Origin of the sequence: Corynebacterium tuberculostearicum (assembly GCF_046097255.1) — a bacterium.
Taxonomy (GTDB): Bacteria; Actinomycetota; Actinomycetes; order Mycobacteriales; family Mycobacteriaceae; genus Corynebacterium; species Corynebacterium tuberculostearicum_J.
Map to the genome: position 1 here is coordinate 562,857 of NZ_CP175770.1, position 55,434 is coordinate 618,290.

The 55,434-nt window shown below is 59.7% G+C and carries 53 protein-coding genes and 1 pseudogene (1 of these 54 cut by a window edge); 24 read left to right on the forward strand and 30 right to left on the reverse strand.

All coding sequences use genetic code 11. The features are described from left to right. Positions 1-34: 34 nt before the first annotated feature. The 3 genes from ACKFRY_RS02875 to ACKFRY_RS02885 all read right to left on the reverse strand — a co-directional run bounded on the left by ACKFRY_RS02875 (position 35) and on the right by ACKFRY_RS02885 (position 1,515). A complete protein-coding gene (locus tag ACKFRY_RS02875) occupies positions 35-400 on the reverse strand; it encodes a Rieske (2Fe-2S) protein (protein ID WP_408923150.1) in 366 nt (121 codons plus the stop codon). 85 nt (positions 401-485) lie between these two features. Further along, positions 486-707 carry a hypothetical protein gene (locus ACKFRY_RS02880; protein ID WP_408923151.1) on the reverse strand — a complete coding sequence of 74 codons (222 nt, stop codon included), beginning with the start codon at positions 705-707 and terminating at the stop codon, positions 486-488. 337 nt (positions 708-1,044) lie between these two features. Then, positions 1,045-1,515: an SdpI family protein gene (locus ACKFRY_RS02885; protein ID WP_408923152.1), complete on the reverse strand. Its 471-nt coding sequence runs from the start codon at positions 1,513-1,515 to the stop codon at positions 1,045-1,047. Positions 1,516-1,706: 191 nt separating this feature from the next. Here ACKFRY_RS02885 and ACKFRY_RS02890 point away from each other — a divergent pair, with 191 nt between their 5' ends. Beyond that, positions 1,707-2,918: a dicarboxylate/amino acid:cation symporter gene (locus ACKFRY_RS02890; RefSeq protein WP_408923153.1), complete on the forward strand. Its 1,212-nt coding sequence runs from the start codon at positions 1,707-1,709 to the stop codon at positions 2,916-2,918. A gap of 65 nt (positions 2,919-2,983) precedes the next feature. Here the strand turns inward: ACKFRY_RS02890 and trpA are convergent, their stop codons facing one another. From trpA to ACKFRY_RS02920, 6 genes are read right to left on the reverse strand one after another with little or no spacing between them, the layout of a single operon-like run. Next, entirely contained in the window at positions 2,984-3,850 is an 867-nt protein-coding gene (gene trpA, locus ACKFRY_RS02895) for a tryptophan synthase subunit alpha (RefSeq protein ID WP_408923154.1), read from the reverse strand. Beyond that, positions 3,847-5,055 carry a tryptophan synthase subunit beta gene (gene trpB / locus ACKFRY_RS02900; protein ID WP_408923155.1) on the reverse strand — a complete coding sequence of 403 codons (1,209 nt, stop codon included), beginning with the start codon at positions 5,053-5,055 and terminating at the stop codon, positions 3,847-3,849. The genes trpA and trpB overlap by 4 nt, the downstream gene beginning before the upstream one ends. Before the next feature lie 13 nt (positions 5,056-5,068). Further along, a complete protein-coding gene (gene trpCF / locus ACKFRY_RS02905) occupies positions 5,069-6,475 on the reverse strand; it encodes a bifunctional indole-3-glycerol-phosphate synthase TrpC/phosphoribosylanthranilate isomerase TrpF (protein WP_408923156.1) in 1,407 nt (468 codons plus the stop codon). Beyond that, positions 6,475-7,509, reverse strand: coding sequence for an anthranilate phosphoribosyltransferase (gene trpD / locus ACKFRY_RS02910; RefSeq protein WP_236882494.1), 1,035 nt, complete (start codon positions 7,507-7,509; stop codon positions 6,475-6,477). The genes trpCF and trpD overlap by 1 nt, the downstream gene beginning before the upstream one ends. Positions 7,510-7,511: 2 nt before the next feature. After that, entirely contained in the window at positions 7,512-8,159 is a 648-nt protein-coding gene (locus ACKFRY_RS02915) for an anthranilate synthase component II (protein ID WP_239282583.1), read from the reverse strand. After that, positions 8,156-9,673, reverse strand: coding sequence for an anthranilate synthase component 1 (locus tag ACKFRY_RS02920; protein ID WP_408923157.1), 1,518 nt, complete (start codon positions 9,671-9,673; stop codon positions 8,156-8,158). The genes ACKFRY_RS02915 and ACKFRY_RS02920 overlap by 4 nt, the downstream gene beginning before the upstream one ends. A 323-nt stretch (positions 9,674-9,996) precedes the next feature. Here ACKFRY_RS02920 and ACKFRY_RS02925 point away from each other — a divergent pair, with 323 nt between their 5' ends. Together ACKFRY_RS02925 and ACKFRY_RS02930 are read left to right on the forward strand one after the other, a co-directional pair. Beyond that, entirely contained in the window at positions 9,997-11,478 is a 1,482-nt protein-coding gene (locus tag ACKFRY_RS02925) for an NAD-dependent succinate-semialdehyde dehydrogenase (RefSeq protein ID WP_408923158.1), read from the forward strand. A 262-nt stretch (positions 11,479-11,740) separates the two neighbouring features. Then, entirely contained in the window at positions 11,741-12,952 is a 1,212-nt protein-coding gene (locus tag ACKFRY_RS02930) for an MFS transporter (RefSeq protein ID WP_408923159.1), read from the forward strand. Between the two features lie 426 nt (positions 12,953-13,378). On the opposite strand, the gene ACKFRY_RS02935 is transcribed toward ACKFRY_RS02930, so the two are convergent. Further along, positions 13,379-14,011, reverse strand: a complete 633-nt coding sequence (locus ACKFRY_RS02935) for an MOSC domain-containing protein (RefSeq protein ID WP_408923160.1) — start codon at positions 14,009-14,011, stop codon at positions 13,379-13,381. 10 nt (positions 14,012-14,021) lie between these two features. Continuing rightward, complete coding sequence (locus tag ACKFRY_RS02940) at positions 14,022-16,604, reverse strand: hypothetical protein (RefSeq protein WP_239282593.1); 2,583 nt, start codon at positions 16,602-16,604, stop codon at positions 14,022-14,024. A gap of 173 nt (positions 16,605-16,777) precedes the next feature. Between ACKFRY_RS02940 and leuS the strand changes: the two genes are divergently transcribed. Continuing rightward, positions 16,778-19,624 (forward strand): leucine--tRNA ligase, encoded by a 2,847-nt coding sequence (leuS, locus tag ACKFRY_RS02945; protein WP_239282595.1) that lies wholly within the window; start codon positions 16,778-16,780, stop codon positions 19,622-19,624. Here leuS and ACKFRY_RS02950 read toward each other — a convergent pair whose 3' ends face one another. Beyond that, a complete protein-coding gene (locus ACKFRY_RS02950) occupies positions 19,625-20,266 on the reverse strand; it encodes a hypothetical protein (RefSeq protein ID WP_239282597.1) in 642 nt (213 codons plus the stop codon). A 333-nt stretch (positions 20,267-20,599) separates the two neighbouring features. Here ACKFRY_RS02950 and ACKFRY_RS02955 point away from each other — a divergent pair, with 333 nt between their 5' ends. Next, complete coding sequence (locus ACKFRY_RS02955; protein ID WP_239282599.1) at positions 20,600-21,058, forward strand: MarR family winged helix-turn-helix transcriptional regulator; 459 nt, start codon at positions 20,600-20,602, stop codon at positions 21,056-21,058. Positions 21,059-21,147: 89 nt separating this feature from the next. Here the strand turns inward: ACKFRY_RS02955 and ACKFRY_RS02960 are convergent, their stop codons facing one another. Further along, the gene (locus tag ACKFRY_RS02960) at positions 21,148-22,122 is read right to left on the reverse strand and encodes an MDR family oxidoreductase (RefSeq protein WP_179387129.1); all 975 of its coding nucleotides are present in this window, start codon (positions 22,120-22,122) and stop codon (positions 21,148-21,150) included. Between the two features lie 78 nt (positions 22,123-22,200). On the opposite strand from ACKFRY_RS02960, the gene ACKFRY_RS02965 reads away from it, so the two are divergent. After that, positions 22,201-22,791: a VanZ family protein gene (locus ACKFRY_RS02965; protein WP_408923161.1), complete on the forward strand. Its 591-nt coding sequence runs from the start codon at positions 22,201-22,203 to the stop codon at positions 22,789-22,791. Positions 22,792-22,815: 24 nt separating this feature from the next. Here the strand turns inward: ACKFRY_RS02965 and ACKFRY_RS02970 are convergent, their stop codons facing one another. Further along, the gene (locus ACKFRY_RS02970) at positions 22,816-23,865 is read right to left on the reverse strand and encodes an ABC transporter permease (RefSeq protein ID WP_005325914.1); all 1,050 of its coding nucleotides are present in this window, start codon (positions 23,863-23,865) and stop codon (positions 22,816-22,818) included. Between the two features lie 134 nt (positions 23,866-23,999). Between ACKFRY_RS02970 and ACKFRY_RS02975 the strand changes: the two genes are divergently transcribed. Beyond that, positions 24,000-24,590, forward strand: a complete 591-nt coding sequence (locus tag ACKFRY_RS02975; RefSeq protein ID WP_239282603.1) for a TetR/AcrR family transcriptional regulator — start codon at positions 24,000-24,002, stop codon at positions 24,588-24,590. Here ACKFRY_RS02975 and ACKFRY_RS02980 read toward each other — a convergent pair. The 4 genes from ACKFRY_RS02980 to ACKFRY_RS02995 all read right to left on the reverse strand — a co-directional run bounded on the left by ACKFRY_RS02980 (position 24,587) and on the right by ACKFRY_RS02995 (position 28,106). Continuing rightward, complete coding sequence (locus ACKFRY_RS02980) at positions 24,587-25,339, reverse strand: DUF364 domain-containing protein (RefSeq protein WP_239282605.1); 753 nt, start codon at positions 25,337-25,339, stop codon at positions 24,587-24,589. The genes ACKFRY_RS02975 and ACKFRY_RS02980 overlap by 4 nt on opposite strands. 82 nt (positions 25,340-25,421) lie before the next feature. Beyond that, positions 25,422-26,396, reverse strand: coding sequence for an NAD(P)-binding domain-containing protein (locus tag ACKFRY_RS02985; RefSeq protein ID WP_239282607.1), 975 nt, complete (start codon positions 26,394-26,396; stop codon positions 25,422-25,424). Further along, the gene (locus ACKFRY_RS02990; protein ID WP_239282608.1) at positions 26,396-27,013 is read right to left on the reverse strand and encodes a response regulator transcription factor; all 618 of its coding nucleotides are present in this window, start codon (positions 27,011-27,013) and stop codon (positions 26,396-26,398) included. The genes ACKFRY_RS02985 and ACKFRY_RS02990 overlap by 1 nt, the downstream gene beginning before the upstream one ends. After that, positions 27,006-28,106 carry a sensor histidine kinase gene (locus ACKFRY_RS02995; RefSeq protein ID WP_408923162.1) on the reverse strand — a complete coding sequence of 367 codons (1,101 nt, stop codon included), beginning with the start codon at positions 28,104-28,106 and terminating at the stop codon, positions 27,006-27,008. The genes ACKFRY_RS02990 and ACKFRY_RS02995 overlap by 8 nt, the downstream gene beginning before the upstream one ends. A 153-nt stretch (positions 28,107-28,259) precedes the next feature. Between ACKFRY_RS02995 and ACKFRY_RS03000 the strand changes: the two genes are divergently transcribed. Beyond that, the gene (locus ACKFRY_RS03000) at positions 28,260-29,243 is read left to right on the forward strand and encodes an ABC transporter permease (protein ID WP_005325923.1); all 984 of its coding nucleotides are present in this window, start codon (positions 28,260-28,262) and stop codon (positions 29,241-29,243) included. 1 nt (position 29,244) lies between these two features. Then, positions 29,245-29,886 (forward strand): ABC transporter ATP-binding protein, encoded by a 642-nt coding sequence (locus ACKFRY_RS03005; protein WP_040425459.1) that lies wholly within the window; start codon positions 29,245-29,247, stop codon positions 29,884-29,886. Positions 29,887-29,892: 6 nt separating this feature from the next. Here the strand turns inward: ACKFRY_RS03005 and ACKFRY_RS03010 are convergent, their stop codons facing one another. Together ACKFRY_RS03010 and ACKFRY_RS03015 are read right to left on the reverse strand one after the other, a co-directional pair. Continuing rightward, positions 29,893-31,470 (reverse strand): bifunctional ADP-dependent NAD(P)H-hydrate dehydratase/NAD(P)H-hydrate epimerase, encoded by a 1,578-nt coding sequence (locus ACKFRY_RS03010; protein ID WP_200435880.1) that lies wholly within the window; start codon positions 31,468-31,470, stop codon positions 29,893-29,895. An 18-nt stretch (positions 31,471-31,488) separates the two neighbouring features. Next, positions 31,489-32,304: an Fpg/Nei family DNA glycosylase gene (locus tag ACKFRY_RS03015; RefSeq protein WP_200435879.1), complete on the reverse strand. Its 816-nt coding sequence runs from the start codon at positions 32,302-32,304 to the stop codon at positions 31,489-31,491. Between the two features lie 127 nt (positions 32,305-32,431). Here ACKFRY_RS03015 and ACKFRY_RS03020 point away from each other — a divergent pair, with 127 nt between their 5' ends. Together ACKFRY_RS03020 and ACKFRY_RS03025 are read left to right on the forward strand one after the other, a co-directional pair. Beyond that, the gene (locus ACKFRY_RS03020) at positions 32,432-33,928 is read left to right on the forward strand and encodes a DUF1846 domain-containing protein (RefSeq protein WP_408921733.1); all 1,497 of its coding nucleotides are present in this window, start codon (positions 32,432-32,434) and stop codon (positions 33,926-33,928) included. Positions 33,929-34,040: 112 nt separating this feature from the next. Beyond that, the gene (locus ACKFRY_RS03025) at positions 34,041-34,976 is read left to right on the forward strand and encodes a rhodanese-related sulfurtransferase (protein WP_408921734.1); all 936 of its coding nucleotides are present in this window, start codon (positions 34,041-34,043) and stop codon (positions 34,974-34,976) included. On the opposite strand, the gene ACKFRY_RS03030 is transcribed toward ACKFRY_RS03025, so the two are convergent. From ACKFRY_RS03030 to ACKFRY_RS03055, 6 genes are all read right to left on the reverse strand, one after another. Further along, positions 34,973-35,659: an aminotransferase class IV gene (locus ACKFRY_RS03030; RefSeq protein ID WP_408923163.1), complete on the reverse strand. Its 687-nt coding sequence runs from the start codon at positions 35,657-35,659 to the stop codon at positions 34,973-34,975. The genes ACKFRY_RS03025 and ACKFRY_RS03030 overlap by 4 nt on opposite strands. Positions 35,660-35,721: 62 nt before the next feature. Then, entirely contained in the window at positions 35,722-37,581 is a 1,860-nt protein-coding gene (locus tag ACKFRY_RS03035) for a chorismate-binding protein (protein ID WP_408923164.1), read from the reverse strand. Positions 37,582-37,598: 17 nt separating this feature from the next. Further along, positions 37,599-38,081, reverse strand: a complete 483-nt coding sequence (locus ACKFRY_RS03040; RefSeq protein WP_049377049.1) for a hypothetical protein — start codon at positions 38,079-38,081, stop codon at positions 37,599-37,601. A gap of 9 nt (positions 38,082-38,090) precedes the next feature. After that, positions 38,091-39,062, reverse strand: coding sequence for a universal stress protein (locus tag ACKFRY_RS03045; RefSeq protein ID WP_250409594.1), 972 nt, complete (start codon positions 39,060-39,062; stop codon positions 38,091-38,093). 86 nt (positions 39,063-39,148) lie between these two features. Further along, positions 39,149-39,649: a MarR family winged helix-turn-helix transcriptional regulator gene (locus ACKFRY_RS03050; protein WP_049377051.1), complete on the reverse strand. Its 501-nt coding sequence runs from the start codon at positions 39,647-39,649 to the stop codon at positions 39,149-39,151. A gap of 54 nt (positions 39,650-39,703) precedes the next feature. Continuing rightward, positions 39,704-40,792 (reverse strand): inositol-3-phosphate synthase, encoded by a 1,089-nt coding sequence (locus tag ACKFRY_RS03055; RefSeq protein ID WP_250409595.1) that lies wholly within the window; start codon positions 40,790-40,792, stop codon positions 39,704-39,706. Between the two features lie 117 nt (positions 40,793-40,909). Here ACKFRY_RS03055 and ACKFRY_RS03060 point away from each other — a divergent pair, with 117 nt between their 5' ends. The 8 genes and pseudogenes from ACKFRY_RS03060 (at position 40,910) to dnaB (ending at position 48,612) form a co-directional block, all read left to right on the forward strand. Beyond that, positions 40,910-41,287, forward strand: a complete 378-nt coding sequence (locus ACKFRY_RS03060) for a DUF5318 family protein (protein WP_034667960.1) — start codon at positions 40,910-40,912, stop codon at positions 41,285-41,287. A 75-nt stretch (positions 41,288-41,362) separates the two neighbouring features. After that, positions 41,363-43,612: a transglycosylase domain-containing protein gene (locus tag ACKFRY_RS03065; protein WP_408923165.1), complete on the forward strand. Its 2,250-nt coding sequence runs from the start codon at positions 41,363-41,365 to the stop codon at positions 43,610-43,612. A 6-nt stretch (positions 43,613-43,618) separates the two neighbouring features. Beyond that, positions 43,619-45,015 (forward strand): annotated as a pseudogene (locus ACKFRY_RS03070) (glycosyltransferase family 87 protein). Further along, entirely contained in the window at positions 45,012-45,200 is a 189-nt protein-coding gene (locus ACKFRY_RS03075; protein ID WP_200435872.1) for a hypothetical protein, read from the forward strand. The pseudogene ACKFRY_RS03070 and the gene ACKFRY_RS03075 overlap by 4 nt, the downstream one beginning before the upstream one ends. A 122-nt stretch (positions 45,201-45,322) precedes the next feature. Then, complete coding sequence (rpsF, locus tag ACKFRY_RS03080; protein WP_005326996.1) at positions 45,323-45,613, forward strand: 30S ribosomal protein S6; 291 nt, start codon at positions 45,323-45,325, stop codon at positions 45,611-45,613. A 49-nt stretch (positions 45,614-45,662) separates the two neighbouring features. Further along, positions 45,663-46,211, forward strand: a complete 549-nt coding sequence (locus tag ACKFRY_RS03085) for a single-stranded DNA-binding protein (protein WP_005326997.1) — start codon at positions 45,663-45,665, stop codon at positions 46,209-46,211. A 48-nt stretch (positions 46,212-46,259) separates the two neighbouring features. Beyond that, positions 46,260-46,712 carry a 50S ribosomal protein L9 gene (gene rplI, locus ACKFRY_RS03090; protein ID WP_005325949.1) on the forward strand — a complete coding sequence of 151 codons (453 nt, stop codon included), beginning with the start codon at positions 46,260-46,262 and terminating at the stop codon, positions 46,710-46,712. A 469-nt stretch (positions 46,713-47,181) separates the two neighbouring features. Continuing rightward, positions 47,182-48,612, forward strand: coding sequence for a replicative DNA helicase (gene dnaB / locus ACKFRY_RS03095; RefSeq protein WP_005325950.1), 1,431 nt, complete (start codon positions 47,182-47,184; stop codon positions 48,610-48,612). 1 nt (position 48,613) lies between these two features. Here dnaB and ACKFRY_RS03100 read toward each other — a convergent pair whose 3' ends face one another. The 3 genes from ACKFRY_RS03100 to ACKFRY_RS03110 all read right to left on the reverse strand — a co-directional run bounded on the left by ACKFRY_RS03100 (position 48,614) and on the right by ACKFRY_RS03110 (position 51,559). Further along, complete coding sequence (locus ACKFRY_RS03100) at positions 48,614-49,078, reverse strand: VanZ family protein (RefSeq protein WP_408923408.1); 465 nt, start codon at positions 49,076-49,078, stop codon at positions 48,614-48,616. A 118-nt stretch (positions 49,079-49,196) separates the two neighbouring features. Further along, positions 49,197-51,350, reverse strand: coding sequence for a heavy metal translocating P-type ATPase (locus tag ACKFRY_RS03105; protein ID WP_408923166.1), 2,154 nt, complete (start codon positions 51,348-51,350; stop codon positions 49,197-49,199). An 8-nt stretch (positions 51,351-51,358) separates the two neighbouring features. Beyond that, on the reverse strand, positions 51,359-51,559 hold the full coding sequence (locus ACKFRY_RS03110) for a heavy-metal-associated domain-containing protein (RefSeq protein WP_288795211.1): 201 nt from the start codon (positions 51,557-51,559) through the stop codon (positions 51,359-51,361). 117 nt (positions 51,560-51,676) lie between these two features. Between ACKFRY_RS03110 and trxA the strand changes: the two genes are divergently transcribed. Both trxA and ACKFRY_RS03120 read left to right on the forward strand, forming a co-directional pair. Continuing rightward, positions 51,677-52,045 carry a thioredoxin gene (trxA, locus tag ACKFRY_RS03115; RefSeq protein WP_005325956.1) on the forward strand — a complete coding sequence of 123 codons (369 nt, stop codon included), beginning with the start codon at positions 51,677-51,679 and terminating at the stop codon, positions 52,043-52,045. Between the two features lie 83 nt (positions 52,046-52,128). Beyond that, entirely contained in the window at positions 52,129-52,866 is a 738-nt protein-coding gene (locus ACKFRY_RS03120) for a PspA/IM30 family protein (protein WP_005325958.1), read from the forward strand. Here ACKFRY_RS03120 and ACKFRY_RS03125 read toward each other — a convergent pair. Continuing rightward, positions 52,863-53,960, reverse strand: a complete 1,098-nt coding sequence (locus tag ACKFRY_RS03125; RefSeq protein WP_049359225.1) for an NYN domain-containing protein — start codon at positions 53,958-53,960, stop codon at positions 52,863-52,865. The genes ACKFRY_RS03120 and ACKFRY_RS03125 overlap by 4 nt on opposite strands. Before the next feature lie 203 nt (positions 53,961-54,163). Here ACKFRY_RS03125 and ACKFRY_RS03130 point away from each other — a divergent pair, with 203 nt between their 5' ends. The 3 genes in view from ACKFRY_RS03130 to ACKFRY_RS03140 are tightly spaced (each overlapping or abutting the next) and all read left to right on the forward strand, a layout consistent with a single transcriptional unit that may run on beyond the window. Next, positions 54,164-54,538 carry a GntR family transcriptional regulator gene (locus ACKFRY_RS03130; RefSeq protein WP_005325961.1) on the forward strand — a complete coding sequence of 125 codons (375 nt, stop codon included), beginning with the start codon at positions 54,164-54,166 and terminating at the stop codon, positions 54,536-54,538. Continuing rightward, positions 54,535-55,338, forward strand: coding sequence for an AAA family ATPase (locus ACKFRY_RS03135; RefSeq protein ID WP_408921740.1), 804 nt, complete (start codon positions 54,535-54,537; stop codon positions 55,336-55,338). Before ACKFRY_RS03130 ends, ACKFRY_RS03135 begins: the two co-directional genes overlap by 4 nt. Then, positions 55,335-55,434, forward strand: the beginning of a protein-coding gene (locus ACKFRY_RS03140; RefSeq protein WP_408923167.1) for a beta-carotene 15,15'-monooxygenase. Its footprint extends 872 nt past the window's final position; only the first 100 of its 972 coding nucleotides appear in the window; it begins with the start codon at positions 55,335-55,337; its stop codon lies off the right edge, out of view. The genes ACKFRY_RS03135 and ACKFRY_RS03140 overlap by 4 nt, the downstream gene beginning before the upstream one ends.

Below are 55,434 nucleotides of genomic sequence, written 5' to 3' on the forward strand. Positions count from 1 at the left end.
GTAGTTTCACGTGAAACCACACGAGAGATGCACCTTAGGCCGTAGTGACGTTAGAGCCGTCTTGTTTAACTTCGTATTCTTCCAATGGATCGCGCCCCGGGCCGGAGATTACGCTTCCGTCGCTGAGATTGTAGGAGGTGTTGTGCGCCGTGCAGGTGGCCGTCATGCCATCGATCTCGGTGATTGGATTGTGTTGGTGGGGGCAGGTTTGAGAATAGGCCTTAAACTCGCCTTCCTTGGGCTGAGTGAAGATCACGCCATCGACAATCTTCGCGGAGCCAATCGGAATCTCGGTAGCCGCAACTTCTGCGGACGGAGAGGAGCCACAGGCCGCGGCGTAGGCGCCTGCAAATGTGGTGGCGGACCCAAGCAAGAACATTCGACGGGAGCACTTGATCATGCTTCTACTCTAGCCTGTCGGTCTTGCGTAATGTGTCATACCCGTTTGGCCGGTTGCAATCAGAGTTTCACGTGAAACACTGTAGTTAGTTAGCTAGGAGTCCTTCCCAAGTCTCCGGAGAGTCACCGGAGGTTGCGACAAGTTCATAGGTGCCAGACTTGATACCTAATTCATCTACGATGCTCTGTGCAGATTGCTGTTCGCGTGCTTCCGCTACGGACGTCGTTAGCTTGTGGTCTTGCTCAGCGTAAGCACCGATAACAAAAGTTGAAGCGGCGACGGCCGCCAGGGCGGTACTTTTCTTCATGGACTATATTCTGCCCTTTAGGGTACTGATTACGTCCTTAGCCGCCGGGGTTCCATGGCAGTTTTACGCAACCTCTACCCTCCCTCGCAGGAACCAGAATGGGACAATGGACCTACTGTAGGTGCGGTCAAGTATGGGTTAGGCCAGAAGATATCCAGAGTTATAATATCGGCTGTTACTAAAATCGAGTAAACAACTGCTCCGGAAAGTAACGTCACTGTGACTAGTCTGAAGTGCATGGCGATAATTCAATGCGAAAGGCATAGCTACAAAAATTCCCCTTCTGGATGAAATGTGATGTTCTTCCAGAAGGGGTTAGTTGCGCAGCAGTGCGTGGCTACCTGTCGGATTCACGAGCGGCGTGACGGAGCGCGTCGACATCAACCTGGGGGGCGGGTGCTGCGGCGGCCTCTTCCCCACCGCACCCGTCGGAACCACAATTGCAGGAATCACCACAGCCCTCCTCCTCCGCGTGTGCTTGTTCGTAGAGGAACGCGGCACGTGAGCCGAGGTTAGAACCGATGGAGAGGGCTAGAATTGCAGCCACAAAAGTAAGAACCGGGATGAGCCACATCCAGCCTTGAGCACGAAGCGCGACGATGCCGCCAAAAACTAGACAGACACCGCTCAGCATCCAGAATGGTCCGGCGACGCGATGGGCATTGTCCCATGCTTCGCGGGATTTGCGAATTTCCTGTAGGCGTAAGCCGATATAGCTATTTCCAGGTAGGCGCTTGGTTGAGGCCAAGGCCCCCACGATGATGAGGAAGACGGCGAGGATTAAAAAGATGATTCCCACAGCGATCATGTATTCAGTTTAACCTTGTAGCGCCAAGATAAAAATCGTGGCTGGGGTGAGTGTTCTGGCTATGCCTCCGGTCGGGTAGTATGCCTTTAAGGTCGATCGATAGATATTGAATCGACTATTGCCTCTGTACCGCGCTGTTTCGCCCTGGAACCTTTACCAAGGGGCGAAACACCCAATTTGAATGTAAGTACATGAATCTCAAGAAACTCTCGGAATCTCTATTGTTCCGCATCATCGTCGCCATCATCCTTGGCGTGGTGGTGAGCCAATTCGCGCCAGAATGGTTCGGCCGCGTATTCGCCACCTTCAATGGACTCTTTAGTAACTTCCTCAATTTCTTTATTCCGGTCCTCATCTTCGCGCTTATCGCCCCGTCGATTGCTGGTCTGGGACGAGGGGCCGGAAAATGGTTGGGTATTACTGCAGGCATTGCCTACGGCTCAACGATTGTTGCGGGTCTTCTTGCCTACGTACTTGCGCACTGGCTCTACCCCACCATGCTCAGTGGTCAGGATCTGATTACAAATGTCTCCGATATTGATGAGGGGGCACTCACTCCGTACTTCGAGGTGGAAATGGCGCCGCCTTTTGAGGTTATGACGGCTCTCTTGTTGTCATTCTGCATCGGTGTAGCGATGACTACAGTGAAGTCCGATACCTTGTATGCGGTCACAAAGGAATTGGAGAGCGTAGTAGTCAAGGTCATTTGGGGCTTTGTAGTGCCAATTCTGCCCTTCTATATCTTCGGCATGTTCTTGGGCTTGGGCATGAATGGCAATTTGGGCTCAGTACTCTCGGCCTTCGCGAAGGTCCTGATCCTGGCGGTTGTCATGACTCTGGTTTACCTGGTGCTCCAGTACATCATCGCTGGTGCCATCACCGGTAAGAATCCTTTCAAGGCATTGCGCAATATGGTGCCGGCATATTTCACCGCACTGGGAACCTCTTCTTCTGCCGCCACCATCCCGGTGTCTATGGAGTCCACCTTGAAGAATGGCATTTCGAAGCCGGTGGCAAGCTTCGTTATCCCACTGTGTGCGACCATTCACCTCTCTGGTTCCATGATTAAGCTGACGCTCTATGCCTTTGCGATTGTGTACATGGCGAACCTGGATATTAGTACGAGCACCGGCCTTGGTTTCATCTTCCTGTTGGGAATCATGATGATTGCGGCACCAGGTGTGCCTGGCGGCGCGGTTATGGTCGCAGCTGGACTACTGGCGGATATGATGGGCTTTGACGATGGCATGGTGGCGCTGATGATCGCGGCCTACATCGCCATTGACTCGGTCGGCACGGCTGCCAACGTTACTGGCGACGGCGCTATCGCGATGATCGTGGATAAGTTCGCGGGCTCCAAGAAGGACCACACCGAAGAGGAATCTGCAGAAGCAACCGCGTAGAGGCTTTTTATAGGGAACCCTCCTCAGCTGCCGAGAGCTGAGGAGGGTTCTTCGCGTCTTCAGGACTACTCTTGAGTCGCTGCCTTCATGCGAGTTACATACTCGGCGAGTTCCTTATGCAATGCTCTCTCGTCGGAAATGCGGCCTGGAGTTCCTTCCACTGGCCTGCCTTCCGCGTCTGTTTCACGTGAAACGTGGCGATCGATAATCTTGGTGATTGCGGATCCTGTAATGGCCCCCGCTGCCCCAGCGGCTACGGCATCGCGCACGTGTTCAGGCTCGGAAATGCCGAATCCGAGCAGTACCGGAGGTCCGTCAAACTTCTTGATGTTAGCGACGACTTCTTCGAGCCCAATAGTCTCGGATTCCTTTTCGGCGCCGGTAACTCCATCTCTCGATACTGCGTAGATATAGCCGCGTGAGCTTTGAGCGACGCCCTCGAGGGTGTGCGCAGTCGCGCGGGCCGGGGCGATAAAGATTGGATCAATACCGGCCTTTTCTGCTGCGGTGACGAATGGAGCACCTTCGCGCACGGGGACGTCGGGAAGCAAAATGCTATCCGCGCCCGCTTGCGAAAACTCAGCGTAGAAGCGGTCGAAACCCCGAGTGAACGCTACATTGCCGTAGATGAGCATGCCGATGGGAAGAGCGGGAAATTCCGCGCGAATTGTTCTTACCTGTTTCAAGGCGGAATCTACGGTGGCACCCCCGTCGAGCGCGCGAAGGTGGGAGGCCTGAATGGTGGGGCCATCGGCCACTGGGTCAGAAAATGGAACACCTAGCTCCAACGCATCGGCTCCGGCTGTGACGACGGTTCGCACGATGGCTAGCGTGTGCTCCGGGGTGGGATTGCCCAACATGAGGAATGGGACGAATGCGCCCTCTCCTCTGTTGCGCAGTGAGCTGAATAGGTCTTCGTATCGGGTGCTCATTGGTTCTTCTCCTGGAGTTCAAATTCTGGGTGGGTCTCAAGGGTGTGGCGAACGTGGTCGATATCTTTATCGCCGCGACCGGAAAGGGAAACCAAGATGGTGATGTCCTCGTCTTTACGCTTTAACGCGTAGGCCAACGCATGGGAGGACTCGAGGGCAGGAATGATTCCTTCTTTTGTGGATAGAAGCTGGAATGCTTCGAGTGCTTCGGCGTCAGTAATGCCGACATACTGTGCACGGCCACTGGCGTGTAAGTGTGCGTGCTGTGGTCCTACACCTGGGTAGTCGAGTCCGGCGGAAATCGAATAGGATTCCTCCACTTGGCCGTCCGCGTTGCGCATCAGGTAGCTGCGCGCGCCGTGGAGGATGCCAACCGTACCGTTGTTGATGGTGGCACCGTGCTTGCCGGAGTCTAGGCCTTCGCCGCCAGGTTCGGCGCCGACGAGTGCCACTTCCTCTTCCTCAATAAAGTCTGCGAACATACCGATTGCATTAGAGCCGCCTCCGACGCAAGCCACGACTACATCTGGTAGTCCACCGGTGCGCTCAAGCATCTGGGTCTTAGCCTCTTCAGAGATGACCTTGTGAAACTCTCGGACGATGGTTGGGAATGGATGCGGTCCGGCCGCGGTACCGAGGACATAGTGGGATTCATGGAAGGTGGCGGTCCAATCACGGAGGGCTTCATTCACCGCGTCCTTGAGAGTTCCGGATCCGGTGTCGACGGCGACGACCTTCGCGCCCATCAGCTCCATTCGGAATACGTTTGGCTGTTGTCGGGCCACGTCTTTAGCGCCCATGTAGACCACACACTCGAGATCGAGAAGTGCGCAAGCAAGTGCAGTAGCGGTGCCGTGCTGTCCCGCTCCGGTCTCGGCAATAATGCGTGTCTTCCCCATCCGCTTTGCTAGCAGTGCCTGACCAAGGACCTGGTTTGTCTTGTGTGCTCCACCGTGTACGAGGTCTTCACGTTTGAGGAAGATGCGCGCCTTGCCCCCGAGGTTCCTCGCCTCTGTAATTGGTGTGGGACGGCCGAGATAATCACGCAATAGCATGCTTAGCTCTTTGCGAAATGCGGGGTCGTTTTGTGCGTCGACAAAGGCCTTCTCAAGTTGGTCGAGCGCCGGGATGAGGGATTCGGGGACGAACTGTCCGCCGAATTCACCAAAGTATGCCGGAAGTAGCGTTTCACGTGAAACTGTCATCGTTCTCTTCTTTCTATGGGTGTGTGTAGTTTCGAATGGCGTTAAAGGCTTGGGCGATCAATGAGGAGTCCTTGCGGCCGGGTGCATGCTCCAAGCCTGAATTGAGGTCGAGTCCCGCCGTGTCGATTGACAGTGCCTCTTCTAGGTTGTCTAGCCGGAGCCCGCCGGCGAGCAGGGATTTCTTCTTCACTTCAGGGGGAATCGTCCGCCATTCAAAAGTGGTTCCTGTCCCGCCACTGCCGGAGTCGAGGATAAGGGCCTCTACCTCTAGGGCAAGGTCCGCGGCTAGTGCGGAGAAGTCCGAGTTGTGCATATCGATCGCCCGCCAAAGGTGAAGACCGTCAGCGACGCCGCGTACATCTCGAAGGAATTCCAGCTCTGCTTCCCTACTACCTTGGAATGGGGCGTGAAGCTGAAGAACTTTGAGGCCGGGGATCTTGGCTAGGCTTCCTAGGGTCTCCATATCCGTAGAGCGCGTCACGGCTACGTACTCCAACTCTGGTTCCGCGTAGATAATGCTTTGTGCGGTTTCACGTGAAACACTGCGGGGCGAATCCGGCGCGAAGATGAGTCCCCCATATCGGGCTCCAGCAGCACGGGCTGCTTGTGCGGAGGAGGCGGTGGTAAGGCCGCATACTTTATTGGCACCATAGACGAGGTCACGCGCCGCTCGATCGATGTCCTCCTGGGAGGTGAGCTGTGAGCCTACAAGGAAGGCATGTGCGTGGGCTCCTAACCGGCGGACGGTGGCATTATCGCGGATTCCAGATTCGGAAACGATCACCTTTCCGTCTGGAACATGGCGGGCTAGGCGTTCGGTGCGGCCCAGGTCGATGCTGAGATCGTGGAGGTTGCGGTTGTTAATGCCGATGATATCGACACCGAAATTCACCGCGCGATCCACCTCGTTCTCGGTGATGGCTTCAGTCAAGACGTCTAGGCAGAGTTCGTCCGCCAGTGCTTTGAGCTCACCGTAGGTGTCATCGTCCACGATAGACATCATGAGCAAGATGGCATCGGCGCCGTAATAGCGCGCGGCATATACCTGGATGGGATCGACAATAAAGTCCTTGCACAGCACCGGCACATGGGTGGATAGCGCGACGGTCTGCAAGTGGTCGTAGTCGCCGCCAAAACGATCGGGCTCGCACAACACCGAGATGGCGGAGGCATAGCGAGAGTAGATCCGGGCAATATCGCCCGGGCGATAGTCCTCGCGAATTTTGCCAAGGGACGGCGAGGCGGACTTGCATTCCATGATGAAGCGGTTGGTGCCACGGAGGGCGTCGGCAAGCGAACGCTCCGAACGTGGCACGCTAGCTAAGTCCACGTGGGACAGGCGCTCCCGGAGTGCGGGCAGGTGAGTGCGACGCTGGGCGACGATCTCCTCGAGCACCGTAGGCAAAGTATTCACCGACATTAGCTCTCCTCCCCTATTGCATAGTTGGCGCTCTCGTGGAGCGCGAGCCAATCTTCAACAGTGCCGCTGCTAATCAGTTCCTTTGCGTGAGTGACTCCCGCCGCGATAGTTTCCGTGGTCCCGTTGAGGTAAAACATGGCCCCGGCGGTGGCGGCAATGGCGTTACAATGGGCGGGCTCGCCACAGCCTGCAAAAATCGCACGGAGGGCTTGGGCATTGGCGGCGCCGTCGCCGCCGGCTAGGTCCGCTAGTTCGTGGCGCTTGATGCCGAGGTCTTCTGCGGTGAGCTCATAAGAGACAATCTCGCCGTCGTTGAGCTCCCAGGCCTGTGTCGTGCCGTGGGTAGCGATCTCATCCGTTCCAGCACCATGGACGACCAAGGCGCGCTCTCGGCCGAGCTCTCGAAAGACTTCCGCGATGAGTTGGCCTTGGGTTGGGTTTGCGATGCCCATGATTTGCAGTGACGGGCGTCCTGGGGACAGGAGGGGACCTAGTGTATTGAAGATGGTGGGGATACCTAGCGCCTTGCGCACCGGTTGTACGTGTGCGACCGCTGGGTTGTAGGCTGGGGCGAATAGGAACGTGAAGTTGGAAGCTTTAAATTGGCGTACTGCTCGGGCAGCGTCTAGGTCCAGTGGGATATTCAGGGCTTCGAGGACATCGGCCGATCCGGACTTAGAAGAGACCGAGCGGTTGCCATGCTTGATCATCCTCACTCCCCCGGCGGCGGCAATGAGGGAGGCGCCCGTAGTGATATTGATAGTATTCGCGCCATCGCCACCAGTGCCGGCCGAATCCATGAGTCCTTTTCCAGTGATGGGGAATGGATAGCCCACTTTCAAGAAAGCTTTGGCCGCGCCGGCAATGTCTGCGAAGGTCTCGCCGCGGGTGCGAATATGGGTAAGCAGCGCCGCGATATGAATATCGTCGTAGTCGCCCACGGCCAAGGGGGTAAATACCTCCATGGCTTCTTCGATGGTGGGCTGCGGGTTATTCAGGAAGGCCTGCAAGGTACGTAGGGGTGCGTGGTTCATTTTTAGTACTCCGTGTCCATAGTGGTGTGCAAAAATAGTTGATTAACGCAACGCTCAAGCATGAGGGGGCCGCGGGGAGTGAGGATGGACTCAGGGTGGAACTGCACGCCGAGGGCCCTACCGTCGTCCGTTTCGGCCGCCATGGCTACCTCTCCGATGTCCGTGGACGTACGCGCGAGACAACGCATCCCCCGAGGGAGGTCCGTACATCCAAGCGAGTGATAGCGCGCCACCGGAACTTGCGTACCGAGGTGACCCGGTTGGTCCGGCTCAGTATCGGTGGCAAGGCCCTGAAAGACGGGGTGCATAACGCCGGCCTCGGTAAGAGTCATCGGGAGGGACTTCCCGTGCACGGGGCCGCACGGTTCGACCGAACCGCCGTGGTGCTCGAGTAGTGCTTGGAAGCCGAGGCATACGCCAAGGATCGGGGTGGTGCCTAGGGTGGCGTCGATAAGTTCCATCATGCAGCCGGCGTCCCGTGGATGACCGGGGCCCGGGGAAAGCACAATAATGTCGGGTTGTGTGCGCAGCACGTCGTGCACCGCTACGGTATTGCGAAACACGGTGGTATCGAAGCCAGCGAGGGCATCGAGGAGGTTGTAGACAAAAGAATCGTGGTTATCTAGCAGGACAATATGCGGCGAGCTCATCGCTGTACCTCCAACTCGGCTCCGTGTGCAATGGCGATGGCATGGAGTACGGCGTAGGCCTTATGCACTGTTTCATCGGCCTCGGCTTGCGGCACGGAATCCTTGACCACACCGGCGCCTGCTTGCACCACTGCGGTTCCGTCCTGGACGTAGGCCGAGCGGATGACGATGCAGTTATCCATGGCTCCATCGCCGCGCAGGTACCCCACCGCCCCGCCATAGGAGCCGCGGCGCTTTCCCTCCGTGCGGCGCACCAGTTCGGTGGCGCGCAGTTTGGGAGCTCCGGTGAGCGTTCCCATGTTCATGCACGCCCGGTAGGCATCGAGCGCATCGAAGTCTGGGTGGAGCGTCGCTGTGACGCGGGAGACCAAGTGCATGACCCGCGAGTAGCGGTCAACGTGCAGGAGTTCTGCCACCTGGCGGCTGCGGGGCACGGCCACGCGAGCGAGGTCATTGCGTGCAAGGTCAACCAGCATCGTGTGTTCCGCAATCTCTTTCTGGTCTGTACGCATGTCCAACTCGTTGCGAATATCTAGTTCATGGTTGATGCTGCCATCCGGGTTGAGCCCGCGCGGCCGAGTTCCGGCGATGGGATAGAGCTGGACCTGCCTATCTTCTGACGTGAATTTGAGGTTTGATTCTGGCGAGGCGCCGAAGAGCTCATAGGTGGCACCGCGGACGTAAAACATATAGGGCGAGGGGTTAGTCTTGCGAAGCGCCCGGTAGGCAGCCAGGGCGTTGGGACAGTCCACAGAGAAGGCGCGCGAGGGCACTACTTGGTAGATATCGCCGGCGTGAATATTGCCTTTAAGCTTGTCGACGCCCGCCCGAAACCCCGCATCATCCACATCGGCCACCGCCCGGATCCTTTCCTTTTGCGGCGCCGTGAAACGAGCAGCCACCGGCAGTGAGGCAAGATAATCCAACTCTTCCCGCAGGCGCTTGTCGTCGATGTCCCAGCCTTCTAGGCGCGCAGTCCCTTGCAGGTGGTCCACTGCGAGGACCGTTTGGGCTACCAAGAATTCAAAGTCCGGGTAGGTGTTGACCCCAGGCTCAACCTCGGGGAGTTCCTCAAAAGTAGCGAGGTAGTCATAAGCGAATCCGCCCCCAAGGAACGGCAATATTGGAGAGGAATAGTTGGCTTCTAATTGCAGGAACCGCAGAATAGCGGCGGTAGATTCGGCAAGAAGCCGCTCCCGCTCGTCGGGCTGTGTGGACAGCGAGAATTCGAAAACCGCGGCGGTAGTTTCACGTGAAACTAGGCGATGGTGGAACCGGTCCTCGAGGGAAGGAAGGAGCGTCTCCCCTGCCTCCGTGAGGGCGCGTACCTCTACCCTCTGGCCGTGGCACGTTACTTTCAGGGCCGCCTTGAGTACGGCGAGGCAATTGAGATTCTTCTTGGTCTCAATGTCCGCGCTTTCAAGAAGTAGGGAGTCGTGCGGTTGTGCGAGGGCGTCAAAAATCGCGGCCGCGTCGCTGTCGTAGGGTATATCGCGAGTGGCGGTGTATGGCATTGCAGTGCCCTTTCGGTGGGTGAGGGAAACCGGGAAACGGATAGTGAGATTCCGCGAGCAGGGACACTAAAACGCCAAAAGGCCCGCAGAATGCGAGCCTAAAAATGGGAGGTGGAATAAGGCCCGCGGGTTACGCGCGCCACCACCAAGCAGTAGTCATCTTCTTCATATCGGTCATACTAACCTACATTTCTATAGCCTGTAAGGTAATCGATAAAAATATTCGCCCACTCCCCCTAAGCGCTTGTGCTTGGCGCAGGACCAAGAAGACCGGCTATCGATTCGCGGTACTGTGGGGTGCATTCACGCAATGGAGAAAGGTGATGAATATGAGCATCGATCAGAAGGAACTACTAGCGAAGGTCCCCACCCAGCTATTGATTGGCGGACAGTGGCGCGACGCGTCTTCCAGCGAGACCTTTGACGTAGAAAATCCGGCAACGGGCGCGACCATCGCCACGCTGTCGTCGGCGAATTCTGATGATGCGGTGGCTGCCCTCGATGCTGCCTGTGCGGTACAAGATGAGTGGGCGCGCACCACCCCGCGCGAGCGCGCCGATATTCTCCGCCGCGCCTTTGAGTTGTTACACGAGCGCGCCGATGAATTCGCCACCCTAATGACCCTTGAAATGGGAAAGCCTTTTGCTGAGTCCCAAGGTGAGGTCACCTATGGTGCGGAATATTTGCGGTGGTTTAGTGAGGAAGCCACGCGCGATTATGGCCGCTACTCCCCTGTCCCAGAAGGCACCTTGCGCATGGTTACCCGCCGCAAGCCCGTGGGTCCGTGCCTGTTGATTACTCCGTGGAACTTCCCCCTCGCCATGGCCACCCGAAAGGTTGCCCCAGCCGTTGCAGCGGGCTGCACCATGGTCCTGAAGCCGGCCAAGCTGACGCCACTCACCGCGCAGTACTTCGCGCAAACCATGCTCGATGCCGGCCTGCCGAAGGGCGTGCTCAATGTGGTCTCCGGCAGCTCCGCTTCGGCCATTTCGGAGCCTTTGCTTGCCGACGCCCGCTTGCGCAAGCTCTCCTTCACCGGTTCTACCCCAGTGGGCAAAACCCTCCTCAAGGGTGCCGCGGATAATGTCTTGCGCACCTCCATGGAGCTAGGCGGTAATGCACCGTTCATTGTTTTCGAGGATGCGGATATCGACCAAGCGGTTGCGGGAGCCATGGGCGCGAAGATGCGTAATATTGGTGAGGCCTGCACCGCGGCTAATCGCTTCGTGGTGCACGAGTCCGTGGCGGAGGAGTTTACGCAGAAGCTGGCAACAGAGTTTGAGAAGCTCGTCGTCGGCAATGGCATGGACGAAGGTGTGACGTGTGGTCCGCTGATTGAGGCTAAGGCACTCGACAATATCGCAGCCCTGGTTGAGGATGCGGTGGACAAGGGCGCGACCGTTGTCACCGGTGGCACCCGCGGCGAGGGCGCGGGCCACTTCTATGCGCCCACTATCCTGAGCAATGTTTCACGTGAAACTCGCGTGGCTCAGGAAGAAATCTTTGGACCGGTCGCGCCCATCCTTACCTTCAAAGATGAATCGGAAGCGCTAGAGATTGCGAACGATACGGAGTACGGACTTGCCTCCTATGTATATACGGAGGATTCCGATCGCCTCTGGCGCGTTGCCGACGGTCTCGAGTTTGGCTTGATGGGATTCAATGCCGGCGTCATCTCCAATGCCGCTGCCCCATTCGGTGGCGTCAAGCAATCTGGTTTAGGACGCGAAGGCGGCGCCGAAGGTATTGAGGAATATACCTCGGTGCAGTACTTGGGTATCCGTGATCCTTATGCCGGTGCCTAGAGGTTTGAGCGCTTAACAAAGCGGGGGAACCAGCCGGGTCCCCTTTTGGCGACCCGGCTCAAGTTACGGCGATTGCCGGTAGCCACCTGCACGAGGGAGGCGTCGATAAGAACCTGGAAAGCTTTTCAATTAACCTTTGTAGCCTGCGGGGCGTATAGTGCCTCTCCGTATAATTCAATTTCTATTTCCTTCGTCTGCGATGCGCGGCCTTATGGCCAGCGCGTGGAGAGGGAATTTTCTTTTTGTTATTTGGAGTGAGTATATGACGCCTACAGACTCTGCGGGGGCAAAGCCGCAGCTGATTACGCCTACGTTTGTCCTCGCGTGGGTGGCTAATTTTTGTCAGTTCTTGGTCTTCTATTTGTCCGTAACCACCATGGCCCTCTACGCGGTAGAGAGCTTCGGGGCATCGGATACCGTGGGCGGTTTCGCCTCCAGTGCCTTTGTTCTGGGCGCGACGTGCATGCGCGTGTTCTCCGGCTGGATCGTGGACCGCGTGGGCCACAAAAAGGCGGCCTTGACTTCACTGGCCTTCGTCACAGTTGTAGCTGTGGCGTATTTTTTTGCGCATAATGTTGCGGTCTTGATTATCGTGCGAATGGTGCACGGCGCGGGCTATGCCTTGACCTCCACCGCACTCATGGCGGTGGCGCAGTCCGTTATCCCACACGAACGCCGTGCGGAAGGCACCGGATACTTCGCCTTGGGCACTACCCTGGCAACCGCGTTTGGTCCAGCTATCGGCCTATTCTTGGCCAATAACATCGGTTACAATACACTATTCGCCGTCGCCCTCGGTGCAAATATTATTTCCCTGATCCTGGCCTTGGTGCTGCGCTATCCGGCCGAGGTTTCCTCCGAAAAGCCGGCCTTTAGGCTGCGCAATGCCGTACACCCCAACGTGGTTCCCATCGGTCTATTCATGCTCCTAGTCGGCATCGCCTACTCCGGCGTGGTTACCTATCTCAACGCCTACGCACGCAAGGAAGACCTGGCCACCGGCGCAGGGCTGTTCTTCATTGGCTATGCGGTCACGATGCTCATCATGCGCTTCGTCTTGGGACGCATCCAGGACCATAAGGGTGATAATGCCGTGATGTACCTCGGCTTGGCCGCCTTTGTCGTGGCGCTGCTGCTCATGGGCTTCCCCACCAATGACGTCATGCTGGTGGTCGCGGGCGCCTGCACCGGTTTGGGCTTCGGCACCCTCAGCCCCGCCTGCCAAGCCATCTCCGTGCGCTCGGTGCCTGCCGCGCAAATGGGCGCGGGCATCTCCACCATGTTCCTGCTCATGGACCTCGGCATTGGCCTGGCTCCATTCGGCCTAGGCCCCATCGTTGCGGCAACGGGCTTCGACACGATGTATCTCATTCTCGCGGGCCTCGTGGTCATCGCCGCTATCTACTACTTCTTTGTACACGGCCGCTTCCCTAAGGCGAAGGGGCACCATCTGAGCTTTGAAAAGGGCGAGTAACACAGTTACACTCCCCTACTTCGCACTTAGCATGTAAAGCACGTCAGCACTCAGTGCTGGCGTGCTTTTGTTATGCGCGCACTCCGGGCGAGAAGACTGTGCTGGACTCTTGGCAAGCTAAACGTCGTGACGTGGCCTGCGGTTCCCGAAGTAGAGTATGCGTCTAGACTCGCTGTGCAGGGATGTGCCGACTAACGGTCCCGGTCCCTACTGTGGGCCTCTGCGGCTTCCCATAGCGCCGAGTACAAGCCACGGGTGTCTGGCCTGCAGGCTTAGGGCGGGGCAATGACGAGCCCGATATGAGGACGCGGGACGGGCGGATATCTTTCGAGCGCTGCCGAAATTGATGGGAACGCTTAAGAGGTTGGGGCGGTGGGCAGCGAAGCTTATGCGCACCTTGATGGCGGACTATAAGTGCTTGTGTAACTAGGTGCGAAGCGATTTCTGTTGGTGAGCGGGCAGGCAGCCAGCATCGATAACGCGCCGGGCAAGGGCGCGGTCGCCCATCTTGGCGGCAAAGGCGATGCGCATGGTGATGTCGTGGCTGGGTGGGTTATCTAGCTCAATGGCGTCGCCGGGGCGAATGCGGCCGGGGGAGATGATGCGCAAGTAGGTGCCGCAGTCGCCACGCGCGGTCCAGCGCTTGAGCCAGCCGCGCTCCCCTAGCCAGCCGGCGAAGGTGGCACACGGTTGGCGAGGCACGGATACTTCAAGCACGGCGGTGCCGATGCGCACGCGCTGATTGATGAGCAGAGCAGACAGATCGATGCCCTGCGTGGTGAGATTTTCGCCAAAGCCGCCGGAGGCCAGCGGGCGGGAAAGTTCAGATTGCCAGTAATCCAGTTCCTCGCGGGAGTAAGCGTAGACGGCCTTATCGTTGCCGCCGTGATGTTGGGTGTCACCAATTATATCGCCGCGCACGCCGGACCCATCGCCGTAATGGGGTCCGGGCGCTGCCAGATCGATAAAGTCCTGCGGCTGCTTGTCGATGCCCGAGAACTCATGCCGCCCGCTCGGGTCCGGCCGGCGGACGGCGACATTGGTAGAGATGACCTGCATGCCTGCCACCCTAGCTGAGCGTGAGCGCCTCCGCGGTGAGAATATCGCGGTAGAACAGCTGCGGGGCGAGGGAGACGGCCTCGGCGAGCTGCGGGAGGGCGTCGTCAAGCGTGGCGGCGAAAGCAGGGTCCGCCAGCTTGTCATTGGCCACACCGCGCGCCGTGATGGCAAAGACATAGGAAATAAACGGCATCCAGGCGGAATCGCCGAGCTCCGAATTGCCATCGCCAAAGGCGTCCAGCGCGAGCAGGGTATGCAGGACGGACTTATCGACGCCCAGCTGCTGCAGCGTCACCCGCAGCTGCATTGCGGTGCTACGCAGGTTGGAAATGGTGCCGAGGCGGGTGAGTGCAAGGTCATTGGCAAAGCACTCGCGCAGTGCGGCGATGCGGTGGGCATCATCGCAGAGCTGGTCACTGTCCGTTGCTGGCGTAGGTGCCTCGCCCATGGCGCTCATCAGCAGCATGGGGCGGGTGACATCGTCGACGCCGGTGGATGGCACGCGCGCGAGGGAGGCGGAGCCGTGGGCTTCGACGTAGTCATGGGCGGCGTCGGCAAGCGCGGCCAAGAGCGAGGAAGGCTCGGCGGCCGACTCCTCGCGCTCCTCGCGGCGGAAGGTGCGGGAGACCAAGCCGGTGCGGACGAAGGCGCGCATGCGCTGTCCCGGTTCAAAGTCCGCGGCCATAAGGGCATCCATGCTGGCGCGCGGATCGGCCTCAATCTCCTTGATGATTCCCTCGAAGGTTTCCTTGGCCTTGGGCGCGAGGCGGCGCATGGCCGCGTAAGTAGGCCACAGGCCCTCGGTGTTTTCGGTTTCACCGTCGTGGAAGATGATGAGTGCGCTAGCCGGCGGGTACTGCGGCGCGGCCAAGTCGCTGGCCGGCTCATCCTCGCGGAAGTCCACGATGAGGTGGCCGGCGTCCAGCAGCTCTTCGGGCAGCTCAAAGCCTTCCTCAGTGGGCTCCAGCGGTTGCGGCTCGCCCGCAGGATTGCCCAGTGGCCACGCCCAAGCCAGCAGCTCTACCTCCTCCTCATGCGTCTGCTCGGGGACGAGGATGCCGTCCTCAATGGTTGCGCGGGCAACCAACGGTGCCTTGCGCACGGTGGCGATGGCGGCATAAATGAGGTCGCTGGCCGCGGTGGCCTCATATTCCATGACGCGACGCTCAAAGCTGCGCTTCTGGTGCGCTGCGCGCTCCTTTTCCGGCAGTCCTTCGAGGTATTCCTCATAGGACAACGTGGACCACAGGAGGTAGAGCTCCAGCGAGGTCTTCTTCGTCAGCGCCGACCTCAGCGCGCGGTTTGGTACGGACAGGCTGGTGGCGGCCTCCGTAGAGCCATTGGCGGTGACCAGGTCCCTAATCTTCTGGTTCTTATCAATAACCACGAACTTTGCCAGCGGCAGTGGCTCCGGTGAGTGGATGGTAAAAAGTGCATCCGCATCGAGCTGGTCGGCCAGGATGACCTGCTTATCCAGGTAATCCACGGGCTCGGCCGCGGTGCGCTTCACGCGAGTACGAATCGTCGCCGGTTCCACCTGGAAGGTCAGCTCATAGCCGGCCTCACTGCCGACGGTCTCCTCGCGCACGCTTTCGTCCTCGCCAAAGACGCGCTGGCCCTTTTCCATCTGGATAGCCTTGCCCGGCGCAGAAGCCAACGCATAGCTAAACGGCGAAAGGTTGCCCAGGGCGTCGATAAAGCGGAAGTTGGTGCCGCGCGGGCCCTCGTTCTTGGCACGCATGTGCAGCGACTCCGCAAAATTGAGGTACTGGATATCCACCAGTTCCTCGTCCTTGTATAGGGTGAAGCGGTAGCGGCCTACCCAGGGATCCTCGAAGGCGTCTGCGGGAAGCACCTCGTGAATACCCTCCGGTAGCTCGTCCTCCAGCACGGCCTCCTCTTCCCCACCAATGGGGACGTAGGCCAGCTCCATGCTGAGTTCCGTATTGGCGATGACCTGCGGGGACTGGGTATAGACCAGTTCGCCATCGAGGCCATGGGCATTGGGTAGCGTCTTGACGGCCATGTCCCAGGCAAAGTCAGGGCTGCCGGACACCTTGATGGTCGCGGGTTCCTGGCGCGGAACCTCCACGGTGAAAGACTGGCTGACCTCTACCGGGGCGATGGTCCAGCCCTCCCATGCGCCGTGGGGACGGGCCTCGCCGACCTTGGCCTTGGCCAGCTCCGTGCCGGCCGGGGCGATAAAGGTATAAGAGCCCTTGGCCACCGCCGTGGTGGTATCCACTGGTCGATGGGTGGAATCGAGCAGCAATCCGCCATTGGCCACGCCGGCGAATTCCACGGTGTGCTCCTCAAAGGAGACGCTGAGGTGGCTAAAGGCACGCGGCATGCTGATCCACAAGCCGGGCTCTTCGCCCTCCACGTAGTAGAACTTGCGGGTGTCCTCGCTGCCGTCGAGCAGCTGTGCGGTCACGGTCCACTGGGGATCTTCTGGCTCATAACCTGCGGTTACGGCCGGTAGGAACAGCTCCAAAGTGTCGGTAGCTGGGGAGAGGCGCAGGTGCGGGATCCCCTGAAATACCGCTGCGTCTGCAAAAGATGATAGCTGGCTGCGAAACTTCTCCTGGCTCATTTACCCCAGCCTAGAACATTTTCATGCAGATCTGCATTTTGGCTGCGAGCGGCGGAAATGACGCGAAAACCGGGGGCGATTACGGCGGGGATTTTGGGTGTGCGTGCCCTGCGGAACGCGGAAAGCGTAGTGAACTACCCCGCTCCGGGATGCGGCTATTACACTGTGTGATTATGACTACCCAGAGCGATTCCACTTCGTACCGCTATACCCCGGAGCTGGCGAACCAGATCGAGAAGACCTGGCAGCAGTACTGGAAAGACAATGGCACCTTTAATGCCCCGAACCCGGTAGGCGAGCTCGCCACCGATGCGGGCGAGCTGCCTAAGGAAAAGCTCAACGTGCAGGATATGTTCCCCTACCCTTCCGGTGCGGGCCTGCACGTGGGACACCCACTGGGATATATCGCCACCGATACTTACGCCCGCTATAACCGCATGCTGGGCAAGAACGTGCTGCACACCTTGGGCTACGACGCCTTCGGCCTGCCGGCCGAGCAGTACGCCATTCAGACCGGTACCCACCCGCGCACCACCACCGAGGCGAATATTGAAAACATGCGCCGCCAGCTGGGCATGTTGGGCCTGGGCCATGATCCGCGCCGCTCCGTGGAATCAACCGATCCGGAGTTCTTCAAGTGGACGCAGTGGATCTTCCTGCAGATTTATAACTCTTGGTTCGATGAGGAGCAGCAGAAGGCGCGCCCGATTGCAGAGCTCATCAAGGAACTAGAGGCCAATAAGCGCACCACTAAGGACGGCCGCTACTACGAGGACCTCACCGAAGAGGAAAAGGCCGCGGCCATCGATGAATTCCGCTTGGTCTACCTGTCTAATTCCACGGTGAATTGGTGCCCGGGCCTGGGTACCGTGCTGGCAAACGAGGAGGTCACCGCTGAGGGTAAGTCCGAGCGCGGCAATTTCCCGGTCTTCCGCAAGAACCTCTCGCAGTGGATGATGCGCATTACCGCCTACTCCGATCGCTTGCTGGATGACCTGGAGCTTTTGGATTGGCCGGACAAGGTCAAGTCCATGCAGCGCAATTGGATTGGCCGTTCCCGCGGCGCAGAGGTCTCCTTCCCTGCCGAGGGCTACGAGATCGAGGTCTTTACCACCCGCCCGGATACCCTTTTCGGTGCCGAGTACGTGGTGCTGGCCCCAGAGCATGAGCTTGTCGACGCCCTCCTCTCCCCCATCCCTTATGACGATGACGTGGATGAGCGTTGGACCTATGGCCACGATGATCCGAAGGAGGCCGTGGAGTCCTACCGCACCGATATTGCTGCCAAGTCCGACCTGGAGCGCCAGGAAAACAAGGAAAAGACCGGCGTCTTCCTGGGTACTTATGCCACCAACCCGGTCTCTGGCAAGAAGGTCCCGATCTTCATCGCGGACTACGTCCTGACCGGCTACGGCACCGGCGCCATCATGGCAGTTCCGGCGCACGACACCCGTGACTACGAGTTTGCCCAGGCCTTCGGCCTACCAATTACGGAAGTTGTCTCCGGCGGAAACGTGGAGGAAGAAGCCTGGACCGAGGACGGCGCGCTGGTCAATTCCTCCAATGACAAGGGCCTAGATCTCAACGGCCTGAACAAGGCCGAGGCCATTGCTGCGGCCATCGAATGGCTGGAAAAGGACGGCTCCGGCCGCGAAAAGGTGCAGTACAAGCTGCGCGATTGGCTCTTCGCCCGTCAGCGTTACTGGGGCGAGCCCTTCCCCATCGTCTACGACAAGGACGGTTTTGCCCACGCCCTGCCGGAATCCATGTTGCCGGTAGAGCTGCCAGAGGTAGAAGATTATAAGCCCGTTTCCTTTGATCCAGAGGACAAGGACTCCGAGCCACAACCACCGCTGGCAAAGGTGCGCGATTGGGTCGAGGTAGAACTCGATTTGGGCGACGGCCCACAGACCTATTTCCGCGATACCAACGTTATGCCGCAGTGGGCGGGTTCTTCCTGGTACCAGCTGCGCTATATCGATCCCCGCAATGATGAGGCATTCTGCGATATCGAGAACGAGCGCTACTGGACCGGCCCGCGTCCGGAGCAGCATGGCCCGCAGGACCCGGGCGGCGTGGACCTCTACGTCGGCGGCGTTGAGCACGCCGTGCTGCACCTGCTCTACTCCCGCTTCTGGCATAAGGTGCTCTTTGACCTGGGCTTTGTTAGCTCCCAAGAGCCCTACCGCCGCCTGTACAACCAGGGATATATCCAGGCCTATGCCTACACGGATTCCCGCGGCGTGTACGTGCCGGCCGCTGAAGTAGAGGAAAAGGACGGCAAGTTCTACTACAACGGCGAAGAGGTCAATCAGGAGTACGGCAAGATGGGTAAGTCCCTTAAGAATGCCGTTGCTCCGGACGATATCTGCCGCGACTTTGGTGCCGATACCCTGCGCGTTTATGAGATGTCCATGGGTCCGCTGGATACGTCTCGCCCGTGGGCTACCAAGGACGTCGTCGGCTCCCAGCGCTTCTTGCAGCGCCTGTGGCGCCTGGCCGTCAACGAGAACACCGGCGAGCTGGCGACTACCGACGCCGCCTTGAGCGAGGATGACCTCAAGGAGCTCCACCGCACCATCGCAGGCGTGCGCGATGATTACGAGAACCTGCGGCTTAATACCGTGGTGGCGAAGCTCATCGAGTACGTCAACTACCTGACCAAGACCTACCGCACCGAGGCCCCACGCGCCGCCGTGGAGCCGATCGCACAGTTGGTCTCCCCCATTGCCCCGCATATCGCGGAGGAACTGTGGCAGCGCTTCGGCCATGACGAGACCATCACCTACCAGCCCTTCCCCACTTTTGAGGAAAAGTACCTGGTAGACGATGAAATCGAGGTGCCGGTTCAGATCAATGGCAAGGTCAAGGCCCGCATCAACGTTGCCGCGGACGCGGACCAGGACGCGGTCTTTGACGTTGCTCTCGCCGACGCAAAGATCGCCGATCTGACCAGCGGAAAGAACGTAGTGAAGAAGATTTACGTTCCGGGCCGCATGGTCAACCTCGTGGTCAAGTAGTTACTCGTTCCAAAATTCCGTGGCGCACAGTGCAATGCCGTGCGCCCGGATCCCCTGGCCGACCTCCAGTTTCTCGTTCACAATGAGCGGGAGGCCGTCGAGGTCGCATACCCAAAACTCCCCCATGCCCAGCTCATTGCTGTGCTTGGCGACGCCCCCGATAGTCCCCGACACCTCTACCTGCGGGTTAAGCATGCTGGGCTTGAAGTTCCGGTAGAAGCGCTCTGTAGCAGGCGAAGTCAAGGTAAACTCTTCCGGCTCCCCTACCTCGTATTTCAATGCCACAGCCGCCGGCCGCACCTGTCCCCGGAGCTTTTCTCCGCCGACTGGGTTGCCTGCCGGCAGGGCGAAGGGCGCATCCGCCAACGCCGCGAACTGTAAATCCCCCGTTTCCACAATGCCGATATAGGGCGTTGCGCGATAAATCGTGCCCGGCGCCTCTTCCCCACCCCGGTACGAAGGAACTGCGGCCCACTCCCCTTCGTACTCCATGGCTGTAACCGCCATGCCGGACGGGTCGGCGTGGAACAGCACTCGATCAAATCCGGGCGCCTCCCACATGTCGTGGTCGGTAGGTAGCTCCGCAACGAGCTCTTCCATATCCGCGAAGTCGAAACCGCACGTGCTAAATAGCTTATCCATGTTTGCCATTCTAAACGCTGCGGTCTTCTCCGCCGGAGCGGTGATTGCGTTCGCAGCCGCATCTTTGCCGCGGGTAATTGCTTCACCATTTAATTTTCAAGGCAAGAACATATCTACTCAAACAATGGTGGGTTTCAGCAGATAGGTATTCAAAAGCAAAACATAAGTGCTTTCGAGACCAAAGGCATTGGTTTGGGAAACTGTGGTTTTCCTATACGCACATCGCCGTGCAGTAGTGGGAGTTGGTGTATCAACTCAACGCAGGCCAATAAGTTGCTAGATCAACTCTGCAGTATAGACTAGTGAAAGAAGGAAAACCAAAGGAGGAATGCGATGCGTGTGGAGCAGAGTGCGGCGTGGGGCGATTTTGTTGCCATGCAGGAAGCGCTCCACGCGCGGCTTGCTGGGGAGCTGCAGAGTGGCTCGAGTTTGAGCGAGGCGGACTACGCAGTCTTGGCTGTGTTGAATCGCAGGCGTCAAATTTCTACACGCCCACATGAATTGGCGGCCGAGCTCCGGTGGGAGAAGTCGCGGCTGCATCGGCAGTTAGTGCGCATGGAGTCCCGAAAATTGGTTTCCAAGCGCGAGGCGCCGGAGCTAGGAACCCGTGCAGTTGAAGTCACTGTGACGGAAAAGGGAAGTGCCGCTTTCAACGCAGCGATCGCGCGACATACCGCCGCAGTCGAGGAAATCGTGGTGGGCACCCTTAGTGATGAAGACCTACAAACCTTGGGCAGGATTTCCCGCACGTTGCTACGCGGGGTGGTTCAAGAGAGGACGTCGGAAAGCTAGCGCGTCGCGGGGTGACCGTGCCTATGAACGGGCATACAAAAAGCACCCGCCAAGAAGGCGGGTGCCAAGCAAGAGTATCCAGGAGTGGCCTAGGAAATCTTGAGGACGGTGCGTCCGTGGTGGGTGCCCTCGAGGAGGGACTTGGATTCCTCGACAACGTCCGACAGTGGAATCGTATTGGTCAGGGACTTGAGGATGGACAAGTCCAGCTTGCGCGCGAGCAGCTGCCATGCGTTCTGGCGGTAGTGCAGCGGGGCGTCGACAGAGTTAACGCCGGCCAGGTGTACGTTGCGCAGAATGAACGGCAAGACGGTGGTGGGAAGGTCTGGGCCGGCGGCCATACCGGTGGAAGCGACGGTGCCGCCCCACACGGTACGGGCCAAAACATTGGCCAGGACGTGGGAGCCGGAGGTGTCGACGGCACCGGCATAGCTAGCCTTTTGTAGTGGCTTTCCGGCCTCGGCGAACTCGGCGCGGTCCACAATGGTGTGGGCGCCTAGCTCGTGGAGGTACTGGGAGTAGTCATCCGGGCGGCCGGTCATCGCGTGAACCTCGTAGCCGGCATTGGAAAGGAGGTTCACGGCGATGGAGCCCACGCCACCGGTGGCGCCGGTGACCAGGACCGGACCATCGGGCAGCCCGCGCAGAGAATTAACGCACAGTGCGGCAGTGTAGCCCGCGGTGCCAACGGCGGCCGCCTGCTCTGCGGTGAAGTCCGCGGGCAGGGCGACGGTTGCTTGGGAGTTGACGCGCTGCTTCGGGGTGTAGCCGCCGTGGCGGAATTCACCGAGGCCATCGCCGAAGGATGCTACCAAGGTGCCAACTGGGAGGCGCTCGACGCTAGATTCAGAAACCGTGCCGACCACGTCGATGCCCGGAACCAGCGGGCTGGTGCGCATGACGCCGCGGTCACCTGCGATAGCCATGGCGTCCTTGTAGTTCAGGGAAGAATAAGAAACATCAACGGTAAGGTCGCCCTCGCCGAGGAACTCTCCCTCTTCGAAGGAGGTCGTAACGGACTTATCTTCGTTGCGAGTTACTAGTAGCGTGCTCATGCTCACCATCGTACGTTAAATGTGATGCAGGGATTTAACAGCGAATCTCACGGCGATTTTTCAGGCTCGCTTGTTAACTTGAACAACATGACGATGACCACGACATCCACCCGCATCTCGCGCCAGGTTGGGGCGCCGGGCGTGCCCGCTCGGCCCACCCTGTGGCGCAATACCGGTATCGCCTGCGTGGTCGTTTTGATGGCAATCGCCGTAGCTACGGTGGGTAAGCCATTTATTGATATCCCCGGCGTGATCGATGCCAGTGCGCATGCTCGCCGCAGCCTCGATCTGCAAATGTTCAACGGCTTTAATAACCCTCATCCGTGGTGGGGTCCGTGGACCAATACCTTTGGCAATATCGCGCTGTTTATGCCGCTCGGGGCGTGTCTGGTGGTGCTGGGACAGAATTCGCGGCGCGTCCGCTTCGGCCGCGGTGGAACTATCCTTCTGGCGATGGCGCTCAGCCTGGGTATCGAAATTACCCAATACGTATTCTCGTTGGGATTTAGCGACGTCGATGACCTCGTTTTCAACACCCTCGGTGCGTCTGTGGGCGCGTTCTTGGTAAGCCGCAGCAGCGCCAAGGGACAGCTGCGGACCGTACGCGTCATCGGATGGCTTGCGGCATTGAGCTTGGGTGCATTACTTCTTGCCGTTATGGCCGGGGTAGTTCTCTAGAAACTAGGTCTCGAGCGGTGGGCCTTAGGCTGGTTGCGGCTGAGTGGACTCTTCTGCGGCGGGATTTTCGTGCTGTGATTGCTTGCGTTCTTTAACAATGCCCGCCGCCAGGGCGCACAGACCAACCGCTATCCAAGCCAGGAGCGTCCACACCTCAGTGCTAATGGAAGCCAGCGGGAAGTAATTTACCGAGCGGGTTAGGGAAGCGGTGGCTGCATTGGGGAATAGTTGGCCAAGGGCTCCCCACGGTGAGGCAATGAACTCCTTGGGGGCCATCGTTCCGGCTAGGGGGTTGCCAATCAGCATTATGGCAAGTGCGCCGAGCCCGAATCCTGGAGTTCCGAACAAGGCACGGAGTCCAACAATGAAGGATGAGGAGGCGGCGATGCCAAGGGTGAACACGCCCGCTGAAGTCCAGAAGCCAGCCGGCAGTAGATCGAATACCCCGCTGTAGACCCAGGAAACGAGGAGGCCTCCGAGTGGTGCGTATACAGCGAATGCGAGAAGACGCTGAGTGTTTTTCTGCAATACAAAGGAGATCAGTGCCGCACCGATCATGCCGCCGAAAGCTACGGGCAGGATAGAGAAGTTGATGCCCGCTCCTTGTGGATCACGGCTATCCAAGGGGGCTAAATCTCTTGCTTTGACATCGACGGAGGGAACTTTGTGTTCAGGAAGACCCCTAGCTTGAGCGGCGGCCTTGGCTTGGTGATTTGCCATCTCGCTCAATGGCTGTGACAGGTTTTTGATGATGTTTGCCTGGGGCAATCCCGCTGCCGAGGAGTAGAGAACCTCGGGCTCTTGGCCAAGGACGATTGCGCCTGAAACCTCACGTTGTTGAACCAGCCGTTCGGCTTCGGCCCGGTCCGAGGCGGGTTGCGTCTTGAATAGGCCGGGCTTCTTTTCATCGAGAGCCTTTTGAATCTGTGCAACTTGCTGAGGTTCACCGACCACGGCGGTGGAAATATCGCGGGGTTCCATCGTGGCCATCGGCCACAGGAAGGCTAGAAGGAAGAGTGTTAGCGCTAAGGGGGCGAGAGCCCCGACGACTAGCGCCTTCTTTACGTTGCGCATGGGGTACCTGCTTTCGGTTCGTGTGGGTAGTCCGTCAACCGCAATTCAACGAACGTTGAACATGCTAATTCAACAACCGTTGAAATTCAACAGGTGTTGAAAATCTTAGAGAGGGTAAAGGTAAAATACCCAGCATGGAGAACAAACATGCAGGACGACGGCCCGGCAATGAGGAGACTCGAGAAAAGATCCTGGCCGCAGCGTGTACGCGTTTTGGCGATGTAGGCTTTGAGGCCACCACAATTCGCAGCGTGGCAGCAGAGGCCGAGGTAGACCCTGCGCTGGTGATGCACTACTTCAAAAACAAGCAAGGCCTTTTTGACGCAGTTGTCTCAAGCCTGCAAGAACTCCCTGGGCGGTTGGAAGATGTAGCAGACCTAAAAGGCTACATCGCCCAGTACTTGCAGCTTTGGGAAGCAGAAGACATGGGGTCGAGGTTGAAGGCGGTATTGCGCGCCGGGGTGGGCTCTTCCCATGCTTCCGGAGTATTGCGGCACTATATGGACGAGCAATTCTTGGAGCTAGTATCCCAATCTAAATTGAGTGCGACGGTCTTCAATACGCCAGAAAAGCGGGAACGCATTCCCTTTATTGGCGCCATGCTGGTTGGCGTTGCGATTACGCGCAACGTGATTCTCGTTCCCTATGTGCGGGAGAAAACCATCGATGAGCTCGCAGAAATCTATGCAGCGGCATGCGAGGCGATTTTGGCGGCGCGGCCTTAGGCAGATAATTCCACTCGGTGGCCCCAGTCAAACATGGTAGTGCCGGCATCGGTACCACTTAAGCCCTCGAACATAGCCAGGGGAGAGGTTGGGACCATTCCGGTGACCTGCGATACGCCGTAGTCTTCAACCAGTACCGGGGCTAAGGGAGTTGACGGACCCAATACGACATTGAAGGACTCGCGGGAGAGCTCGAGCAGGCGGGGCGCGGTTTTATTGACAAAGGCAGAGCCGGTAATAAAGACATAATCGCACTCGGGCAGGATGTATTCGGCGGCGGAATCGGGATAGTCGCCCTCATTGAGCGAGCGCTCTAGCATATAAAAATCCGCAGCCTGGTTGAGTGCCTTGGGCGCAAAAGGGAAGTGGCCGATGACCGCGACCTTCTTCCCGGCGACGGCGTTGCGGAAGGGATCGAAGATTTGGGGCCAGGGGGCGTCGGCAAGCGCAAAGCCATGCTCGTCGGCCACAGAAGGTGTGGCGTAGTAGGAATTTAGCGCGGCCATGCCGAAGGAAGCCTCCGAGAAATTCCAGCTCTTGGCCAGCTGGGCGATGGCGCGTAAAGGAACGCCGGAGTACTCGGCGCGCATCTGGGCCGGGCGAGAAGTTGCTGACATGGTCATGGCCATGCCGCAGCTAGGGCTTTCGGTGTATACCCGGGTCCACCGCGGGCCTTGGGCGGCGCGGGAGACCATTATGTCACGGGGAATGGCATCGATGAGGTCATCGTAGAGATCCCAGGCAGACATGTATAAACCAGCTTTCCCTAATCGTTTCGCACTCTCTGCGTGAAGGCAGTGTAGTCGAATTAGCTGAGACTAACCTATAGCTTTAGTCACATATATTCGCAACGTCGTGCGCGGTCTGCCTGGCAAAGGGGCTTACCCCGGTAATGGTTGCGGAGCCGGGGCCGGTCCACGTGCCGTAACCCACGAGGAAGAGGCCGTCGATGGTGGGGGAGGTGCCATCAAGGAGCCCGCGGATAGGCCGGAGGGCAGGCCGGAAACCGGTGCACCAGATGAGGTGGTCTGCGGTGACTTCTTCAAGCGAAGAAAACATGGGGGTGGCCTGCAAAAGTCCGGAATCCCGTGTGCGTAGGACCGGCGGAACCATCACAATATCGCCCAGGTTGGAATCCGCGCCGGGGTCTGGTTCGCCGCGCAGCATGGCGTTGAGGCGGGCGCGATTGCGCTGAAAGAGCACGCGGCCGTCAACGTCGTCGGGCATCCACCGCGGGGAGCTGCGGGTATACCAGGTGGTCTCCACGCCGGACAGCAGGAGCTCGGCCGCGATCTGGGCACCGGAATTGGCCGCGCCCACGACCGCCACGGTGGACCCTGCAAAGTCCTCCGGGCCCGGGTAGAAAGCCGAATGCCATTGCTGTCCGCCAAAATCGCCGGGGTAGTAGGGGATAAAGGGCGCGGACCACGTGCCCGTGGCCGCCACGACCGTGCGCGCGGTCAGATGCTCTGTACCGGCAAAGACGTGGAAGCACGCGCCATCATGGGTTACCGCATCCACTCTGACCGGCCGGCGGATGGGCAGTTCATAGCGCTTCTCATAACGCGCAAAATAATCAATAACGTGGCTGGCCGGCGGAAAGCCCTCGTGGTGGGGCATGGGCCATCCCGGCAGGTTAGAGGAGGCGGAATTGCTAAAGAGCGTAAGCGAAGGCCAGGTGTGGCGCCAGGCCGCGCCGGGGCCGGATTCGGCGTCCAGAATGACAAAATTCAGCCCCTTCTTGCGCAGGTAATAGCCCACCGCAAGACCCGCCTGACCGGCGCCAATGACTATGCAGTCCAGCATTAAATGAGCTTCCTCTCCCGCGCCACGGTCACCGCGGCGGTGCGAGTTTCCACGCCCAGCTTCTGAAAAATGTGAATGAGGTGGGTTTTGACCGTGGCCTCAGAGATGAAAAGCTGCTTGGCCAGCTCCTTATTGGAGGAACCGGTGGACAGCGCCCGGAGGATTTCTAGCTCGCGGGTGGACAGCGATTCCTGCGGTCGGCCCACGCGCTGGGCTAGGAGGTCCACTACCTCCGGTGCCAGGGTGCGGCGGTGCGCGGCGGTATTGAGCACGGCCTCGTGCAGCGCCTGCTCGGGGGAATCTTTAAGCAGATAGCCCATCGCGCCGGCCTCCACCGCGGCAAGGATATCGGCCTGCGTGTCATAGGTGGTCAGGATGAGCACGGGTGGGCCGCCGGCCTCCACTACCCGCTTGGTGGCCGCGATGCCATCCATGCCGGGCATCTGAATATCGCAGACCACGGCGTCTACCTGCGGGGCATCATCAGTAAAAAGCTTATCCACATCCGCGCCGGTGGCGCCTTCCATTACTACCTCGACATCGGAGAAGGTATTGAGGATGGCGCGCAGGCCGGCCCGGACCACTGGGTGATCATCAATCAGCATGACATTAACCATTGCTTTTCTCCTTCAGCGGGATACGGACGGCTAGGGCAGTGCCTTCGCCGGATTCCAGGTTCATGGTGCCGCCCACAGCTTCCACGCGGTCGCGCAGGCCGGTAAGCCCGAAACCATGATCCCCGCCGCTGGGGCGAGGGGAGGCGGATAGTCCGCATCCATTATCAACGACGTCCAAGGTCACCGCATCCTCGAAAAGGCCGAGCGTGACCACGGCGCGCGAGGCGTGGGCGTGTTTGATGACGTTATTTAGGCCCTCTTGCGCGGCGCGCACGATGACCTCTTTGATGCATTCGGGCACCTTGCCGCTGCCGGAAACCACCAGCTCAAAGGTGGTCTCTTTCCCCAAGGCTTTTACACGGCTGCGCATCTGGGACAGCAGGGAAGTGAGCTGGGTTTCCAGCCGCTCATCCGGGCCGGCAAGCTCGCGGACGAAGCGTCGGGCCTCAGCCAGGTTCTCGCTCGCGACATCCTCGATAACCGCCAGCTGCTCCTCTTTAGTCGCTGGATCATCGGTGCCGCGGGCCGCGCGGGAGAGCAGCAAGATAGAGCTGAGGCCTTGCGCGACGGTGTCATGGATCTCCCGGGAGAGGCGCTCACGCTCCTCTAGCCGGCCGGCTTGGTGCTCGCTGGCGGCCAGCTCGGCTTGGGTTTCGCGCAGCTGCTTGGCGATGTCCCTGTGGTGCGCCGCCTCTGCCTGCAGCCGCCGCTGGATGAAAAAGACCGTGGCCGCAAAGGCGGTACCGATAAGCGGTCCCACGGCCGCAGCGATGGACCAGCCCTCGGGGTGCATCCAGGCGGGAATGAATGCCGCTGCTGCCCACAGCACGGCGATGGAGACCAACCCAGGCATGGTGGGCAGGGCGCGCAGAAAGACAAAAATGAGCGGGAATTCCAGCCACATGAAATCCTGCGCATGCACCATCAGGCCCAGCCACAGGAGGCATAGCCCACCCAGCCATAACCATGTGGGCAGCCAACGCTGTGCGGAATACACCACGGCGAGGGTGATGGCTAAGCCGATCACCCGGGCGTCGAGCCGGTCATCCACATAGGCGCGCGTCACGCCGAAGACTAGCAGAAACGCGAACATGGCGTGGAGGCCATAGACCCATAATTTTTGTCCCTTAAACACAACCACTCAGGATATCCGCGTACGGGTGGACCGTGAATCAACCACTTGGTTGACTCAAGGTTCAGCGAGCTGGCCGATTACTTCTGACCTGCATAAAGCGAATATAGAACTATGTTCCTAGCAATCAGAGAAATCACCACAGCGCGCGGCCGCTTCGCGCTCATCGGCGGCACGGTTGCGCTCATTACCCTTTTGCTCGTGATGCTCTCCGGCCTGACGGAGGGCCTGTCCAAGCAAAATACTTCCGCGTTGGAGTCCCTGGAAAAGGAGTACCCATATATCTCCTTTTCCACCGAGGCCCCTTCCTTTAGCGAATCTGAGATGTACGCCGGCGATATCGCCAGCGATGGCATTCCCTTCGGTGCGGCCCAGACCAAGCTGGAGGGCCACGGCGGTGTTGCCGTCCTCAGCCTGCCGGCCGGCACCCAGGTTCCGGGTAGCGATAAGACCATCCCGGAGGAGGGCGTGCTTCTGCCAGAGTCCATCGACGCGGCCGATACCGTCACCCTAGGCGGCGCCGACTTTTCGGTGGAGGGCACCGTCCCAGAGACCATGTACTCCCACTCCGAGGTGGTGTGGGCCTCCACCGAGTCCTGGCAGCAGATTAGCCACGCTCCGGAAGGCGTGATCGGCACCGCAGCGCTGTATAAGTACGAGGTTCCAGGCTCCGTGAAGGTGTCCACGTCCTTCTCCGGACTAGCGGCCTATCAGTCTGAGCGCGGCTCGCTGCTTACCATGCAGGGCTTCTTGTATGGCATCTCCGCGCTGGTCACCGTCGCTTTCTTGACCGTATGGACCATCCAGCGCACCCGCGACCTGTCCATCCTGCGCGCGCTCGGCGCCACCGTGCGCTACCTCTTGCGCGATGCCCTGGCACAAGCCGCCATCATTTTGGCTGCCGGCACCATTGCGGGCGCTGTCGTTGGGTGGGTGCTCGGCGCGCTTGCTTCCGGCACCGTGCCCTTTGATGTTTCCCTGCGCACCATCGCCGTTCCCGCGGTTGGCATCTGGGCCCTCGGCATGGCCGGTGCCCTCATTGCTACCCGCCGCGTAGCTAAAGCCAACCCACTCGATGCCCTTGGAGGAAATGCTTAACATGTCCACCATTCTTGATATCCGCAACGCCACCGTGACCTACCAAGACGGTGAGAGCACGACCACCGCGCTTGCCGACGCCTCCCTCATCGCCGAATCCACTACCCTTACCGCCATTGTGGGTGAGTCCGGGTCCGGCAAGTCCACGTTGCTGTCCGTAGCCGCAGGCCTCATCACTCCAGACTCCGGGTCCGTGCACGTGGACGGTACCCGCTCCATCATCTTCCAGCAGGCCAACCTGCTGTCCTCGCTCAATGTGCGCGACCAATTGGTGATCATGGACCATATTGCTGGCCGCAAGCTGCGCCCACAGCGCGCCGATGAGTTATTGGAGTTTGTCGGCCTGGCAGGAATGGGCAATCGCCGCATGGGTCAGTTGTCCGGTGGCCAGCGCCAGCGCGTCAATATCGCCCGAGCGCTCATGGAGCAGCCGGACCTGCTCTTGGCGGATGAGCCTACCTCTGCGCTCGATTCCCACCTTTCGCAGGAGATCATCCGCCTCTTGCGCGATGTCACCCAAGAGATGAACACCGCCACCGTGCTGGTGACCCATGACCGCTCCCTGCTGAACTTCGCTGACCGCGTGGTGGAGGTCAAGGATGGCCGCGTCTCCGAGCAGGAGAAGGTTTCTGCGCTCAGCTAGCCTCAGCTAACGCTGCATGAGGAGTAGCCGTGCGATTGCCTGCGGCACGGCCGCGGCAATCTGGGAGGCGGAGCAAAGGCCAAAGCCGTCTGGGGTGTGGGCGGCAATGGCCGCCGCGTGTTGGTGGATGGCTGCCGCGTGCAGGATTTCCATGATTATCGCCTCCGCATCCGCCTCGGCGGCATCCAGTTGCGCGAGCGTGGCGCCGAGGATGCCAGAGAGTACGTCACCAGAACCGGCGGTGGCCGCGTAGGAGTGCCCAGCGTTCATGCCATAAATTTTCTGGCCTGGGGCCGTGACCGTGGTGATCCGGCCCTTGTGCAGGATAAAGCAATCGAGCGCATGGGAAAGCTCCCGCAGGCGCACCCCGAGGCCTTCCGAAAGATCAAGTTCGCGGCCGAGAGTTGCCGCGTAGAGCCGCTCAAACTCCCCGGCATGCGGGGTCAGGACGGCGCAGGGATGATCGCGCACGAGTTCGCGTAGATCGCCGTCGGTCGAGAGCACGGTCAGCGCATCGGCGTCGATAATGGTGGGCAGCCCGCGTTCTAGCACGGCGCGCAATTCGGCGGCCGCCTCCGGTCCGGTGCCTCGCCCTGGGCCTACGACCCAGGCTTGGGCGTGGACTTTTTCTTGGGCGCTGGCATGAGGCACTACCTCCGGCAGCCTCGTGACCACGGAGTCATTGCCCACGACGCGAACCATGGACGGCGTGGCGCGCACCGCGCCCGTGGCGGCGAGGATGCCCGCGCCGGGATAGGCGCTGCTGCCTGCACAGACCGCGGTCACCCCGCCGGTGTACTTGGTGCTTTTCGCCCCCGGTGTCGGATCCAGGATTGGTCCAGTGCAGCCCACCGGCTTCGGGGCGGTGACCAGGCCTTGTTCTCCCGAAAGCACCGGCTTAGTTGGCCACCGGTAGGGCAAGGCGATAGTGGGTTCATTGGCGATATAGCCCACCGGCTCCGCGGTAGCGGAAAGCTCTTCTGCAAAGGAGCGCGGGGCGCCGGGCAGGCGCAGATCGCAGAGCACCACCGCGCCGCATTCCGGGGCAAAGATATGTCCGGCACGAGCCCAGCCAAAGCTAATGGTCACCTCTGCCTCCACGGCATCGGCTGCGGCTACGCCGGTATCGGCGTTAATGCCCGAAGGAATGTCCACCGCTAATACCGGCACCCCGCGCTCCTTGGCCTCGGTATAGGCCCTCAGTGGGGCACCGGAAAGGCCGCGGGTGGAGGCGAGGCCGGCGACGGCGTCGATAAGCAGATCGGCGTTTCCTAGGTCGTGCGCAATGGTTCCGCCGGCCGCGGTAAATGCCTCTAGCGCGGGGTCGTGGGTGCTATCCGCTGCGAGGATGGCCTCCACTGAGTAGCCCTTTTCTGCCAGGAAAGCGCCAGCATAGAGGCCATCGCCGCCGTTGCCGCCTGGCCCGGCAAGGATAGTTACGTGCCGTCCAGAGTCGAGCATGCTTGTAGCCGTGGCTGCTACGCCTCGTGCGGCCAAGCGCATGAGCTCATCGTCAAAGTTTTGCTGGGATAGAAGGGAATGCTCTGCCGCGCGAACGGCGGCAACGCTATAGGCATGTCGCATGCCCGCCAGGATAGGCCTTTAAGGTGCCGGTTGGCAGGTCGGGCACCAAAATAGGTTGCGCCCCTCCATGACCTTTTCTGCCACTGGGGTGCCGCAGATATAGCAAGGTAGGCCGGCGCGGCGGTAGACGTAGACTTCGCCGCCGTGGTCGTCCTTGCGCGGTTCGCGGCCCATGGCCTCGGGGGAATGCTCGGGCCGTACGGTATCGATGCGGCCGTGCTCCACCCCGTACTCCATCAGATCCACCAAGTCCGCCCACGTGGCGTCAAAAGTTTCACGGGAAACGTCCCGTCCCGGCAGGAAAGGGGAGAGGCCGTGGCGAAAGAGGGTCTCCGCCCGGTAGATATTGCCCACGCCGGCATAAAGGTGCTGATCCATCATGAGGGAGCCGATGCTGCGGCGCGATTTATGCACTTTGTCCCAGAGCGCCTCCACGTCAGCGTCCGTGCGCAGCGGGTCTTGGCCCACCTTGGTTAGCTGTGCGCGGTACTCCTCTTCGGTGAGCAGGCGGCAAAACTGCGGTCCGCGCAGGTTAGCGGCCTCGGTGCCATTATCAATGCGCACCCGGATTTGTCCGCCTACTTCCTCGCGGGGCTCGAAGCGCAGCTTGCCAATCAGGCCTAAGTGAATATAGAGGATATGGCGCGGATCCTCGGCGCTAAAGTGCACGAAAAGGTGCTTGCCGTAGGTCTCTGCCAGCTCGATGCGCTCGCCATCGAGAAGCTCTGCCTCCGCCGCGAAGCGACCCTGCGGGCTGGTCACGCGCAGCGGCATGCCGCGAAAATCGGCGTTGAATTTATTAGCTAGGCGGTGGATGACGTGACCTTCAGGCATGAAATCCAGTTTAATCGGGAAGAATTTTCGGCCAAACCGGGCGCTAACCAGCTCACTTATTTGCAGAGTCGCAATAGCGTAAACTCGAAATGCGGAATGATTTAACTCAGGGGAAGGCTTTCAAATCATGACGCAAAAAATCGGTTTTGACCGCGAGAAATACATTGAGCTGCAGTCGAAGCACATCCACGCCCGCCGCGAGGAAATTGGCGGCAAGCTCTACCTAGAGATGGGCGGCAAGCTTTTTGACGATATGCACGCCTCCCGCGTGCTGCCCGGCTTCACCCCGGACAATAAAATCGCGATGCTGGAGCGCATCAAAGAGGACGTAGAGATCCTCATCTGCATCAACGCGAAGGATATCTCCCGCCAGAAGGTGCGCGCAGACCTGGGCATTCTTTATGAAGATGACTTGCTGCGCCTGGTGGATGTATTCCGCAGCCGCGGATTCTTGGTAGAAAACATCGTCATGACCCAGCTGGAGGAAGGCAACTCCCAAGCGGAGGCCTTCATCGAAAAGGTCGAGCGCCTCGGACTCAAGGTGGCGCGCCACCGCGTTATCCCTGGTTACCCCACCAATACGGACCTTATCGTGTCCGAAGAGGGCTTTGGCCGCAATGAGTTTGCGGAAACCTCCCGCGACCTCGTCGTGGTTACCGCGCCGGGCCCTGGCTCCGGCAAGCTGGCCACCGCGCTCTCGCAGGTTTACCACGAACACCAGCGCGGCAATAATGCCGGCTACGCCAAGTTTGAAACCTTCCCTATCTGGAATCTCCCCCTGGAACACCCCGTGAACCTGGCCTATGAGGCCGCCACGGTGGACCTCAACGATTCCAATATTATTGACCACTTCCATCTGTCCGCCCACGGCGAATCCACCGTGAACTACAACCGCGATGTGGAAGCGTTCCCGCTGCTGCGCACGCTTTTGGAAAAGCTCACCGGCACCACCCCGTACCAGTCTCCGACGGATATGGGCGTGAACATGGCGGGCTTCTGCATTACTGATGACGCCGTGTGCCGCGCTGCCGCCCAACAAGAAATCATCCGCCGTTACTTCAAGGCGCAGGTGGAAGAGGCTCGTGCGGGCCTGGGCACCGAGCAATCCGAGCGCGCCGCGGTCATCATGGCCAAGGCCGGCATCAAGGTAGAAGATCGGCCCGTGGTGGCGCCTGCGCGCCAGCGTGCGGAAGAAACCGGTGAACCCGCCTCCGCTATGCAGCTGCACGATGGCACCATAATCACCGGCCGCACCGCGCCCCTGCTGGGCTGCTCGGCGGCGATGCTGCTCAACGCGCTGAAGCACCTGGCGGGCATCGATGACGATATCCACCTGCTGTCGCCCGAGTCCATCGAGCCGATTCAAACGCTCAAGACCAAGCATTTGGGTTCCAAGAATCCACGCCTGCATACCGACGAGGTGCTGATCGCTTTGTCCGTGTCTGCAGCGAAGGATGACAACGCCCGCAAGGCGCTGGAGCAGATCAAGGAGCTTGCTGGTTGTGACGTCCACACCACCACCATCCTGGGTTCTGTGGATGAGGGAATCTTCCGCAACCTCGGCGTGCTCGTGACCTCTGATCCCGTCTTCGCCCGCAAGAAGGCGCTGTACCAGAAGCGCTAGATTCCGCATGCTCAAGATTCGGCCCTTTCAGCTTGTGCTGGAGGGGCCGCAGTCATATAAGGGAGAGCTACAAGATTGGGGATCTGCGCAGCTGCGGGCCTAAGATTGGGGCGTGACTATTGGCAAAGTTCTCCTGTATTACTGCTTTATCCCCATCGAAGATCCCACCGCGATCATGCTGTGGCAGCGCACCCTGTGCGAGTCCCTGGGGCTCAAGGGGCGCATCCTCATTTCCGAGCACGGCATTAACGGCACCGTTGGTGGCGATATGGAAGCCTGCAAGCGCTACGTCCGCCAGACCAAGGAATACCCAGGCTTTAAGCGAATGCAGTTTAAGTGGTCCGAGGGTGGCGCGGATGACTTCCCACGGCTTTCGGTCAAGGTGCGCGATGAAATCGTGGCCTTTGGCGCGCCGGGCGAGCTGAAGGTCGATGAAAACGGCGTCGTTGGCGGCGGCGTGCACCTCAAGCCAGAAGAGGTAAATAAGCTGGTAGAAGAACGTGGCGAGGAAGTCGTCTTCTTTGACGGACGCAACGCCATGGAAGCAGAGATTGGCAAGTTTAAGAATGCTGTCGTGCCCGATGTGAAAACCACGCATGACTTCATCGAGGAAATCGAATCCGGCAAATATGACTGGATGAAGGATAAGCCGGTGGTGTCTTACTGCACCGGTGGCATTCGCTGCGAGATCCTGTCCTCGTTGATGAAGAACCGTGGCTTCAAAGAGGTCTATCAGATCGATGGTGGCATCGTGCGCTACGGCGAAAAGTACGGCAACGATGGCCTGTGGGAAGGCTCCATGTATGTCTTTGACAAGCGCATGCACCACGAGTTTGGGCAAGGACTCCAAGATCCCGGCTTCATCCAGCTGGGTCACTGCGTGCACTGCGGTAAGGGCACGAATACCTTCCACAATTGCATCAATGAAGACACCTGCCGCCAGCAAGTACTCATCTGTGATGACTGCATCCAGCACGTAGAAACCCAGCACTGCGGCCGGCCGGATTGCGCCGAAGTGGCAGCGCAGCTAGCCAAGCAGGAGAGCTAGTCGCGCGCCGGTTCCTCGCGGAAGCAGCCCCACCACCAGTGCTGCCACGCGGTGGTAAGCGGGCTGCTCGGCGGATAGATGACGCCGGTGCCGGTGGGGGCGTGTAGCTCGCTGACCGGGCTTATGCCGTGGAGCGAGTTGAGGAACCACAGGGGGCACTCGGCGGCGAGCTCCGGGGTGATGGGGCGCGTTTCGGTGTGAATTCCAAGGTCCGAGGCGCGCCGGGCAACTTGGTGCAGCGTGATGCTGGGCAGCGCCTGACCGGTGGGGAGGATGAGCGTGTCCTCGTCCCAAGCGACGAGCGCGCCGGTGGTGGTCTCCACCATGGCACCGGAGGAATCCACGATGGCCGTGTCATCGGTGCCGTCTGCCTGATACTCGTCGCGGTAGCGTGCCAGCGCTGGGAAGTCGGGGCCCTTGACTAAAGGCTGCGTGCGTGGATCGGGGGCTTGCACATAGGTCAGCCGGGTGGTTCGGCGCGCAGGGGGCGCGGACCGAATATCGAGGCGCAGCTGTCCGCCGGCTAGCGAGATGCGAGGGAAGAGATCGCCGGGGCCGAAAAGTTGCAGCATCGCGGGGACGAAGCCGGCGGGAAGTGGGCCAGCCACTGACTCGAAGCGCTGGAGGTGCAGGGGGAGGGCGTTGGAGTGGGCGTCGCTAAGCATCCGCCAAGAATCAGCCACGTCAAAGGGTCCGGGGTGAGGTTGGCTTGGAATGAAGCTGCCCCCGTGCCAGAGATAGGTGCTCATTGCCACGCCCCCAGCACGGATTGGGCCTTGAGGTTGCGCTCTTCTAACTCGGCGGCCGGATCCGAATCCAGGACGATGGCCCCGCCGGCGCCGATGGTGACCTCACCGGCCGCCCGCACGGCCGTGCGGATAACCACGCTGAGATCGGATTGACCGTCAAACCCCAAGTAGCCCACCACGCCGGAGTACACGCCGCGCGGTCCCGTTTCGAGTTGGTCAATGATCTCGCAGGTGCGCAGCTTCGGCGCGCCCGTCATAGAGCCAGGAGGAAAGGTGGCACGGAGGGCATCGACCGCGGTGGCACTGGCGCGCAGCTGCCCGGTAATGGTGGAGACCAATTGATGCACGGTGGCATAGCTTTCTACCTGCATCAACTTCGGCACGCGCACGGTGCCGGGTTCGCATACCCGGGAGAGATCATTGCGCAGTAGGTCAACGATCATGAGGTTTTCGGCCCGTGTCTTCGGGTCCGTGGTCAGCAGCGCGGGATCCTGGTCGGCCGAGATGGTGCCCTTAATCGGCTTGGCCTCTACCTCACGGCCGCGCACGGTGAGGAAGCGCTCGGGCGAGGCGCTGCAGACTTCCACGCCGTCGAAGACGAGGTGTGCGGCATAGGGTGCAGGATTGTGCGAGCGCAGTCGGGGATAGAGCTCGCCCTTGGACGCGGCCGTGTAGGTATCGGTCAGACAGACCTCGTAACTCTCGCCGGCGTACAAGAATTCTTGAGCGCGCTTAATCCGCTCCAGGTAGCCAGGGCTGCGCCAGGAGCCCCCGCTTAGCGACGCCCCACCGTCCTCCCCCGTGGGCCGTGGTTCCTCTGCATCCAAGGCGGTCTCCAGGCGGTTTAGCAATTCCTCGGCGCCGTCACCGGCAAGGCAGCACAGGTGCGCGGTTTCTGTGTGATGGTCGTAGACGATGAAGGACTGCGGCCGCACAAAGTAGGCATCGGGGTAAGGGGAGCGGTGGCGTAGCTCAATGGGCAGGGTGAGCTGGGCGCATTCGTAGCCCAGGTACCCGATGACCCCGCCGGTAAAGGGGAGGTCCGGTGCATCGATGATGCGGGTGGCGAGCTCGCGGTCGAGGAGGGTGAGGATATCGGGGGCGTCGCCAAGCCGGTAGCGGAAGGAGCGGCTCAATGCGCCGGCGGTATCGCCGAGGATGGAATAGCGCCCGCGGGGATCCGCGCAATCGAGGAAGAAGGCATCGTTGCCCTCGGCGCGAAGGGCGGCAAAGACCCGTGGGCAGTCCACCGCGCCGGGGACTTCGCGGTGGAGCAGGTGAAACCCACCCAGAAAGTTGCGCATAATCTCCCGGCCGTGCTGGGTAAGCACCGACTCCGGGTGGAATTGCACGCCCCAGTGCGGCAAGCCATCGACCTTCAGCGCTTGGATGACGCCATCCTCGCTGCGGGCATGCACGGTAATGCCGGGGGTCTCCTCTATATGCAGGGAGTGGTAGCGCACCACTTCGAAGTCTTGCGGGATTCCGGCGAAGATGCCTTCGCCCGAGTGACTGATGGTAGAGACAAAACCGTGGCGCGGCTGCGGCGCGCGCGACACCTGGGCACCGGCCAGCAGACCTAGCCCCTGGTGACCAAGGCATACACCCAGTACCGGAATCTCGGCCGCGGCTGCGGCGGCGACAATGCCTCGGGCAGCACCGAAATCCTCCTCGCGTTCCGGCGTGCCCGGGCCAGGAGAAATCACCACATGCGAAAATTCGCCGGCACGGACGCGCTCGGCCAGTCCGTCCGCTTCACCGGCAGCGACGACGAGTGGTTCGCGTCCTGCTACCTCCGCGATGAGGTGGGCAAGGTTGAAGGTATAAGAATCGTAATTATCAAGCAGGAGGATCATAGGGAGGCGGAAAGTATCTATGCGGCGGCCGAGTCCATGAGGAACAGCTGGATATCGGTGATAGTCCACAGCATGAAATTGCAGGCCATTACCCAGAAAATGGCCATCCAACTGCGCCACCGCAGATAGCGGTGCAGCTTGCGCACCATGATGATGGCGCAGCCGATCATGCCGAAGAAGGGAATGATCGGGGTGGTCAGGCTAAAGAAGGTGCGCTGCCCGTCGGTGCAGAGCCACGTGGCGGTGCCATCCTCACACAAGGGGCCGCCGGAGAGCCGGGTGACGAGCGCAACTGCGAAACCATACAGCGCGGAGAGCACAAGAACGCCGATCATGTACCAGACGGCCTGGCGGGTGGAGCGGCGGTTAGCAGCGGCAATCTCTAAAGGGTCCGGCTCATCGGCCAGCTCATCAAAGCTCCGCGGTTCCGGGCGGCGCAGATTGGCATAGTCCGCATCGGAGGTCAGATCGTTTTCGGGATGCTCTGGTCGCAGGCTCATGCCCCAATCCTAACCACAGGCAGGGTGGACCAAGATAGGCACCCGAATATGCGGCAGCAGCTCCGTGGCGGTAGATCCCAAGAACACGCGGGCGATGGGGCCTTGCGGGGTGGAGGACATGAGCATGAGATCGCCCTTCTTCCACTTGAGCGAATCCACCGCGCCGCCCCAGCCCGCGCCGGAACCAATCTCAGAGGTGACATCCAGCTCGGGGAATTGCTCTTGGATGCAATCGCGGGCGCGGTCCAGCATGGCGAGGGAATCCTCGAGCCACTCGGCCGTCAGCTTAAGCGCCATATCGTGCTTATCCTTGGACGGCGTATTGAGCAGACCGTTTGCCGAGAAGGCAAGCAGGCGCAGCGGCAGGTTCCAGCGGTTCGCGAGCTCCGCCGCGGCGAGCATCTCATGATCTTCGCGCGGGCTGCGTTCGGTGATGGCAAAGTTGAAGCGGGTGACGCCGTGCTTGGACAGCTTTACCTTGCGGGGCACCAAGCCCAATGGTTGAGGAGAATAATGCAGCAAGGTATCGGCCGTAGATCCGGCGAAGAAACGCCCCTTCGGTGCGGCCTGGTTGGGCCCCAAAATGATGAGGTCTGCCTGGAACTTCTTGGCCATCTCCGTCAGTAGCTGGGGGCGCGAAGGCCCGTCGACCAAGAGGGAAGGCTTGTCATCCCAGCAGCTACGCGGCACGCCGGCTTCATCGAGGGCGGCATGGGTAGCGGCCGCGCAGGCCTCCTTTTGTGCTTTAAACCATTTCTTATATTTTCCGCCCAGCTTGCTGAGGGAGGTAGTAGTCCACGGCTGGAACACGGTAGAGATGACCCGTACCTGGGTAGTGGCGGTACGGGAAAGCCACGCGGCACAATCTAGAGCCTCGGTGCCGGAGGAAGAAGGGCTCCAAGAAATGAGGATACGAAGGGGTTTATCGGCCGAGCCCTTGTTCAAGGCTGGCAGATGCCCATCGGAAGAATCAGTTGCCATACGGAGTGAACTAGTGAGAGATTACGGTTTTCGTTTTCTCAATTATCACGTTAAGCCCAAGAAAAATGAAATCACCGCGGGCAAAACTAGCGCTGTTCGTCGTTCATTGTGGGGCGATAGACATCAGCGAGCTTGGAGATGACGGTGGCAACGTCGTTCGCGGTCTCCAAATCCTTCGGCTCGAGCCACCGCATGATCTCTGCTAGGGCGGAGGCGCGCTGCTGCGAGACGATGGCTAGTTCGGATTCGCCTAGTTGCGTCAGCGCTACCAAGACGCCGCGGCGATCCTCTTCATCGCGGTGGCGTTCCACGTATCCGCGGCGCTCTAGCTGATAGAGCGCGTTGGAGGCGGTGGGCATGCGGATAAGTTCTGCCTGCGCGATGGTGGAAACGCGGGACGGTCCGCGCATACGCAGCTGGTTCATGATGGACACCTGGGAGGTGGTCAATGAGGAGCCTTCCGCCGTGCGCTGGAAAATAAGAATGAGCTTATTGAGCGACGGCTGGATGGAACGCGCGACCTCGACGGCATCCTCGTACGTAGACGGGGATTGAGCGGGGCCCTTCTCCTCATGTTGCTGCGTCATAGAAAACGATTGTATAGCCCGTTTTCCCTGCGCGGTAGTTCGGAAGTCAAAAAATTAGTTTCCGGCAATAAAGCCTTCTAGCTCGGCGCGCGCCACGTCATCAGCCTTTTGTACCGGCGGGGATTTCATCAGGTAGGACGAGGCAGCCAGTACCGGGCCCGCCACCCCGCGGTCGAGGGCAATCTTGGCGGCGCGTACGGCGTCAATGATGATGCCGGCGGAGTTAGGCGAGTCCCAGACCTCCAGCTTGTACTCCAAGTTCAGCGGTACTTCGCCAAAGGCGGAGCCCTCTAAGCGGACATAGGCCCACTTACGGTCATCGAGCCATTCCACGTAATCGGAAGGCCCGATGTGGACGTTGCGGTCTTCGCGCTTGCCGGCGATGGGCGAGTTGTGCAGGTTAGAGGTTACGGCCTGCGTCTTGGAGATCTTTTTGGATTCGAGGCGCTCGCGCTCGAGCATATTTTTAAAATCCATATTGCCGCCCACATTGAGCTGCATGGTGCGCTCCAAGCGCACGCCGCGATCTTCAAAAAGTTTCGCCATGACGCGGTGGGTAATGGTCGCGCCCACCTGGGACTTAATATCATCGCCCACGATGGGCAGCCCGGCGTCTTCGAACTTCTTCGCCCATACCGGATCAGAGGCAATAAAGACCGGCAAGGCATTGACAAAGGCGCAGCCGGCATCGATGGCCGCCTGGGCGTAGAACTTATCCGCTTCTTCAGAGCCCACCGGCAGGTAGGAGACTACGACGTCGGCGCCGGACTGGCGGAGTACGGCGGGGACGTCGGCAAGCGGGGCTTCCGATTCCACGATGGATTCTTGGTAGTACCGGCCGAGGCCGTCCAGGGTAGGACCGCGCTGCACGGTAACGCCCAGTTCAGGGACGTCGGTAATGGAAATGGTGCAATTGCGGGAGCTGCGCGTAGCCTCCGCTAGGTCCTTGCCCACCTTGTCCGCATCCACGTCGAAAGCGGCAACGAATTCCACGTCGCCTACGTGGTACGGGCCAAATTGGGCGTGCATCAAACCGGGAATATCTGCATCGGCCGCGGCGTTGCGATAAAACTCCACGCCTTCAATGAGGGACGTGGCGCAGTTGCCGACGCCCACGATGGCGACCTTTACTTTTTCGGACACGGTCTACTCCTTTAACTCCATGAGTTGTGGCTGTCAGTGACTGCGCAAGAGTAAGCCGAAAATTATGCCCTACGGTGGCATAACACCATGTGGATCGATCAAGAAGAGGTAATTAGGATGATCCGGGTGAATTCCGTTGCCTATAAGCACGTGCTCTCCCATGAGTGGGAGCGCGCCCACCACTTGCGCGAATTTCGCGCCGGGCAGCTCACGCGGGAGGACGTGTGCGATGCTGACTTTTTGCTACGCGCGGCAGCTGAGCACCATGGGCGCACCATGGATAAGGAATGCCCCGTGTGCGGCGAGCCTTTGCGGCTCACGCGCTGGGTCTATGGCGAGAACCTCGGCCGCCGCGCCGGGAGCGCCCGCAGTGAGAAAGAAATAGCGGAGTTTGTGGCCGAGGGCTTGGAGTTTACGGTGCACGAGGTGGAGGTATGCCGCCAGTGCCGGTGGAACCACTTGTTGCGTTCTGCTACTGCATTTAACGCGTGTTAGTTTCCAGCGCACCCCCTTAGGCAGTAAGCTGCAATTATTTAGTTTGTGATCAGGGATGAATGAGGACACGAATCAGTGACCGAGAAGGAATCTACCGGCAAGTCCACTAAGGTGGCTCGCCCCAGCAAAAAGCAGGCGACAAAGAAGCGCCGCATCTGGCCGTGGGTCGTTTTGGCGTTCCTACTGGTCTTTGTGGCACTGCCCGCAGGCCTTTTTGCCTACGCATACTCGCAATACTCCGTTCCGGAGCCCAAGGACCTAGCCAATAACCAGGTCTCCACCATCTATGCGGGTGATAATCAGACCCAGCTCGCCCGCCTGGTGCCGCCGGAAGGCAACCGCACCCACGTGAAGCTGGATGAAATCCCGGAATACGTGCAGGACTCCGTGCTGGCCGCGGAGGACCGTGACTTCTGGGATAACTCCGGCTTCTCCTTCACCGGCCTCGGCCGCGCCGTGGTGGGTAAAGTAACCGGCAATGAAGATGCTGGCGGCGGTTCCACCATTACCCAGCAGTATGTGAAGAATACGCTGGTGGGCAACGAATACTCCTACGTGCGCAAGATTCGCGAGCTCATCTACTCGGTGAAGATGACCAATGAGTGGGATAAGAAGGATATTCTCAACGCCTACCTCAACACCGTGTATTTCGGCCGCAATGCCTACGGCATCCAGGCGGCATCCAACGCCTACTTTGATAAGGACGCCAAGGACCTCACTCCGGAGGAAGGCGCCATGCTCGCCGGCCTCATTCAGTCCCCATCCGGCCTCGACCCGCGCGTGAACCAGGAGGGCTCCGAGGACCGCTGGAACTACGTACTTGACGGCCTGGTGGGAATGGGTGACCTCACCCAGGAACAGCGCGATGGCATGGTCTTCCCGGAGACCCGCGACCCAGCTGAGTACTCCGCCTACACCGAGGCGCCCGGCGCCAATGGCCACATCAAGGATCAGGTCATCCGCGAATTGGAAGAGGTAGGCATCACCGAAAACGAGGTGTCCACCGGCGGCCTGCGCATCACCACCACCATCGACATGAATGTGCAAAACAACACCATTCAGGCAGTCGATGACCAGATGGCTCCGCTGCAAGAGGACGCGCGTGCGGCTTCCGTGACCATCGATCCGAAGACCGGTGCGGTCCGTGGATACTTTGGCGGCCACGATTCCAATGGTTGGGACTACGCCAACTCCCCGCTGCAGACCGGTTCTACTTTCAAGATCATGACCCTTGCGGCCGCCTTGCAGCAGGGCATCAGCCTCGATACCAATTACTCGTCCGCTCCGTACCAGCTGCCTGGCTCGGATGTTGTCACCAACGTGGGCGGCGGCTGCGGCGTATGCAACCTGCGCGAGGCTACCAAGCAATCCCTGAATACCTCCTTCCTTCGCCTGCAGGAGGACCTCAAGAACGGCACGCAGGACACCGCAGATATGGCGCACGCCCTTGGCGTGGCTAAGTCCCTGCCGGGCATTGAAAAGACGCTGACGGAAAAGGGCAAGCAGCCATTCGAAGGCATCGCTCTGGGCCAGTACCAGTCCCGCCCGCTCGATATGGCCACCGCAATGTCCACCCTGGCTAACCAGGGCGTGTGGCATAACCCGCACTTTGTGCAGCGCGTAGAAAACGCTGCCGGCGAAGTGCTGTACGAGCACCCCGAAGACGAGGGCGAGCGCCGCGTATCGTCCAACGTGGCTAATAACGTCATCGAAGCCATGGAGCCGGTGGCCGCATGGTCTAATGGCGCCCTAGCCGGTGGCCGTGTTTCCGCCTCAAAGACCGGCACCACTCAGATGGGCGATACCGGAAATAACAAGGATGCCTGGATGGTCGGTGCCACCCCGCAGCTGGCTACCGCCGTGTGGGTAGGTACCGCGGATAACACCTCCGCCATCTTCGATCAGTACGGCGGCATCATGTACGGCGCCGGCGCGCCAACCAAGATTTGGAAGGCCGTGCTGGACAACTCCCTGGCCAACTCCGAATTCCAAAACTTCCCGGCTGCCTATCCGCTGGGATTCGGCAACATGGGCGCCGGAACGGCCGCTCCGGCCTATGACCCGAGCTGGGATAGCGGCGCTGGCGATACCCAGGACTACGAGGCCCCTGCCGAGCAAGCAGCTCCGGAAGAGGAGACCAAACCGGTTCAGCCGGAGAATAAGCCGGAGAGTCCGAAGCCTGCCCCGAAACCGCAACGCGGTAATGGCAATAGCGGCAATGGTGGCAATAGCGGTAATAGCAACCAGGCTCCGGCCCAGCCAGAGGCGCCGTCGTTGGATGACCTCATCGGCCCCGATAGCGACTTGGCAGATCTCCTAGGGTAGGCGGCAGTGACAGCGAATCCGCACCAGCGCATTCCCGCCTCCTCAGAACCCTTGGCCCGCGGGGTAATTGAATTCCTCGGCGGGCCAAGGGCCGTTTTGCCGGTGTACGCCGCACCCAGTGGTGGACCCCGCTGCGCGCCATAATCGCCGTCGGCTGGGTTTTCCTGGCGTGCGGATTCCTCTCGAAGGCTAATTGCGCCGGCGGCACCCGCGGTGATGACGGGGTCATTAACCTAAATTGGGCAGGCAACCGCCAGTACACCTCTTTTTGCTATAACGACATCATCCCGCTCTACGGCGGCCGCGGCCTCGATGAAGGCGGCTTCCCCTATGCCTATTCTTGGCAAGAGGGTGACCTGACCCGCTATATGGAGTACCCAGTCCTCGCGGGCCTATTCCAGGGCTTGATGGGCTGGATTGCCCGCAATACGTACTCTCTGGTTGAGTGGGCCGGCATCCCGGAGGCCGGATGGTACTTCGGCCTGACCGCCTTGGTCATGGCGTGCATCTGGGTAGGCGTGCTCTACATGGTCTACCTGCTGGTGGGCAACCGCACCTGGGACACCATCCTCGTCGCCGCCAGCCCCCTCGTCATCATCCACGCCTTCAGCAACTGGGATATCCCCTCCATTGCCTTTGCCGTAGGTGCGCTCTTGGCCGCCGCGCGCAAGCGCCCTGTCGTTGCGGGTGTCCTCATCGGCCTTGGCACTTCCTTTAAGCTGTGGCCGCTCTTTCTCTTGGGGGCGTTCCTGGTCTTGGCGGTGCGCAATCGTCGCTTGCCGCAATTTTTCTACGCCTTGCTCGGCGCGGCCGTGACCTGGATTGTGGTCAACGCGCCGGTGGCACTGAAGTACCCGGAGGCATGGCGCGAATTTTTCCGCCTCAACCAAGAGCGCGGTGCGGAGTGGACCACCATCTACTCGGTGCTCAGCCGCAATACTGGGATTAGCTTTAGCCCTGAGTTCCTCAATACCTTCAGCCTGGTGGCGTTTTTGGCTCTCTGTGCGGCGATTGCGGTGTTGGGCCTGCGCAGCGCGCGGACCCCGCGCATGGCCGAGCTGGTTTACCTCATCGTGGCAGCCTTCTTACTATTCAACAAGGTATGGTCGCCCCAGTATTCTCTGTGGCTGGTAGTGCCCGCGGCCCTAGCCCTGCCACGCTGGCGCTTGGTCTTTAGCTGGGCGCTTGTCGACGCCCTAGTGTGGCCACTACTCATGTGGCACATGCTGGGTACAGACAATAAGGGTATTCCGCACGAACTGCTTGACGTTGCGATTATCTCCCGCGACGCCCTCATTATCGCCATGGCTGTCCTCGTCATTCGCCAGATGTGCGGCAAGACCCCGGATAAGGTGCGCGATGCGCACGCCGGCCGCGACCCCTTGGCAGGAGCATTCGCATGATCATTACCTATATCGGAATGGCATCCATCTTCTTGGGATTCCTCTGCGTGATGGGGGCCTTCTGGCTCTTCCACAATCGTGAAGATCGCCGCGGGCCCATCGTGCTGGGGCTTTTGGCCATTCTTTTCCTCACCATCATTCCGGCGACTGCTGCTGTGTTTTTCGCCGCAACGACCACTGGTTAGATTTCTTTTCGCCGGTCATTTGCGGTACTGTAGTGGGGTTGCTTGACGCAACGTACCCTCCTGCTGCATCCGCAAAGGTGATGCAGCCGAAAACTACTAGACCATAGGAGGTGATGAGGTCCGTGCGTCACTACGAAGTCATGATCATTCTGGATCCTAATCAGGATGAGCGCACCGTAACCCCGTCCCTGGATAAGTTCCTCGAAATCGTCCGCCAGGAAGGCGGCAAGGTTGAGAACCTTGATGTATGGGGCAAGCGTCGTCTTGCATACCCCATCAACAAGAAGGAAGAGGGCATTTATGCCGTCGTCAACCTGGAGTGCGAGCACACTTCGGTTGCCGAGCTCGACCGCCGTCTGAACCTGAACGACACCATCCTGCGTACCAAGGTTCTGCGCACCGACAGCAAGTAGCGGATACTGGGATCAAGCACAATCCACGTAACCGATAAGGAGTAAAGACATGGCACAGGGAGATACCAATATCACGGTGGTAGGCAACATCGTTGCTGACCCCGAGCTGCGCTTCACCCCGGCGGGTGCGGCAGTAGCTAACTTCCGCGTCGCCTCCACCCCTCGTCGCTATAACTCGCAGACGAATCAGTGGGAAGACGGCGAAGCTATGTTCCTGACCTGCAACGTATGGCGTCAGGCAGCGGAAAACGTTGCCGAGACCATGTCTAAGGGCATGCGCGTCATCGTTACCGGCCGCTTGAAGCAGCGTTCCTTCCAGACCCGTGAGGGCGATAACCGCACCGTATTCGAGATTGACGTCGACGAAGTCGGTCCGTCTCTGCGCTACGCCACCGCTCAGGTAAACCGCAATCCGCGTGAGGGCGGCAATAACTTTGGCGGCGGCGGCCAACAGCGCTCGAATAACAATAATCAGGGCGGTTTTGGAGGCGGCCAGCAACAGCAGCCACAGCAGAACCAGGCTCCTTCTGAGGATCCGTGGAACTCCGCACCACCTGCAGGTGGTTTCGGAGGCGCTGATTCTGAACCTCCGTTCTAAGTCTGTCACCCGCAACTATTCAACTAACTCAATTGAAAGGCAGGGATCATGAAGCTGATCCTCACCGCTGCCGTTGAGAACCTCGGCGCCGCTGGCGAAATTGTTGAGGTTAAGGACGGCTACGGACGTAACTACCTGCTTCCTCGCGGCCTGGCCATCGTGGCTACCCGCGGCGCAGAGAAGCAGATTGAGGGCATCAAGCGCGCCCAGGAAGCTCGCGAGATTCGCGACCTGGATCACGCACGTGAGGTCCGCAACCAGCTCGAGCAGCTGACGGATGTCAAGGTAGAGGTTAAGACCTCCGAATCCGGTAAGCTCTTCGGTTCCGTTCAAGCAGAAGACATTGTCAACGCCGTCTCCAAGGCTGGTGGCCCTAAGCTGGATAAGCGCATCGTTGTGCTTCCTAAGGGCCTGGTCAAGAAGACCGGCAACTACCAGGTCGAGCTGAAGCTGCACGCTGATGTTATCGGCAAGGTGAACTTCTCGGTCGTTGCTGCCTAACTAGGCGCACGACGGTCCATATAGACCCAAAGACAACAGCAACGCTTTAGGCCTCAAGTTCCTGCTATGTGAGGTGGCAGGAACTTGGGGCCTTTAGCGCGTTTTCACCGGCCTGTGGATAACTGTGGAATTCTGTGGATAACTCTTTGGCCGTTTAACTTTCTGTTTACGCGGAGGCCGCTTTATTAACCCGCAGGTCAGGCCCCTTATCCACGGATGATGTGCCTATTTTCACACCGGGAAAAACATATCCTGAACTGGGATTTTGATTTGTGCAGGTCATGGGCTTTTGGAGTTATCCACAGGCCTATGCAGGGCAAATATGGGCAAAGGCTCTCGCGACCTGCAATTTTCACAGCACCCTGTGGATAACTGTGGAAGTTATGCCCAGGGGGTGGTGTCCGGGCACTAGACTACACTGAGATTCCGATACGCTCGGACGCTCAAATAGCCACAAGGGGGAGAAGTCATGACCAACGCCAGCTTTGATGATGAACACCTGCCACCAGAGCCGCCGCCGGAGGAGGAACCGGCCCCACGCCGCCGCTATCAGCAGGAAGAGCCAAAGCGCTATGGCGAATTCCGCCAGCCTCCCGCAGACCGCGAAGCGGAGCAGGGCGTCCTGGGCGCAATGTTGCTGAGCCCCCATACGGTGATGGAGGTCATCGAGGAGCTAGAGCCGGAGGATTTCTACTATCCGGCGCACACGTTGATTTACCGCGCCATGCTGGATCTATATTCCGAGGGCAAGGACGTCGACGCCGTCATTTTGGCCTCCCAGCTCGACCGCTTTAATAACCTCGAGCGCGTCGGCGGCGCCCCCTATCTCCACACGCTGCTCGCCACGGTGCCCACGGCTGCGAACGCACGCTACTACGCCGAAATCGTCGCGGAAAAGGCAGTGCTGCGCAAGCTTGTTGATGCCGGTACGCGCGTAGTACAGCTCGGATTTTCCGGCACCGAAGATGCAGAAATCGAGTCCGTCCTGGACCGTGCGCAGCAGGAAGTTTTCGCCGTCGCCCAGCGCAAGACGGCAGAAGATTACCGAGTCCTGGGGGATCTCATTGACCCCACCATTGATGAGCTCGCCGCCCTGCAGCAAGCCGGCGGCGTGGAGCTAGGCGTGCCTACTGGCTTCATCGACCTCGATAAGTTAACCAATGGCCTTCACGCGGGCCAGATGGTCATCGTTGCTGCCCGCCCTGGTGTGGGTAAATCGACCCTAGCCATGGACTTTATGCGTTCCTGCTCCTTGCAGCACGGCAAGTCTTCTGTGATTTTCTCCCTCGAGATGTCAGCTTCTGAGATTGTCATGCGCCTGCTCTCGGCGGAGTCAGAGGTGAAGCTGGCCGATATGCGCGGTGGCCGAGTTTCTACCGAGGACTGGGCAAAGATCGATGAGACCCTCAACCGAGTGCAAGACGCTCCACTCTTCATTGATGACTCCCCGAACCTCACGATGATGGAAATTCGGTCCAAGGCCCGCCGCCTCAAGCAGCAGCATGGTTTGGACCTCATCGTCTTGGACTACCTGCAGCTGATGTCTTCGGGTAAAAAGGTTGAATCCCGCCAGCAAGAGGTCTCTGAGTTCTCCCGTCAGCTAAAACTCTTGGCCAAGGAGCTGGAGGTTCCTCTTATCGCGATCTCGCAGCTGAACCGTGGACCTGAGGCGCGTACAGATAAAAAGCCGCAGCTTGCGGACCTCCGTGAGTCCGGCTCGCTGGAGCAGGATGCCGATATGGTCATGCTGCTCTACCGCCCCGACTCCCAGGACCGCGATAATGAGCGCGCCGGCGAGGCGGACATTATCCTAGCCAAGCACCGTGGCGGCCCGATCGATACCGTGCAGGTGGCGCACCAGCTGCACTACTCCAAGTTCGTCAATATGGCGCACGGTTAAATTACAGGTCTACCACCGCGTTGGGGTCTCCCAATCGTGGGCCAAGGATGACCAATACTAAGAAAACCGCAGCTGCGGCAAGCGCCAGCCATCGCCACACGGGGAAAAGGCGTTCGCCGCAGAGGCGGGCGAACGCCGCGCCGATGAGAGCGCCTAGGGTATTGAAGAGAAGATCATCAATATCGGTGCGCCCTAAGGCGAAAACATACTGGCACACCTCTAGTACAAGGCTGAGGCCAAATCCCCACGCAGCTGTGCTCTTAACGGAGCGGCAGAGGCTAAAGACCAGCATGCCAAAAGGGATGAAGAATGCGGTATTGCCCGCGTACTCAAATAGCGGGCCAAACCAGCTGCCGCCGGAAAATTCGTCGAGAGGAACCCAACGCAAATCCCGGGCGCGCTGATTTTCCGGTTTCCACAAATAGCCAATCTGGTAGAAGGGCTTGAGCGTGGTCAACGCGACCATGACCGCGGTCCACGCGGCGAGGGATACCCTGCTGAGCACGCGCTAGTCCTTTCTTTCGTGGCGGGGAAGTGTACGCCCCGCCAATGCTAGCCTGCTCAGGGCTGCTCGGCGGCCTTATTTAGCGACGGACGGAAAAGCCGCGCAGCCGCAGCGAGTTAGTAACCACGAAAACCGAGCTCAGCGCCATGGCCAGGCCCGCCAGCAGGGGATTGAGCCAGCCCAGCGCGGCCACGGGAATGAGTACGACGTTATAGGCGAAGGCCCAGAAGAGATTGCCCTTAATGATTGCTAGCGTGCGGCGCGAGAGCCGAATGGCATCAGCGGCGCAGCGTAGATCGCCGTTCATCAGGGTGATATCGGAGGCTTCAATGGCAACATCGGTACCCGCGCCCATGGCGAGGCCGAGGTCGGCTTGGGCCAGCGCGGCGGCGTCGTTAATGCCATCGCCCACCATCGCCACGGTGTGCCCCGCGGCCTGCAGCTCCTTGATGTGGTTCACCTTGTCCTCTGGCAGGACCTCAGCGCTGACGTGATCGATTCCCACCTCGGCAGCCACTGCGCGGGCGGCCCCGGCATTATCACCGGTCAGCAGGTAAGGGGTTAGCCCCAGTTCCTTCATCTGCGCCACGGCGGCGGCCGAGCTGGGCTTGATGGTATCGCGCACCTCAATGACGCCTGCGGGCTGTCCGTTGACGGTGACGACCACCGGCGTGGCACCAGCATCCTGTGCGGCGCGGAACGGCCCTTCCAGGTCGCCCAACGGGCCTTGGCGCTTGCCGACGCCTACCCGGACCCCCTCCACAGTTCCTTCCACGCCACCCGGAACCACTGCGAAGTCGGTAGCCGGCTTTACACTGCGCTCGCTAGCGATAGCGCGAGCGATGGGGTGCTCGGAATTGTGTTCCACGGCCGCGGCCAAGTCGAGGACGTCGCCGTGTACGGCGGTAACGGACATCTCTCCGGCCGTTACCGTGCCGGTCTTATCCATGACGATGGTATCGATTTGCCGCGTAGATTCCAGAATCTCCGGGCCTTTAATGACAAGCCCCAGCTGCGCTCCTCGGCCGGTGCCGACGAGGATTGCCGTGGGCGTCGCCAAGCCCATAGCGCAAGGGCAGGCCACAATGAGGACGGAGACCGCGGCGATAAAGGCTGGGGCTACCCCGCCGAAGAAGAGATGGGCAATGAGCGTCAGCGCTGCCACAGCGATGACCGCGGGGACGAAGACCTGCGCAATGCGGTCCACGAGGCGCTGTACCGGCGCCTTGGACGTTTGTGCATCCGTGACCAGCTGGGCCATTTGGGCCAGTACCGTATCCTCGCCCACCTTGGTCGCTCGGACCTCGAGCTTGCCGGAGGCATTAATGGTTGCGCCGGTCACCGCATCGCCGGACCCGACCTCGACGGGCACGGGCTCGCCGGTGATCATGGAGGCGTCGACCGCCGAGTTGCCGGCAACGACGATGCCATCGGTGGCGATCTTTTCGCCCGGGCGTACTACGAAGACATCGCCTACCTGCAACTGGGCAATGGGAATGCGCTGCTCGCCTCCCTCGCGCAGCACCGAAGCTTCCTTAGCACCTAAGGAGAGCAGCTCCCGCAGAGCCTCAGAGGACTGGCCTTTGGCTCGTGCCTCGAACCACCGGCCGAGTAGGAGGAAGGTAACGACCATGCCCACGGACTCAAAATAGATGTGATCCATCTGCGCCGCGTTCGCATCCAACGTCATGTGCATCTTCATGCCCGGCTCGCCTGCATTGCCGAAAAACAGCGCCCACAGCGACCAAAAGTAGGCCGCTGAGGTTCCCATGGTGATCAGCGTGTCCATGGTGAAAGAACCGTGCTTGAGGTTTGTCCACGTTGCAGTGTGGAATGGTGCGCCACCAAAGATAAAAACGATGGTGGCCACGATGGCGCAGGCCCACTGCCAATTGGGAAATTGCAGTGCCGGCCACATCGATACCACCATGAGCGGTAGCGATAGGGCACCAGAGATGATGGTGCGGCGCAGCAGCCCTCCGTCACTGCTCTTCTCGGCCTGGGGCTCCTCCGCCTTCGCCGCCGCCATATCGAAGGCGCCGTATCCTGCGCTCTCTACCACCGAAATGAGCTCCTGTGGACTTACCGACTGGGAGTCATACTCGATGGCCGCCGCCTCGGTAGCGAAATTGACGCTGGCGCTTACTCCCTCGAGCTTGTTTAGCTTGCGCTCGACGCGGGAGGAGCAGGAGGTGCACGTCATTCCTGTTACGCCAAGGTCCAAGTGGGACATGGTGGTTCCTACTTCAGCGTGTAGCCGGCCTCAGCCACGGCGGCCGCTACCTGTTCATCGGTGAAATCGGTGCCAGTAACCGTGACGGCGCCGGTGGTATGGTCCGCAGTGACCTCGCTAACGCCAGAAACTTCGCCGACCTCTTCCTTTACCGACATTTCGCAATGTCCGCAGGTCATGCCCTCTACGGTGTAGTTCTTGGTGCTCATGATGATCCTTTCTTAGAGTTGGTTTCTGGGCCCATTCTATACCCCCTAGGGGTATATGACAAGGATTTTTCATGTACGTTGGGGAATAAAGCAATCCGCAAAGGAGTTAGAACAACCATGGCTACTATCGACGTCACCGAAGAAAACTTTGAAGAAACCGTTACCGGCGAGGGCATTACGCTCGTAGACGCCTGGGCCGATTGGTGCGGCCCCTGCAAGCGCTTTGCGCCGGTTTTTGAAAAGGCCTCCGAAGAGCACACGGATGCTACCTTTGCCAAGCTCGATACCGAGGCTAACCAGGGCCTCGCATCCGCGCTGGAGATTCAGTCCATTCCTACGCTGATGATCTTCCGCGATGGCATCCTGGTCTTCCGCGAGGCTGGCGCGCTGCCACCTGCAGCATTGGAAGACCTGCTGAAGCAGGTCAAGGAACTCGATATGGCGGAGGTTCGCCGCCAGGTAGAAGAGCAGAACGCGCAGGGTTAATCCCCGCTAGCTTCCTGGGCGCTTTCTGGTGAGTATCGCTAAACTCGCTAGAAAGCGTCTTTTTATGTCCAAAGGAGAAGATAATGGCTAACCCCTTCAGCAAGGGCTGGAAGTACATGATGAGTTCCTTCGATCAGAAGATTGATGAGAACGCTGATCCGAAGGTGCAGATCCAGCAGGCCGTCCAGGCCGCCAAGGAGCAGCACCAGCAGATTTCTGATCACGCTGCAGAAATCATCGGCCATAAGTCCCAGCTGGAGATGCAGATGAATCGGCTGGTTAAGTCCCAGCAGGACTACCAGTCTCAAACCCAGCGTGCATTGGAGCTGGCGGATTCTGCGGAGGACCCGCAAAAGGCCTCCGAGTATAACCAGGCTGCGGAAGTGGTTGCCTCCCAGCTGGTAGCGGTGGAGCAGGAGCTGGAAGACGTTAAGCAGCAGTACGCCGCCGCAGAACAGGCTGCCGCGCAGGCCAAGAGCCAGCAACAGCAGTCTGAGGCGCGCTTGAAGGAACAGCTGGCCCAGGTTAGCCAGCTGGAGGCCCAGGCGGACCAGGCGGCTATGCAAGAAAAGAACGCCCAGGCTATTGATTCCATGAATCAGCTCAACCCGGACGATTCCGTTCCTACTCTTGATTCTGTGCGCGCCAAGATTGAAAAGCGCTACGCCGATGCCCTTGGCGCGCAAGAATTGCAGCACGCCACCGGCGGCGATCGCATTAATGAGATCCAAGCCGCCGGCAATGACATGAAGGCGACTGCGCGCCTTGATGCCATCCGGGCGGATCTTAAAAAGAAGAAAGAGCTCGAATCCGGCGATTAATTCTGCCGACGAACGTTAATCAGAACCCCACGAATCCCTGAGTGGAATCCATCGCGCAGGTTCACGCGCTGGGTTTCGGTCAGGGTGTATTCGTGCAGGGTTTCGCAGGCAAACTGCAACAGCGGGCGGTCGATCTCCGGGGGAAGCCCGCCGCCGGAAAGTAGATGTGCCTGATCGCGCTGCTCGGTGCTAGCAGCGTTATCGAACCACCACGAGGCGTATTGCTGGCCCACGTCGAATGGGGATTGGAACCCAGCTGAGCTCCATACTTCTTCCGGTAGCGGCACATACTTAGAGCGCAACTTGCGGCGTGGCGCCATCATGGATGGCTTGGGCGCCGGCTTCTCCGCGGGAGAGTCCTCCTCGGCGGGGGAATCCTCTGCAGCATCCACCTTGGGCGGAGCCGGCTTGGGCGTCGGGGCCGGGGTGGGTTTTTCTGTGGCGCCGAAGGCTGCCTCCACCTCTGAGGGCTCGCCGCATTCATCCGGTTCGGGCATTTCCTCGCCCTCTTTATGCGCATTTTCGCGCACCACTGGAGGAAGCGGGCCTTCTAGGACCTGCAATTCCATAGCGTCTGCGAAGTCCTCGCGAGGGTCCAAGATGGTGGTGGAATCGCAGGCATGGCGCAGTGCGGAGGACATGGAGTCCCAGCCGAATCCATAGAGGTGTACGCGGATGCCGTTATCTACGGCTGCTTGTGCGCCGGGAATCATGTCGGCATCGCCGCTGACGAGGACAAAGTCGGTGAATTGTCCCTTCATGGCGGCGATGACCATGTCCGCTACGAGGCGGGTATCTACGGCCTTTTGGGTGCGGCGCTCGCCCCATTCGATGAGCTGACCGGTGCGCAGCTGGACCCCTTCGCAGGTACGCAGTGCGCGCTGGTAGCGGTGCGGGCCGGTATCGGGAATGCCGTCATACCAGTATTGGCGCTGGATGGGGGTCCCAAGTTGGTTCTCAATCATCCCGCCCATGGTGCTGACCACCTCGGGCAGATCGATTTCTAGCTGTGCGCGGGCACCCGTTTCCCACGAGTTATAAAAGCTTGCGAGCAAGTAAGAGGTATCGACAAAGACGAGTGTGCGTTCAAGCATGGCTCCTAAGTTCCGTTCTAATTGTTCTAAATAAAATTCTTTGTGGTTTCCAGTGTGCCCCATTAGTCACAAAACGTCGATAACCTTGGGCAAAATCCCAGCGCAGTGGCAGCAAAAAAGTTTTCTCTTTGGAAGTATTGCAGGGGTGGGGTGTTGCCGTTATGGTTGGTTACACAAGTAACTAACCAACGAACCGAGGGTCAATGGATAATTCCACGCAACCACTCTTCCGCCAGATTGCTTCCTTGGTGGAGGACGCCATCGTGGACGGAACCTTGGGTGAGGGGGATAGGGCCCCTTCCACTAATGAGCTTGCTGATTTTCACAACATCAACCCGGCCACGGCCCGCAAGGGCATCAGCCTCCTAGTGGATATCGGGGTGCTGGATAAGCGCCGTGGCATCGGCATGTTTGTGGCGGAAGGGGCCCTGGCTACTATCCGTGAGCGACGGAGAGCGGACTTTGCGGCGGAATATATGGCACCGCTTGTCGACGAAGCCGTTCGCCTGGGTTACAACCGCGCCCAACTCCACGACCTATTTGATCGCGTTGCAGAAAGCCGAGGAATGTACTCATGATTACAACACGAGATTTCACCTTTGCCGATGGCCTCACACATGGCTTAGTTGGCCCCAATGGCATTGGCAAAACCACGCTCCTGCGCAAGATTGCCGGACAAATCCAAGCTGGCGGTATTACGGTTTTCGGCGAGGAACCCTTTGACAAGCAATCGGTCCTTAACCGAGTCATTTTGATGGGGATTGATAACCCGCTGCCGGATTCCTGGGGCATCGGAAAGCTGGGCGTTATTGGTAAGGCGCGCTGGCCGCATTGGGATGAGGAGCGGTTCAATGAGCTGCTGGTTCGCTTTGACGTGCCGGCCAAGGCCTACTCTGCCCTTTCCCGCGGGCAAAAGTCTGCGGTGGGCTTCATCTTCGCCGTTGCTTCTGGCTGTGAAGTCATGCTTCTTGATGAGCCCTATCTCGGCCTCGACACACAGCGCCGCGAGCTTTTCTATCAGGTCCTTCGTGAGGAACACGGCCGTACCATCGTCATCTCCACCCATCACCTCAATGAGGTAGCGGGTCTCCTCGACACCGTCGCTCTGATGGGGGACAGCCCGATTTCAGGCCCCATTGATGACTTCATCGAGGGAATTCTTGAGCTCACGGGCCCATCGGAGGCTCTCAACGCAGCGGTCGAAGAGCTCGACCTCCGCGTACTCAGTAGGGAAACCACAGGCTTGGGGGACCGCGTGCTTATCGACGCCCGCTCTACCGCCACCGACCCCATCTTCCGCACGGCCCAGGCCTACGGTCTGCGCGTCACTGAGGTCTCCTTGGAGCGCGCAGTTCTGGCATTGGAGGAGAAAGCATGAAACTCCTGTGGTACCTAGGCGATTGGTGGAGCTGGACCTTTTTCCTTTTCGCTTTGCTCGTCATGCCCGTCATGGCGCAGGGAACGTGGAACGCGC

Excerpts from the sequence above, each read along its gene's own strand:
- ACKFRY_RS03110 (WP_288795211.1), bottom strand. The coding sequence starts at position 51,559 with ATGAGCACCAAGAACTACACCGTAGAGGGCATGACCTGCGGACATTGC.
- ACKFRY_RS02955 (WP_239282599.1), top strand. The coding sequence starts at position 20,600 with ATGCGTGTGGAGCAGAGTGCGGCGTGGGGCGATTTTGTTGCCATGCAG.
- ACKFRY_RS02965 (WP_408923161.1), top strand. The coding sequence starts at position 22,201 with ATGACGATGACCACGACATCCACCCGCATCTCGCGCCAGGTTGGGGCG.
- ACKFRY_RS03135 (WP_408921740.1), top strand. The coding sequence starts at position 54,535 with ATGATTACAACACGAGATTTCACCTTTGCCGATGGCCTCACACATGGC.
- ACKFRY_RS02960 (WP_179387129.1), bottom strand. The coding sequence starts at position 22,122 with ATGGTGAGCATGAGCACGCTACTAGTAACTCGCAACGAAGATAAGTCC.
- ACKFRY_RS02875 (WP_408923150.1), bottom strand. The coding sequence starts at position 400 with ATGATCAAGTGCTCCCGTCGAATGTTCTTGCTTGGGTCCGCCACCACA.
- trpD (WP_236882494.1), bottom strand. The coding sequence starts at position 7,509 with ATGAACCACGCACCCCTACGTACCTTGCAGGCCTTCCTGAATAACCCG.
- ACKFRY_RS02940 (WP_239282593.1), bottom strand. The coding sequence starts at position 16,604 with ATGAGCCAGGAGAAGTTTCGCAGCCAGCTATCATCTTTTGCAGACGCA.
- ACKFRY_RS02880 (WP_408923151.1), bottom strand. The coding sequence starts at position 707 with ATGAAGAAAAGTACCGCCCTGGCGGCCGTCGCCGCTTCAACTTTTGTT.
- ACKFRY_RS02975 (WP_239282603.1), top strand. The coding sequence starts at position 24,000 with ATGGAGAACAAACATGCAGGACGACGGCCCGGCAATGAGGAGACTCGA.
- ACKFRY_RS02915 (WP_239282583.1), bottom strand. The coding sequence starts at position 8,159 with ATGAGCTCGCCGCATATTGTCCTGCTAGATAACCACGATTCTTTTGTC.
- rplI (WP_005325949.1), top strand. The coding sequence starts at position 46,260 with ATGAAGCTGATCCTCACCGCTGCCGTTGAGAACCTCGGCGCCGCTGGC.
- ACKFRY_RS03005 (WP_040425459.1), top strand. The coding sequence starts at position 29,245 with ATGTCCACCATTCTTGATATCCGCAACGCCACCGTGACCTACCAAGAC.
- ACKFRY_RS02995 (WP_408923162.1), bottom strand. The coding sequence starts at position 28,106 with ATGTTCGCGTTTCTGCTAGTCTTCGGCGTGACGCGCGCCTATGTGGAT.
- ACKFRY_RS02925 (WP_408923158.1), top strand. The coding sequence starts at position 9,997 with ATGAATATGAGCATCGATCAGAAGGAACTACTAGCGAAGGTCCCCACC.
- ACKFRY_RS02990 (WP_239282608.1), bottom strand. The coding sequence starts at position 27,013 with ATGGTTAATGTCATGCTGATTGATGATCACCCAGTGGTCCGGGCCGGC.
- ACKFRY_RS03100 (WP_408923408.1), bottom strand. The coding sequence starts at position 49,078 with ATGGTCGCGTTGACCACGCTCAAGCCCTTCTACCAGATTGGCTATTTG.
- ACKFRY_RS02885 (WP_408923152.1), bottom strand. The coding sequence starts at position 1,515 with ATGATCGCTGTGGGAATCATCTTTTTAATCCTCGCCGTCTTCCTCATC.
- ACKFRY_RS03085 (WP_005326997.1), top strand. The coding sequence starts at position 45,663 with ATGGCACAGGGAGATACCAATATCACGGTGGTAGGCAACATCGTTGCT.
- ACKFRY_RS03000 (WP_005325923.1), top strand. The coding sequence starts at position 28,260 with ATGTTCCTAGCAATCAGAGAAATCACCACAGCGCGCGGCCGCTTCGCG.
- ACKFRY_RS02985 (WP_239282607.1), bottom strand. The coding sequence starts at position 26,396 with ATGCTGGACTGCATAGTCATTGGCGCCGGTCAGGCGGGTCTTGCGGTG.
- trpCF (WP_408923156.1), bottom strand. The coding sequence starts at position 6,475 with ATGTCGGTGAATACTTTGCCTACGGTGCTCGAGGAGATCGTCGCCCAG.
- ACKFRY_RS03050 (WP_049377051.1), bottom strand. The coding sequence starts at position 39,649 with ATGACGCAGCAACATGAGGAGAAGGGCCCCGCTCAATCCCCGTCTACG.
- ACKFRY_RS02890 (WP_408923153.1), top strand. The coding sequence starts at position 1,707 with ATGAATCTCAAGAAACTCTCGGAATCTCTATTGTTCCGCATCATCGTC.
- ACKFRY_RS03010 (WP_200435880.1), bottom strand. The coding sequence starts at position 31,470 with ATGCGACATGCCTATAGCGTTGCCGCCGTTCGCGCGGCAGAGCATTCC.
- trpB (WP_408923155.1), bottom strand. The coding sequence starts at position 5,055 with ATGACAGTTTCACGTGAAACGCTACTTCCGGCATACTTTGGTGAATTC.
- ACKFRY_RS02970 (WP_005325914.1), bottom strand. The coding sequence starts at position 23,865 with ATGCGCAACGTAAAGAAGGCGCTAGTCGTCGGGGCTCTCGCCCCCTTA.
- ACKFRY_RS02935 (WP_408923160.1), bottom strand. The coding sequence starts at position 14,011 with ATGCAGGTCATCTCTACCAATGTCGCCGTCCGCCGGCCGGACCCGAGC.
- ACKFRY_RS03015 (WP_200435879.1), bottom strand. The coding sequence starts at position 32,304 with ATGCCTGAAGGTCACGTCATCCACCGCCTAGCTAATAAATTCAACGCC.
- ACKFRY_RS02920 (WP_408923157.1), bottom strand. The coding sequence starts at position 9,673 with ATGCCATACACCGCCACTCGCGATATACCCTACGACAGCGACGCGGCC.
- ACKFRY_RS03040 (WP_049377049.1), bottom strand. The coding sequence starts at position 38,081 with ATGAGCCTGCGACCAGAGCATCCCGAAAACGATCTGACCTCCGATGCG.
- ACKFRY_RS03130 (WP_005325961.1), top strand. The coding sequence starts at position 54,164 with ATGGATAATTCCACGCAACCACTCTTCCGCCAGATTGCTTCCTTGGTG.
- trpA (WP_408923154.1), bottom strand. The coding sequence starts at position 3,850 with ATGAGCACCCGATACGAAGACCTATTCAGCTCACTGCGCAACAGAGGA.
- leuS (WP_239282595.1), top strand. The coding sequence starts at position 16,778 with ATGACTACCCAGAGCGATTCCACTTCGTACCGCTATACCCCGGAGCTG.
- ACKFRY_RS03075 (WP_200435872.1), top strand. The coding sequence starts at position 45,012 with ATGATCATTACCTATATCGGAATGGCATCCATCTTCTTGGGATTCCTC.
- ACKFRY_RS03120 (WP_005325958.1), top strand. The coding sequence starts at position 52,129 with ATGGCTAACCCCTTCAGCAAGGGCTGGAAGTACATGATGAGTTCCTTC.
- ACKFRY_RS02980 (WP_239282605.1), bottom strand. The coding sequence starts at position 25,339 with ATGTCTGCCTGGGATCTCTACGATGACCTCATCGATGCCATTCCCCGT.
- trxA (WP_005325956.1), top strand. The coding sequence starts at position 51,677 with ATGGCTACTATCGACGTCACCGAAGAAAACTTTGAAGAAACCGTTACC.
- dnaB (WP_005325950.1), top strand. The coding sequence starts at position 47,182 with ATGACCAACGCCAGCTTTGATGATGAACACCTGCCACCAGAGCCGCCG.
- ACKFRY_RS03105 (WP_408923166.1), bottom strand. The coding sequence starts at position 51,350 with ATGTCCCACTTGGACCTTGGCGTAACAGGAATGACGTGCACCTCCTGC.
- ACKFRY_RS03045 (WP_250409594.1), bottom strand. The coding sequence starts at position 39,062 with ATGGCAACTGATTCTTCCGATGGGCATCTGCCAGCCTTGAACAAGGGC.
- ACKFRY_RS03125 (WP_049359225.1), bottom strand. The coding sequence starts at position 53,960 with ATGCTTGAACGCACACTCGTCTTTGTCGATACCTCTTACTTGCTCGCA.
- ACKFRY_RS03060 (WP_034667960.1), top strand. The coding sequence starts at position 40,910 with ATGATCCGGGTGAATTCCGTTGCCTATAAGCACGTGCTCTCCCATGAG.
- ACKFRY_RS02930 (WP_408923159.1), top strand. The coding sequence starts at position 11,741 with ATGACGCCTACAGACTCTGCGGGGGCAAAGCCGCAGCTGATTACGCCT.
- ACKFRY_RS02950 (WP_239282597.1), bottom strand. The coding sequence starts at position 20,266 with ATGGATAAGCTATTTAGCACGTGCGGTTTCGACTTCGCGGATATGGAA.
- ACKFRY_RS03020 (WP_408921733.1), top strand. The coding sequence starts at position 32,432 with ATGACGCAAAAAATCGGTTTTGACCGCGAGAAATACATTGAGCTGCAG.
- ACKFRY_RS03035 (WP_408923164.1), bottom strand. The coding sequence starts at position 37,581 with ATGATCCTCCTGCTTGATAATTACGATTCTTATACCTTCAACCTTGCC.